Source organism: Stenotrophomonas sp. ZAC14D2_NAIMI4_7 (assembly GCF_003086675.1).
Classification (GTDB): domain Bacteria; phylum Pseudomonadota; class Gammaproteobacteria; order Xanthomonadales; family Xanthomonadaceae; genus Stenotrophomonas.
In genome coordinates, this window is the sequence record NZ_CP025995.1 from 1,268,605 (window position 1) to 1,324,837 (window position 56,233).

Consider the following 56,233-nt stretch of genomic DNA (forward strand, 5'->3'; position numbering starts at 1 on the left):
ATCAGATAGCCCAGGGCGATCACCCCGATCCACGGCAGCAGCGGGTAGGAGGTACGCAGGCGCATCACTCCGGCATCGATCCAGTCACGCTGGTGCAGCACCTTCCACAGCACCGCCAGCACGCTGTTGCCTTCCACCCGCACGCCATCGAACAGGTTGTGGCCGGCCACCAGCAGCACGCCCAGCACCAGCAGGGCAGGGCGCGGCAGCCACAGCAGGCCGGCCAGCGCGATCATGCTCAGGCCGATGGCCCAGATCACCTGCAGGTACAGCGTGTCCGGCGGGAACTGGAAGGTCCAGGCGAAGTTGACCAGGGTCAGCTCCAGCACCACCAGGAACAGGCCGCGCTTGAGCAGGAAGGCGGCGATGGCACGGCGCGGATCGGCCTGGCGCTGGCCGTACAGCCACGCCGACAGGCCGGTGAGCAGCACGAATACCGGGGCGCACAGATGGGCCAGCAGGCGGCAGGCGAACAGGGCCGGCGAGACCGTGGAGGCATCCATCGGATCGCTCACCTGGTACTGCAGGAAAAAGGTCTCGCGCACGTGGTCCAGCAGCATCAGCAGCATCACGGTGCCGCGCAGCTGGTCGATGGAGGCCAGGCGGGGAGAGGGGGAAGAGGCCATGCGGGGAAGGGGGGCAAACGAATTGGATAGGATATAACATATCGTTTGCGCCAGTCCCAGCGCGGTTTTGCCGGTTCGGCCCGTTGGCGGTGCCTGCGGCGGTGGAGGACGCTGCAGCAGGCGCCCCCATCCTTTGGCACGCTGGACTTGCTGCCCCCTGAACGCTAGCGTGCAAGGGATTTTTTGCCAGCAGGGGCTTCCATGAACCACGACGCTGCGCCCAAGCAGCTCACCTTCCGCGCAGTGGCCCTGGCCATCGTGCTGGCGGTGGTGCTGTCAGCGGCCAACGCCTACCTCGGTCTGTTCGCAGGCCTGACCATCGCCACCGCCATTCCCGCCGCGGTCATTTCCATGGGCGTGCTGCGCCTGCTGGGCGGTGGTTCCATCCTCGAAAACAACATCGTGCAGACCGGCGCCTCGGCCGGTTCGTCCATCGCCGCTGGTGTCATCTTCACCATCCCGGCGCTGGTCATCATGGGCTACTGGCCCGACTTCAAGTACTGGTGGGTGCTGGGCATCGCCGGTCTGGGTGGCCTGCTGGGCGTGCTGTTCTCTGTGCCGCTGCGGCGTTCGATGATCGTCGAAGACCCGCTGCCCTTCCCGGAAGGAAAAGCCGCGGCCGAAGTGCTCAAGGCCGGTGAGAACCCCGGCCCGGGCCTGAAGATCCTCGGTCTGTCGGCCGTCATCGGCGCCTTCGTCAAGCTAGCCGCCGAAAGTGGCCTGCGCCTGATCCCCGATGCCTGGTCGACCTCGGCCTACGTCGGCAGCTCCAAGATCACCGCCTTCATCGGCACCAACCTGTCGCCGGCCCTGCTGGGCGTGGGCTACATCGTCGGCCTGAATGTCGGCATCGTGGTGGTGTCCGGCTCGATCCTGACCTGGCACATCGCCATTCCGATCTACCAGGCGTTCTTCATGAACACCGACCTGGCCCTGGCCGCGTCGGTTGCCACCGCCTCGTCCACCGAGGCCGCGTTCGCCATCTGGGGCGCGAAGATGCGTTACCTGGGCGTCGGCGCGATGCTGATCGGCGGCATCTGGACCCTGATCTCGCTGCGCAAGTCGCTGCTGAACGGCGTCAAGAGCGGCTTCGCCGCCGCGCGCAAGAGTGGCGGCCCGGTGCTGGCCCATACCGAACGCGACCTGCCGATGAAGTGGATGCTGGTCGCCCTGGTGGCCTTCGTGTTGCCGCTGCTGGCCTTGTACCAGGCCATCGTCGGCCAGTGGCACGTGTCCATTCCGATGACCATCATCATGATCGTCGCCGGCTTCCTGTTCGTGTCGGTGTCGGCATATCTGGCTGGCCTGATCGGTTCGTCCAACAACCCGGTCTCGGGCATCACCATCTCCACCATCCTGTTCGCCTCGGCCGTGCTGGTCGTGCTGCTGGGCGCCGATGGCCTGAAGCCGGTCGGCGCCGGTGGTGCGCCGCTGGGTGCGGTGGCCGCCATCATGATCGGTGCGGTGGTGTGCTGCGCTGCCGCGGTGGGCGGTGACAACCTGCAGGATCTGAAGGCCGGCTACATCGTCGGTGCCACCCCGTGGAAGCAGCAGCTGATGCTGGGCATCGGTGCGTTCTCGTGCGCGCTGATCATGGCCCCGGTGCTGAACCTGCTGGCCACGGCCTACGGCATCGGCGTGAAGTCCGAGCTGCACCCGAACGCGCTGGCCGCCCCGCAGGCGAACCTGATGGCGTCGGTGGCCAAGGGCCTGTTCGGTGGCGAACTGCCGTGGACCTTCATCGGCATCGGTTCCGTGGTCGGTGCGGTCATCATCGCCTTCGACAGCTGGCTGAAGTCGCGCAACTCGCGCTTCCGCGTGCCGGTGCTGGCGGCCGCCATCGGTATCTACCTGCCGCTGGAACTGATGGTGCCGATCTTCCTGGGCGGCCTGATCGCCTATCTGGTCGAGCGCTTCCACAAGGTGCGTGGCGACGATGAAGAGGGCCGCGACCGCGTGCACAAGCCGGGCGTGCTGTTCGCCGCCGGCCTGATCACCGGTGAGGCGCTGATGGGCATCGCCATCGCCGTGCCGATCGTGGTCAGCAGCCGCGCCGACGTGCTGGCGCTGCCGTTCCACCTGCCGGCCGCGCAATGGTTCGGCCTGGCCGTGCTGTTCCTGGTGGGTCTGCTGATCTACCGCACCGGCAAGCGCGCACAGGTGTAATGGCAAGGGGCCGGATCCCTTCCCGCAGGGAAGGGCTCTGACCCCGGCTGGCAGCGTCTGGGGTCAGAGCCGATTCCGCTGGAATCGGATCCGACCCCGGCGCCCCCCGCAGACCGCGCTTCGGCGCGGTTTGCTGTATCTGGCGGCGGGATCGGCGCTGGCCGGCAGGCATGACCGATGGCCTTGGCAGCCCCGCCCGCGCGGGCCTACCATCGGATTTTTGCCGTCCTGCGGAGACCCCGATGAAACTGCGTCATGCCCTGCTGCCACTGAGCCTGCTGGCCGCCCTGCCCAGCGTTGCCGCTGCCCGTGGCCTGGAAGTCCGCGACATGGTGGCCATGGATCGCGTCTCCGCCCCGGTCCTGACCGCTGATGGCGGCACCGTGGTGTTCGCCAAGCGCAGCACCGATGCCAATCTCAAGTCCAGCACCGCGCTGTTCGCGCGCAACCTGCGCACCCGCGATGCGGCACCGCCGAAGCAGATCACCCCGGCCGGCTGGAACGTCAATTCGGCCTCGCTGTCGGCCGACGGCCAGACCGTGTATTTCCTCAGCGCCAGGAACGGCAGCCAGCAGCTGTACGCGCAGGCCCTCAGCGGCGGCACCCCGCGCCAGCTGACCGATTTCCCGGTGGACGTGGACAGCTACCATGTCTCGCCGCAGGACGACCGCGTGCTGTTCAGCGCCGGCGTCTTCCAGGCCTGTGCCTCGGACCTTGCCTGCACCGAGAAGAAGCTCAAGGACGTGGCCGACGCCAAGGCCAGCGGCAAGGTCTTCGATTCGCTGTTCGTGCGCCATTGGGACACCTGGAACGACGGCCGCCGCAACACCCTGTTCGTGGCCCCGCTGCCCGCTGCCAAAGCCGGCCCGGTGAAGGGCGCCTCGGCGCTGAGCGCGACCATTGATGGCGACGCACCGTCCAAGCCGTTCGGCGGCAATGACGATTTCACCTGGTCGCCGGACGGCGCCAGCGTGGTCGCCAGCATCCGCGTGGCTGGCAAGCAGGAGCCGTGGTCGACCAACTTCGACCTGTACCGCTTCGATGCGGCCGGCAAGCAGGCGCCGGTCAACCTGACCGCGTCGAACCCGGCCTGGGATGCCGGCCCGGTGTTCAGCGCCGACGGCAAGACCCTGTTCTACCGCGCCATGAAGCGCCCGGGCTTCGAAGCCGACCGCTTCGGCCTGATGGCCATGGACCTGGCCAGCGGCAAGACCCGCGAGATCGCCCCGCAGTGGGATCGTTCGGCCGGTGAGATCAACCTGTCCGCCGATGGCGCCAGCATCTACACCACCACCGACGACCTGGGCGAACATCCGCTGTTCCAGATCGACGTGGCCAGCGGCAAGGCCACCAAGGTCATCGGCGATGGCACCGTGTCTTCGGTCAGCGTGGCCGGCAACAGCGTGGCCATCACCCGCAACAGCCTGAAGAGCAACGACCAGGTGCTGGTTGGCCTGCTGCCGGCGGCCGGCGAAACCATGGGCCCGCTGCGTGCGCTGACCCCGGCGGCCGGTGACGTGTTGAAGGACGTCAGCTTCGGCGATTACGAACAGTTCGAGTTCAAGGGCTGGAACAACGACACCGTGCACGGCTACGTGGTCAAGCCGCACAACTACCAGGAAGGCAAATCCTACCCGGTTGCCTTCCTGATCCACGGCGGCCCGCAGGGCAGCTTCGGCAATGGCTGGAGCTACCGCTGGAACCCGCAGACCTACACCGGCCAGGGCTACGCGGTGGTCATGATCGACTTCCACGGTTCCACCGGTTACGGCCAGGCCTTCACCGATGCGATCAGCCAGCACTGGGGCGACCGCCCGCTGGAAGATCTGCAGAAGGGCTGGGACGCAGCGCTGAAGAAGTATTCCTTCCTCAACGGTGACAAGGCCTGTGCGCTGGGCGCCAGCTACGGCGGCTTCATGGTGAACTGGATCGCCGGCAACTGGAACGGCCCGTTCAAGTGCCTGGTGAACCACGATGGTGTGTTCGACCAGCGCATGATGGGCTATGCCACCGAAGAACTGTGGTTCACCGAATGGGAGCAGGGCGGCACCCCATACCAGAAGGCGGCCAACTACGAGAAGTTCAACCCGGTCAACCACGTGGCTGACTGGAAGAAGCCGATCCTGGTCATCCACGGCCAGCAGGACTTCCGCATTCCGGTTGAACAGGGCCTGGCCGCGTTCACTGCCGCCCAGCGCCAGGGCATCGAATCGAAGTTCCTGTACTTCCCGGACGAAAACCACTGGGTGCTGAAGCCGGCCAACAGCATCCTGTGGCACGACACCGTCAACGCCTGGCTGAAGCAGCACATCGGCGAATAAGCCGCTGCAGCGCCAAGGGGTCGGGTCCCATCCGCATCGCGGATGGGCTCCGACCCCATCCATCGACTGTTCCTGGGGTCAGAGCCCTTTCGCATCGCGAAAGGGATCCGACCCCGCACCCAGAGCACCTGCATGATCCAGAACGACATCGTCGTCTTCGGTTTGATCGCCGCCACCCTCGGCGCCGTGTTCTGGACCGCATCGCGCGAGCAGGGCCTGTGGAAGCGCTTCTACACCTTCGTGCCGGCGCTGCTGCTGTGCTACCTGCTGCCGGGCATCTATAACACCGTCGGCCTGATCGACGGGCAGAACACCAAGCTGTACAACCCGGTGGCGCGCGACATCCTGCTGCCGGCCGCGCTGATCCTGCTCACCCTGGCGGTGGACATCAAGGGTATCCTGCGGCTGGGCCCGAAGCTGGTGCTGATGTACCTGGGCGCCTCGGCCAGCATCATGCTGGGCGCGGTGGTGGCCTTCCTGGTGATGCGCGCCATCCACCCCGATACGGTGGCCGGCGATACCTGGGCCGGCATGGCCGCATTGGCGGGCAGCTGGATTGGCGGCGGCGCCAACATGCTGGCGATGCGCGAAGTCTTCGACGTCAACGCCACCACCTTCGGCCAGTTCGCGGTGGTCGATGTGGGCGTGGGCTATGTGTGGATGGCCGCGCTGATCTTCCTGGCCGGGCGCGCGGCGAAGATCGATGCGCGCAGTGGCGCCGATACGTCGGCCATCGATGAACTGAAGGAGCGCATCGCACGCTTCCAGGCCGAGCACGAGCGCATTCCCAGCCTGACCGACCTGATGCTGATCGTGGCGGTGGCTTTCGGCGGCGTGGGCCTGGCCCATGCCATCGGCGCGCCGTTGGCAGCGTGGTTCAAGGCCAACGTCAGCTGGGCCGCGCAGTTCAGCCTGGACGCGCCGTTCGTGTGGGTGGTGGTGCTGTCCACCACCCTGGGCCTGGGGCTCAGCTTCACCCGCGCGCGCACCCTGGAAGGCGCGGGCGCCTCGCGGCTAGGCTCGCTGCTGCTGTACTTCCTGATCGCCTGTATCGGCATGCAGATGGACCTTCTGGCGCTGCTGGACCGCCCGTGGCTGTTCCTGCTCGGCATCATCTGGATTGCCGTGCACATCGCCCTGCTGTGGTGCCTGGGCAAGCTGCTGAAGGTGCCGTTCTTCTACTTCGCCATCGGTTCGCAGTCGAACATCGGCGGCCCGGCCTCGGCACCGGTGGTGGCGGCCGCGTTCCATCCGGCGCTGGCGCCGGTGGGCGTGCTGCTGGGCACGATGGGTTATGCCACCGGCACCTATCTGGCCTATGTGGTCGGCATCACCCTGCGCGCACTGGCCACATAGTAGATCCAGGCCATGCGTCGATGGTGCGGACCAAGGTCCGCACCTACCAACGGCGGGCACCATGCGTGGATGGTGCGGACCAAGGTCCGCACCTACCAGCGGCGGGCATCATGCGTGGATGGTGCAGACCAAGGTCCGCACCCACCGGTGACTTACGCCACCGGCAACCCGCGCTCGATCAACCACGCTTTCGCGTCTTCGGCGTCCTGTTCGAACCATGCCTGGGTAGACCCCAACCGGTACGTATACCCCCACGCATCCATGTCGGCCATCAGCCGCGCGCTGCCCACGCCGGGCAGCTGCCCGGCCAGCACGATCTGCAGGTAGCAGGTGGCGTCTTCCTCGGGCACCGAATCGGTGGCGTCGGTGTGCACCTCCGCACGCCGCTCCGGCGGCAGCACGATCAGGTGGCAGGCCTCGTGCAGCATGGAGTGCACCGGCGTGTCGTCGCGCACGTAGACGTTGCTGGCGATGATGCCGGCCTCGGGTTCACCCCAGTAGCTGCCAGGAATGGCTTCGCCGGCGGGCACGTGGTGCAGCCGCAGGCCATGCGCGGACAGCAGCTGCTGCGCATCGGCGAAGGCGATGTCGCCAACGCGGGTCACGTTCGGTTCGGGTGGGGTGTCGGTCATGCAGGGTCACACGGCCCCGCCCATGCAGGCACGGGCGGGGCAGGGGGTCAGGGCTTGTCCGGGCCTTCGGGCAGCGCCACGGAAATATCCAGCACGTCGTGCTGGCCATCCTTCACCAGGTCGACCTTCACCGCATCGACGTCGATGTTCACGTACTTCTTGATCACTTCCAGCAGCTCGCGCTGCAGCAGCGGCAGGTAGTCCGGGCCACCGCGGTGGCTGCGTTCCTGCGCGATGATGATCTGCAGGCGGTTCTTGGCGGTTTCGGCGGTGGTCTTCTTCGCTTTGAGGAAATCAAACAGGCCCATGCTTACCCTCCGAACAGCTTGCTGAAGAAGCCCTTCTTCTCGACGCTGGTGAAGCGCATCGGGCGTTCTTCGCCCAGGATGCGCGCGACGGCATCGTCGTAGGCCTGGCCGGCAGCGGATTCGACATCCAGGATCACCGGTTCACCCTTGTTGGATGCGTTGAGCACGTCGCCCGATTCGGGGATCACGCCAATGGCCTTCAGGCCCAGCACTTCTTCCACGTCGGCAATGCTGAGCATTTCGCCGCTTTCCACGCGTACCGGGGTGTAGCGGGTCAGCAGCAGGAAGGCCGGCACGTTCTGGCCCGATTCGGCCTTGTGGGTCTTCGAATCCAGCAGGCCGATGATGCGGTCGGAGTCGCGCACCGAGGACACTTCCGGGTTCACCACCACCACGGCGCGGTCGGCGAAGTACATCGCCAGGAAGGCGCCCTTCTCGATGCCCGCCGGCGAATCGCAGATGATGTAGTCGAAGCCGTCGGCGGCCAGGTCCTTCAGCACCTTGCCCACGCCTTCCTGGGTCAGCGCATCCTTGTCGCGGGTCTGCGAGGCAGCCAGCACGTACAGGTTGTCGAAGCGCTTGTCCTTGATGAGGGCCTGCTTGAGGGTCGCTTCGCCGTGCACGACGTTGACGAAGTCGTACACCACGCGGCGCTCGCAACCCATGATCAGGTCGAGGTTGCGCAGGCCGACGTCGAAGTCGATCACGGCCACCTTCTTGCCGCGCCGTGCGAGGCCGCAGGCCAGGCTCGCGCTGGAAGTGGTCTTGCCGACGCCGCCCTTGCCGGAGGTGACTACGATGATTTCAGCCAAAGGACTTCTCCTGATGATTCTGTTTTGGGGCTGCGTCAGTCCAGCGCAGCGATCTTGATCTGGTCCTGTTCCAGCCACACCTGCACGGCCTTGCCGCGCAGGTTGTCCGGCACATCGTCCAGTACCTTGTAATGGCCCGCAATGGCGACCAGTTCTGCATGGAAATCGCGGCAGAAGATGCGCGCCGCGGTGTTGCCCTGGGCCCCTGCCAGCGCGCGGCCGCGCAGGGTGCCGTAGATATGGATGCTGCCGTCGGCGATCACCTCGGCGCCTGCGCCAACGGTGGCCATCACGGTCAGGTCGCAGTTTTCCGCGTACAGCTGCTGGCCCGAACGCACGTTGCCCAGCTGCATGCGGCCCGGCTGCGGCGCGGCGGCGTCGGCGGCCTTGCCCACCGGCGTGGCCGGGGCGGGCTTGGCTTCGGCCTTGGCGGCGCGGCGCGGTTCGGCCGGCGGTGGCGGCGGGGCCGGCTCGGCTTCGGCGCGTTCGTACTGGGCGCGGAACTTGGCCAGCAGCGGCAGGCCCAGCTGCTGCGACAGCAGATCGATGGCCGTGGTGCCGTAGGCCAACGCCACCGGCAGCACGCCGGCGCTGCGCAGGCCATCCACCAGCGCCTGCGCGGTGGCCACGTCCGGCACCTGGCTCAGGCCGCCGAAATCGAGGATGACCGCGGCGCGGCCGAACAGCTTCGGCGCACGGGTCACCCGCTCCTGCATTTCCTGCACGAGGCGTTCGACATCAAGGGTACGGATGCGCAGGTTGGCAATGCCCACCTGGCCGATCTTCAGTTCACCGGCCTGTTCGTAATCAAAATTCACCGCCACGCTCAGGTCCCCGTCGGCCGCTGTGCCTGCGCCGGCAGCTGCCGGTCGCGCGCCCACGCTACATCGGGCAGCTTGCCACCGTAGGTGTCCTGCACCCAGGGGTAGCTGCACAGTTCCTTGGCCAGCATGCTGGCGCGTACATCCACGTGAGGCATGGTGTTCTGGCCCAGCTCGCGGAAGCCGAAGCTGCCGTGGAAGAGCAGGGCGGCGTCGGCGCCGTGGTCCAGGAACACCTCGCAGGTCATCTGCGGGTAGCGCAGTTCGGCAAAGCTCTGCGCATCGGCGTAGAACGCACGGCCGACGCCACCGCCGCGGCGGCGGCTGGCGACCACGATGCGGTCGATATAGAAGAAAGGGGTATCCAGCTGCTGCTTGAACCAGGCGAAATTGCTGCTGTCGTGCTGGCTGTCGCTGCCGAAGCCGATCAGGAAGCCGGCCAGGTTGCCGTCGCGCTCGGCGACGCGGAAATATTCAGCGGTTTCGTAGAACAGGTGCAGCCGGGCCGCATCCAGCGGAAGGATGGCCAGGCCAGCATTGTTGTTCAACGCCAGGACGGAATCGAGCTCGTGCTCGCGCACGTCGCGGATGACAATCGACATTGTGACTCCGTGGGGTAACGCGGTTGGTCCTGCGAACGGACCCTGCGCACGATTATTGCATGCCCGGGGTGGGCTGCGGCATGAACAGGGGGCAGGGGCAAGCATGACTTTATGCCCTTGGGGCAGACCGCGCACAGGCTACGATGGGCCATGCTGGCCCGACTGAACCACAATGCGATGCTGCGCTACTCCGGGTTGTTCACCTGGGGCACCGTTGGCCTATGGCTGGCGATCTACCTGATCGATCCGGTCTCGCTCACCCTGGAAAGCCTGGATGGCGAAGCCGGCTACCGGGTCATTCCATGGGCCTCGGCCTACCTGGCCTTCGGCGTGGTGTACTGGGGCCTGACCCGTGATCTTGGCGAAAGTGGCCCCGGCTTCTTCGACCATGCCGCGCTGATCCTGCTCACCGCCTGCGCCATCGGCGTCAGCTATTTCTCCGGCACCGCGCTGGGCAGCATCCTGCTGATGGTGGTGGCCGGGCTGCTGCCCTGGCTGCTGGGCCCGCGCATCGGCGTGGTCTGGCTGGTGGCCAGCAACCTGGCCGTGCTGCCGGTCTACATCAAGCCGCTGGGCTTCCCGCCGGTCATCGCCGTGCTGCAGGCGATGGGCTACATGGGCTTTTCCAGCTTCGTGTTCGTCATTGCCTTGGTTGCACGGCGCCAGGCCGAAGCGCGCGACGAGCAGCGCCGTCTGAATGCCGAACTGCGCGCCACCCGCGCCCTGCTGGCCGAAAGTGCGCGGGTGAACGAGCGCACGCGCATTTCCCGTGAACTGCACGACGTGCTGGGCCACCAGCTGACCGCGCTCACCCTGAACCTGGAAGTGGCCGGGCATCTGGCCGACGGCAAGGCGCTGGAACATGTGAAGCGCTCGCATACCCTGGCCAAGCTGCTGCTGGGCAACGTGCGCGAAGTGGTCAGCCAGCTGCGCGAGACCGGGGCCATCGACCTGGCCGCGGCGCTGCGCCCGCTGACCGAGAACGTGCCCTCGCTGGATATCCAGCTGGAGGTGGAGGAGCCGCTGAACGTGGAGGACCCGCAGCGGGCCCACGTGCTGCTGCGCTGCACCCAGGAAATCATCACCAACACGGTGCGCCACGCCCACGCCCGCCACCTGTGGATCCGGGTCTACCGCGAAGTGCCGGGGCAGGTGGTGGTGGAAGCCCGCGACGACGGCGTCGGGGCGGAAATGGTCAATGCAGGCAATGGCTTGCGCGGCATGCGCGAGCGCCTGCAACAATGTGGCGGCCAGCTGCAGGTGGAGACCCGCCCTGGCGACGGCTTCCGCCTGCGCGCCACGGTACCGGCCACGGTGCTGGCCGCACTTACCCAGGTTCCTGAAGGAGTACGGTGATGATTCGCGTCTGCCTGGTCGATGACCAAACCCTGGTGCGGCAGGGAATCCGCTCCCTGCTGGCGCTCGACGATGGCATTGAAGTGGTGGCCGAGGCGGCCGACGGCCGGCAGGCGGTCGAGCTGGTGCCGCAGGTGCGCCCGGACGTGGTGCTGATGGACATGCGCATGCCGGTGATGTCCGGCCTGGAAGCCCTGCAGGTGCTGTCGCGGCAGGAACAGCTGCCGCCGACCATCATCCTGACCACCTTCGACGATGACCAGCTGGTGCTGGCCGGGCTGAAGGCCGGCGCCAAGGGCTATCTGCTGAAGGACGTGACCCTGGAACAGCTGGTGGGGGCCATCCGTACCGTGGCCGACGGTGGTTCGCTGGTGCAGCCGGCGGTGACCCAGCGCCTGCTGTCCGGGCTGGAGCACATGCGCAACGATTTCGTCAGCCTGGACCGGCCGGACCCGCTCACCGACCGCGAGACGGAGATCCTGCGGCTGATGGCCAGCGGTTTCTCCAACAAGGAAATCGCCAATTCGCTGGGCGTGGCCGAGGGCACGATCAAGAATCACGTCTCGAACATTCTGTCCAAGCTGGGCGTGCGCGACCGCACGCGCGCGGTGCTGAAGGCGTTCGAACTCCAGCTGGTTTGATTAAAATCCTTTCAGGACAAGGGCTTGGGGCGTATTTCCAGGCCCAGGGCAGGGTGCCCCCCTACTTGCCGGGGCCCCAGATGCGTTACCCTTCAAAATCTTTGTCCATACAAATACGCAGCCGGCACGGAAACCGGTGCGCCAATCCGATAAACAATGCCTGCGAAGCCTGCTAGGATTGGCGCTTCGCTTCAATCAACCCGGCCGTGGGATCGGCCCCGGAGACTCTCTGAATGACCCGTATTATCGAGTTCCTGATCGCCTTGGGGATCGTGGCTGGCCTGTTCGTCATCATTGGCGTATGTCTGCCGGGCGAGCGTCACATCACCGAAAGCATCGAGACCAACCGCAAGATGACGATCGTGTACGACACGGTCAACAGCCTGCGCCGCTTCAAGGACTGGAACCCGCTGGTACTGCGCGATCCCGCCGTTGACCTGAAGCTGTCCGGCCCGGCCTCGGGCGTGGGTGCCACCCTCGATTTCGCCTCCAAGGAGCTGGGTAACGGTTCCTGGAAGATCACCGAATCGGAAGAAAACAAGCGCGTTGTGATCGCCGTCGAAGACCCGACCAAGGGCCACGACAAGGTCACCACCTTCACCCTGGAGCCGACCGGCAAGGGCGGTCGTAACGTCAAGATCACCCAGGACTACTCGGTGAAGTACGGCTTCGACCTGTTCGGCCGTTACGCCGGCCTGTATGTCAGCCGCCAGATCGGCGACGACATCAAGATGGGTCTGTCGCGCATGGCCAATATGCTGGCCACCGTGCCGAACGTTGACTACCGCACCGCCGAAGCCCCGCTGACCGATCTGGCCATCGTGGACGTGCCGGCCGAAGACCTGCTGGTCGTCAATGCCGGTAACGTCGATCGCGGCCAGGACACCATCACCAAGTCCATCAAGGACAACCAGGAATGGATCAAGCGCGTGATGGAGGCCAATGGCCTGGAAGCCGCCGGCCCGTTCCGCATCATCACCACCGATTTCGGTGCTGAGAAGTACGCCTTCGACATCGCCCAGCCGGTGAAGAAGAAGGGCGCTGAAGGCGCGGCTGCCGAAGAACTGTCCGTCAAGATCGACGGCGGCGCTCCGGTGAAGTACGTCCGCGTTGCCCCGCACCGTTCGGCCCACGCGGCCTACACCGGCCACATGGCTGGCCTGGACATCGCCCGCAACGCACTGCGTGCCTGGGCTGTGACCAACGGTTCGGAAGTGATCGATCGTCCGTACGAGTCCTGGAAGGATGGTGTGGACAAGTCGTTCACCCCGGAAGGTACCTACGACATCTACTGGGCCGTCAAGTAAGCCTCGGCTGACCCATGTAGTGTTGGACACGAAAACGCGCCGCTTCCTGCGGCGCGTTTTTTTTCATCTGTGCCCCGAGGTCGGGGCCCTGCGCAAGGAAAGACCATGTTCACTGCCGAACGTCGTGCGCGTAAACCTTCACTGCTGGCCTGCTTGGGCGCGCTGCTGGCGGCAGCGTCGATCGGCCTGTCGGCCTATGCCGCCCACGGCGTGGCCGACCCGCTGGCGCAGCAGCACCTGAACATGGCGGCGCTGTATGCCTTCGCCCATGGCGCGGTGCTGCTGGCGCTGGGCCCGCGCGCGCAGGGCGCGATCGCGCACCTGGGCCTGTACCTGCTGCTGCTGGGTGTGCTGCTGTTCTCCGGCAGCCTGGTGGGCGGCGCGCTGTGGCAGTGGCCAACCCGGCTGGCGCCGGTGGGCGGCACCACCTTGATGGCCGCGTGGGTGCTGCTGGCGATCAACGCGCTGCGCCGCTGAGGTAGCCCCGGCCGCGCGCATTTGTAGAGTCGAGCCATGCTCGACTGGGAGAGCGCATTTGTAGAGTCGAGCCATGCTCGACTGGGAGAGCGCATTTGTAGAGTCGAGCCATGCTCGACTTCGGCAAAACCAGCCGAGCATGGCTCGGCTCTACAGAAAACCAGCCGAGCATGGCTCGGCTCTACAGAAAACCAGCCGAGCATGGCTCGGCTCTACAGAAAACCAGCCGAGCATGGCTCGGCTCTACAGAAAACCAGCCGAGCATGGCTCGGCTCTACCTCAGTCGTTGGCCGGTGCCCAGCACCAGTGCCACGGCTCGTAGACGATGCCGTGCGGGTTGTCGCGCGGGTAGCTCAACCGGAACCCGTGGCCGCCGGCGTGCGCCTGCAGCCAGGCAAACGCCTCGGTGGCTTCAAACGTTTCTTCCGCCGGCGCATCGCCCGGCGTGCCGATGTCCAGCGCATCACCCCGGTGGTGTTCGCTGAAGCCCGGCGCGGCGTTGACCTTCAGGATCTCGTCCACGCTCAGCCCGCGCGCGCGCTTGCGTTCGAAAATACCCAGCTGGTACGCGTGGCTGCGGAAACCAGAAATCGCATCCAGCGCCACGCCGTCGCGTGCGGCGTGCAGGCGCATGCGGCGCCAGCCCTGCGCGGCGGCGCGGCGCAGCCACAGCGGGCGGCCGAAACGGTCGCGTCCGGCGAAGTGCAGCAGGCAGGGCTCGGCTTCCAGCGGCAATCCGCTGTCCTGTGCATAGGCATCCGCATCCAGGCCCAGCTGCTGCAGGCGCTGCTGCAGGCCCGCCAGCGGCAGCCAGTGGTCTTCCAGCGTTGTGGCGAAGGGGCGGGCGCGGGCCTGTTCCAGCAGCGCCAGGGCCGCTTCCACGCCGGGCTCGCGCGGCAGCCGCGCTACCAGTGAGTGCACACCGTGGTCCAGCACCACGGCCAGGTAGCGGCCATCCTGTTTGCGCCGCAGCACCCACTGCGCGCGGGCCAGCAGGCGTGCATCCAGGTTGCTGCGCGCGCGCAGCAGGGCGGCCGGCCACAGTTCCACGGCCTCGGTGTTGATCAGCAGGGGGGCGCGACGGTGCATGCCCGCAGCTTACTGCCGTGGCGCGGTGGCGGCCACCTTCTGCAGCGCGTCCAGCAGCGCCTGCGGACGCTCCAGGCTGAGCAGCAGGGTGCTGCCGCCGCGCACCGGAATCACCAGCGTGCGCTGGCGGTCGGTCACCAGGGCAAACCCCTTGTTGCCGCCCTGCAGGCGGAAGTGGCCCGAATAGAAGCCCGGCATCGAATAGCCATTGGTCTTGTAGCGCAGGCCGTAGCGACGGTCGCGGCCCAGGTCCACCACCTCGGCCTGCTCCAGCTGCAGCTGCGCCACCGGGGTGCGGCGCCGGTACAGCGTGGAGCGCACGTCCAGAACATTGCCATCGATCACCACCCGGCGGCGGAAGAACGCCGTGCCCAGGCCCGCGCCGATCAGCACCAGCACGACCAGGCTCCACGCCGCGCTGCCCCACAGGCGGAAGAACGGCGGCGCCAGGGTGATCTCCATCCACGGCGCAGCGGCCGGCGCGTGCCTCAGTTCGGCCCACACGCACAGGGCGAATACGATCAGCAGCGGCAGCAGGATCCACAGCACGCGCAGTGGCGAACTCTCGGCAATATCGAACGAACGCGGGTCGCTGCCATTCATTGCGGTGCTCCCTTGCGCGGCGCGCATGGTCAGATTTCCTTCTTGAAGACCAGCATGGCCGGGCGCATCGGCGCGGGAATGATCACGTTCACCAGTTCCCAGCCCAGCAGCCCCTGCCGGGTCAGTTCGTTCTGGATGTCCTCGGCCTTCAGCACGCCCATCAGCGATGTCTTCACTTCAATGGTCTGGTAGCTCCAGCGCTTGCTCATTCCTTGTCCTCGGGTGATGGCGTGGGTTTTGGCAGGCGCCCTGCCTTGCGCAGGGCGTCGCGCAGCACGTACTCGATCTGGGCGTTCAAACTGCGCAGCTCGTCGTCAGCCCAGCGTTGCGCCGCAGCCAGCACGTCGGCGTTGATGCGCAGCGGATAGGCTTTCTTCTCACTCATGCGAACTCCTGGCGGGGCGCGGTGGCGCCCCGTTGCGAGGGTGGCTCAGTACAGCGAACCGGCGTTGACGATCGGCTGGGTGCCGCGGTCCGAGCACAGCACGGTCAGCAGGTTGCTGACCATGTGCGCCTTGCGTTCCTCATCCAGCTGCACCACGCCATTCTTCTGCAGTTCGGCCAGGGCCATTTCCACCATGCCCACCGCACCGGCCACGATGCGCGTGCGCGCGGCGATCACCGCATTGGCCTGCTGGCGCTGCAGCATGGCCTGGGCGATTTCGGCGGCGTAGGCCAGGTGGCTGATGCGTGCATCCAGCACCTGCACGCCGGCGTCGGCCAGGCGTTCGGCCAGTTCGTTCTTCAGGTGCTGGGAAATCTCGCTGGCGTGGCTGCGCAGGGCCAGCTGGCCGTCCTCGTGCTGGTCGTAGGGATAGCTGGTGGCCATCGCGCGCAGCGCCGATTCGGACTGGATGTGCACGAAGCTTTCGTAGTCGTCCACGTTGTAGACCGCTTCGGAGGCATCGACCACCTGCCAGACGATCACCGCGGCAATCTCGATCGGGCTGCCATCAAGCTCGTTCACCTTCAGCTTGCCGCTTTCGAAGTTGCGCACGCGCTGGCTGACCCGGCGCTTGGAATAGAAGGGGTTGTTCCAGCGCAGGCCGTTGTCCTTCACCGTGCCTACGTACTTGCCGAACAGGCTCAGCACCGCCGCCTGGTTGGGCTGCACCGTGTACAGGCCAGCCAGCACCAGCACCGCGGCGACGACCAGCAGCAGGCCGCCCAGCATCATCAGCAGGTTCGGTGCGCCGGTGCTGGCTTTGGCTGCCACCCCCAGCACGAACAGCGCGCCACCGGCCAGCGCGGCCAGCAGCGAGACGGCCAGCGTACCCAGACCGTTGAGGGAGGAAAGCGACTTCTCTTTCATGGCAGTACGTCCTTGAGGGTTCGATTGAACGATATCAAATTGATATCACATCGCAAGTGCCGTTCGTCGGCCGACCCGGCTGGACCGGCTAGAATGCCCACCCGCCTTCACATCGCTGCTGGAACCCCCATGGCCAAGCTTGGAACCCCGCTGTCCCCCTCCGCCACCCGTGTGCTGCTGTTGGGCTCGGGCGAACTTGGCAAGGAAGTGGCCATTGAACTGCAGCGCCTGGGCGTGGAAGTGATTGCCGCCGACCGCTATGCCGATGCGCCGGCGATGCAGGTGGCGCACCGCGCGCACGTGATCGACATGCTCGACGCCATGGCTCTGCGCGCGTTGATCGCACAGGAGCAGCCGCACCTGGTGGTGCCGGAAATCGAGGCCATCCACACCGAAACCCTGGTGCAGCTGGAACAGGAGCAGGGCCTGCGGGTGGTTCCGACCGCGCGTGCCGCGCGCCTGACCATGGACCGCGAAGGCATCCGCCGCCTGGCCGCCGAAACCCTGGGCCTGCCGACCTCGCCGTACCGCTTCGTGGACACCGAAGCCGAATACCGCGCCGCGGTGGCCGCCATCGGGCTGCCGTGCGTGGTCAAGCCGGTCATGTCCTCCTCGGGCAAGGGCCAGAGCACCCTGCGCAGCGAAGCGGACATCGCCCCGGCGTGGGACTACGCGCAGACCGGCGGCCGTGCCGGTGCCGGCCGCTGCATCGTCGAAGGCTTCATCGACTTCGATTACGAGATCACCCTGCTGACCGTGCGCCACGCCGGCGGCACCTCGTTCTGCGCGCCGATCGGCCACCTGCAGAAGGACGGTGACTACCGCGAAAGCTGGCAGCCGCAGCCGATGTCCAGCGCCGCGCTGGCGCGTGCCGAAGAGATCTCGCGCGCGATCACCGACGACCTCGGTGGCTGGGGCCTGTTCGGCGTCGAGCTGTTCGTGAAGGGCGACGAGGTGTGGTTCAGCGAAGTCTCGCCGCGTCCGCACGACACCGGCCTGGTGACCCTGGTCTCGCAGGAACAGAGCGAATTCGCCCTGCACGCGCGCGCGATCCTGGGCCTGCCGATTCCGGTCATCCGCCAGAGCGGCCCGTCGGCCTCGTGCGCGCTTCTGGCCCATGGCGAAGGCGTGCCGTACTTCAACAACGTGGCCGCCGCGCTGCAGGTGCCCGATACCGCGGTGCGCCTGTTCGGCAAGCCGAGCGTGCATGGCCACCGCCGCGTGGGCGTGACCCTGGCGCGCGCCGAGACCATCGACGAAGCCCGCGCCATCGCGCGTGATGCCGCCGAAGCCATCGGCGTCGAACTGCGCCCGTAAAACGGTAGCGCCGGGCCATGCCCGGCGCCCGCGTCCCGGCAGGTACCGACCGATGGTCGGTACGTTTTCCGTTATCGCACGTCCACCCACACCAGGTGGTGGTCGCTGCCGTCGGCAATCTTCGCTTCGGCGCTTTCATTGGCTGGCCAGAACACGCCGCTGCCCACGTACTCGAAACCGGTGGAAGGCAGCACGTAGTCCAGGCGCATGGTGCCCGACTTCGGGCCGAAATCGCCGGTGGCGTGGAACGGTGCGCCCTTGCGCACGATGCCCTTGGCCGCATAGGCCAGGCTGGTCTGTTCGGCACCCACGCTGCGCGGGGTGGGGTAGCGCAGCACGCGCGGGTTCTCGATCAGATTGACGATGGCATCGTGGCGGCCATCGCCATCGACCGGGTCGTTGTTCAGATCGCCGAAGATCACAAAGCGCGCGTCCTGGGCCAGGCCGCCGCACTTGCCCTGGTCATCGCACAGCCAGGGCGTGTCGCCAGCCGACAGGTACTCCTGCCACAGCCGCAGTTCGTCGTGGTTGCGCGCGGCATTGCGCTTTTCCGGGCCGTCGAACACCGGCGGGGTCGGGTGCGAAACCAGCGCATGCACCACGCCGGCCGGGGTCTGCACCGGCACATCCCAATGCGACTTCGAGGACAGGCGCAGCTGCGACCACACCGCATCGCTGTAGAAGCTCTTGCCGGTGCGCGGGTCGACCGGGCGGATCGCGCCGGGCATCGTGCTCCACTTCAGCAGCTGGAAGCTGCGGACCTTGGCCTCGTCGATCGGGTAGCGCGACAGCACCAGCATGCCGTACTGGCCGGGGTGCAGGCCGTAGCCCCAGGCATCGTTGCCGCGGCTGCGGCCTTCGCCGCCCACCGTGCCATTGCCGTCCAGGTCCAGGCCGCTGGGCACGCCGGTGTTGACCGGTGCCAGGTAGCGGTAGGCGAAGTGCAGCGGCTTGCCGCCGCCGGGCTGGGCCACTTCCAGGTAGCGCTGCTGGAACAGATCGGCGGCGCGGTGGGCATCGTCGAAGTCGAATTCGTTCAGCAGCACCAGGTCCGGCCGCACCTGCTGCAGCACGGCGGCGATCTTGCGGGCGTGTTCGCTGTCGCCTTCCAGTTCCTTGATCAGGCCGCCGGCATCGTCCGAATACAGCGAGGTGTTGTAGGTGGCCAGGCGCAGCGTTGCAGACGGCGTTTCGGTCATCGCGGGGGGCTTGGCGAAGGCGGGGGCGCTGGCGCCGCAGAGCAGGGCCAGGGCGAGGATCAGGGGATGGCGGCGGGTCATGTTCATGGGCCGTATTGTGCACCCGGCCTGGTGTCAGCGGTTTGTCAGCGGCCGTCCAGTTCCTTGTCGAAATCATGCCAGCGGCGGCCGTCGTAGGCCTCCAGCGGGTGGAACCGGCGCTTGTAGTCCATCTTCTGGTGCTCGCGTATCCAGTAGCCCAGATACACATGCGGCAGGCCTTCGCGGCGGGCCCATTCGATCTGCTGCAGGATGGCGAAGGTGCCCAGCCCGCGCGCGGCATGGGCCGGGTCGAAGAAGGTGTAGACCGCCGACAGCCCGTGCTCGGTCACATCGGTCACTGCCACGCCCAGCAACTGGCTGGGCTGGCCGTCGTGGCCGGGCAGGCGCATTTCCATGAAGCGGGTATGTGACCAGGTACCGATCAGGAACTGCTCGAACTCGCGCGGGCCATGGTCGTCCATGCCGCCATTGGCATGCCGGTGCGTCAGGTAGCGGTGGTACAGATCGAACAGATCCTGGCGCGGCATGGCGGCGGCGATGCGCACTTCCAGATCGGCATTGCGCGCCGCGCAGCGGCGTTGGCTGCGGTCGGCAGCGAAGCGGGCCACCGGAATGCGCACAGCCACGCAGGCATGGCACTGGGCGCAATGGGGGCGGTAGACCAGATCGCCGCTGCGGCGGAAGCCCCAGCTCAGCGCCAGCGGGTACAGCCCGCCCAGGCGGCGGTCCTGCGGATCGAGCACCAGATCGCGCGCCACCCGGTCCGGCCAGTACCCACACGGGTGCTCGCCGGTCTGGAACAGCCGCAGTTCGTCGTCTCTGTCGCCGTGTATCGCCATGGGCACAGCATAGCCCCAGTGTGTCGCATCGGCCGCGACTGTCCGCCGGATGAACGGAACCGGCTGGCGCGTCAACCGATGTCGCGCACAGGCGTTGTTGTCCCCCGAGGGTGAACTGATCACCCCGACGCAACCCCTACCAGGAGTGACCCGATGATCCGTACCCCCCTGTTGCTGGCCCTGCTGCTGGGCACCTCCGCCACCGGTATCGCGCTGGCCGCCGACACCCCGGCCCCGCCGGCGCCGCGCCCGGTGAAGCTGGACACCAACGGCGACGGCGTGATCGACCGCAGCGAAGCGGCGGCCAACCCGCGCCTGGCGGCGAAGTTCGACGAACTGGACAAGAACAAGGACGGCAAGCTGTCGCGCGATGAGCTGCCGCGCTGGAAGCATGGCCGTCGCGGTGGCCATGGCGGTCCCGATGCCTGGATGGCCAAGCTGGACGTGAACAAGGATGGCCGCATCAGCCGCGAGGAAGCCAAGGCCGATCCGCGCCTGGCCGCGCGCTTCGACCAGATGGACGTCAACAAGGATGGCTACCTGGACAAGGCCGACCGTGAGCTGCGCATGAAGCAGCATCGTGACGCGTGGTTCGCCGCGGCCGATACCAACAAGGATGGCCAGCTGAGCAAGGCCGAATTCGATGCGGCCAAGGGCCCGATGCACGGCGGCCCGCGCCCGGGGAGCCCGCGTGACGGCATGCCGCCGAAGCCGCAGCGCTGAATCACCGCGTTCTGATCGACCACGACGCCGGCGCACCGCCGGCGTCGTGCGTTGCGGGCCTAGCGTCCGCCAGTATGTGCTACGGCATACAGCACCACGCCCAGCACCATGATGTTCATGGCGATGACGCCGGTGCGCCCGTACATCGATTCATACACCCAGTTGGTGCCGGTGCGCCCACGCCGCGCCGAATCGCGGGCGATCAGCGGCGCCATGATCCGCTGCAGCGGCCCCAGGCACTGGTAGTTCACCAGGCCCAGGCCGAGCACCAGCACCAGCAGATGCACCCAGGTCGGCGCCTGCAGCAGCACCACCGCCAGCACCGACAGGCAGCAGGCCATGGCGGTCCAGGTGTTCATGCGCACGAAGCGCCAGACCTGCGCGCGCTCGGCATCGGTCTTGGCGTAGGACAGCAGGAAACGACCGCCCAGGTAGCTGCCGATCACGCCGCCGGCCACGCCACCGGCGAAGGCGCCCCAGGTGCTGGCCGGAATCATGTGCAGGTAGCCCAGCGCGGCGGTGACCGAGCCCATGGCGGTGCCGCCGGCCACGCTGGCCCCGCCCAGGCCCAGCTTGCCGCCGCCCATGCCGACGCCGGCGCTCAGCAGGATTGCCGCGCTGGCGGTACCGGGGGCCGCCACCAGCACCATCGACACCACGGCCGTGGCGAACGCTGCGCTGGGTGCGCTGCTGCGGGCGAATTCGCCGAAACGCTGCAGCAGGCCGTCGCGTACCTGGCCGCGCGCGCGCGACAGGCGCTTGCGCACGGCGGCATCGCTCAGCCCCAGCAGGTCGGCCACCTGCTGCGAGCGTTGCCCTTCGCGGTAGTACAGCAGCAGCACTTCGCGGCTGTCGCTGGGCAGGGCGGAAATGATGTCTTCGGCGGCGATCTCTTCTTCCAGCCGCTGCAGCCGGTCGGGCGCGCCCGGGGTCGGGTCAGCGGCCATGCCCAGCGCCACTTCGGCGGCGTCGCCGGTGAGCGGCCGACCGCGCTGCGAGCGCAGCCAGTCGCGGGCCAGGTTGCGGGTGATCTGCCGCAGCCAGGGCAGGAAACTGGTGCTGCTGCGCAGCTGGTGCAGCTGCTGCCAGCCCTTCACGAACGCTTCCTGGGCGATGTCCTCGCTGGCCTGGCGGTCGCCGGTGATGGCCAGGGCGATGGCGGTAATGGTGTTCTGGCAGGCCAGCACGATGCGGCCATAGGCGTGCTGGCAGCCGCCGGCAGCGGCGGGCAGCTCGCGTTCCAGGGTCTGGTCGATCGATGCGGCGAACGTCGTCATGGCGGCGGCTCCTGCAGGGATTGTGTCCCAAGACGCCGCCGCGCGCGAAGTGTGACCGGACGGGGCCCGATCACGCCGGGCACGGCCCGGCGCTACCGAACCTAGCTGGAGGGCTGGATGCGGACCCGCACTTCTTCCTCTTCCGGCGCGGCCTGCGGTGCCGGCTGCGGCTGGGCCTGCGGTGCCGGTGCCGGGGTGGCCGGGGCGGGCGCGCCACGGTGGCGCAGGCCGATCACCAGCGCCACGGCGGCAATCACCACCAGCAGGCCGATGCGGATGCGCCAGGCCCAGCCACGGCCGCTGCCGCCTTCCTGCGGTGCGTCGCGGAAGGCGAATTCGGCGGTGGGGTGGTCGCGGCGGGTGGTGTCGAGCAGGCGTGCGTCGCGCAGGATGTCGCGCGCACGCGGCTGGTCGTCGGCGCGCACGATCCACACGGCGGGGTAGGCCTGGGCATTGCCCAGGTCGGTATAGCTGAACTGGCCACGGCGGCGGGTCTTGTACGACCGGCCGTTGGTCACCTTCACTTCAATGCCGTGGCTGCGCAGCAGCTCGGCCACGCCTTCCACGGTTTCCACGCGCTGGCTGCTGAAAATCTGACGCATCGTCTTACTCCTTGGCCGGCACGGCAGCAACGGCGGCCTGGTCGGGCACCACGCGGATCAGGCCTTCCTGTGCGGTGCTGGCCACCAGCACGCCATCGCGGGTGAAGAACTGGCCGCGCGCCAGCCCGCGCGAATCCTGCGCGCTGGGGCTGTCCAGCGAATACAGCAGCCAGTCGTCTGCGCGGAACGGGCGGTGGAACCAGATGGCATGGTCCAGCGAAGCCATCTGCACATGCGGGTGGTAGTAGCTGATGCCGTGCGGGAAGGTGGCCGTGCCCAGCAGGTGGAAATCGGAGGCATAGGCCAGCAGGGCCTGGTGCAGCTCCGGCGCATCGCCCACCGGTTCGCTCAGGCGCAGCCACACCTGGTGGTAGGGTGGGCGCTTGGGCGGGTTCAGTTCATCGCGCGGGTACACATGGCGGAACTCGAACGGGCCGCCGCGCGAGAGCCAGCGCTGCACCTTGATCGGCAGCCGTGCCAGCACTTCCGGCGGCAGCGGGCGGTTCGGTTCGATGTCTTCCGGCTGCGGCACTTCGGGCATCTTGTGCTGGTGCTCGGCGCCCTGTTCGGCCTGCTGGAACGAGGCCGCGCAGAAGAAGATCACCTTGCCATGCTGGATCGCAGTGACCCGGCGCACCGAGAAGCTGCCGCCGTCGCGGGTGCGGTCCACGTCGTAGACGATGGGGTGGTCGATGTTGCCGGCGCGCAGGAAGTAGGCGTGCAGCGAATGCACGTGGCGGCCGTTGTCCACCGTGGCCTGGGCCGCAGCCAGCGCCTGGCCCAGCACCTGCCCACCGAACACGTACTTGGTGCCGATGTCGCGGCTCTGGCCGCGGAACAGGTTGTCCTCCAGCCGCTCCAGGGTGAGCAGGTCGATCAGCTCGGAGACGACGGGTTCGGGCGTGTCGTTCAAGGGGGCGGCCACAGCAGTGAAGAAGGGACCGATTATACCGGTCAGGGGTCAGATCCCTTTCGCCTTGCGAAAGGGCGCTGACCCCGGGGGCACGCCACAGGCAACCAGGCAATCGTCGAAGGCGGGGTGGGGCCGGTTGCGGGGGCGTGAGCGCCATGGGCCCGAGGCATGCCTCGGGCGGGTTGGGCAGGACGCCCAACCCCGGTCTTGCCGTGTGCGCGGGACAGCGCACACGAGCAAGCGCGACCGAGGCTACAGGGACGTACTTGCGCCGTCCCCCGCAACCGGCCCCACCTCGCCTCCCTGCGCAGAGTGGCTTTTGACGTTGACGTTGACGTTGACGTTGACGTTGACGTTGCGTCTGCGGGTGCCGGGCGGCAGCCCGGCGCTTTACTTGCCCAGCCGGGCCACCAGCGCCTGCAGGGCATTCTGCGCATCCGCCGCGAACCAGGCCTCGACGAAGCGGTCCAGCTGGATCAGGTCCGGGTGCAGGGCCTCGTGCAGCTCGGCGCGGGCAATGGCGCGGGTCAGCAGCATCGGCTGGCGCGGCTGCTTCAGCAGGTGCTGCAGCCAGGCGATGGCGCGGGCCACCACCAGATCGCCGTCGGCCAGCTCATCCACCAGGCCGATCTGCAGCGCCTGTTCGGCCGGCACCAGCGCGCCGGTGCTCAACAGCATGGCCGAACGGTGCAGGCCCACGGCGCGGCGCAGCAGGCGCTGGATGCCTTCCGGCGCCACCAGGCCCACCTGCACCTCGTTCAGGCCAATGGCGTAGGGGCGTGCCGGATCGGTACTGCGCGCCATCACCCGGTAATCGCAGCACAGGGCCAGCACGCAGCCACCGGCCGGGGCATGCCCGGTGATGGCGGCCACTACCGGAATGCGGCTTTCGGCCAGCGTGCGCACCGCACCGAAGAACGCATTCCAGCTGTCCAGCAGCTTGTGCTTGTCATCGCCATGGGACAGCAGATGCGGCACGTCCATGCCGCCGGTGAAGATGCGCTCGCTGCCCGACAGCACGATGCCGTGCGCGTCTTCGGCCATGGCCTGTTCGATGGCGTGGATCAACTGCCGGCACAGGTCGGTGTCCAGTGCATTGACCGGCGGCCGCGCCAAGCGCAGTTCGCGGATGGGGCCATGGTTGATCACCTCGATGAGCGTCGTCATGCTGCGGTCTCGTTGCGGACAGGAATCTGAGGCGATGATAACCAAACCATTCGTTGGCGTATTGTTGTGGCTGTGTGCGGGCGCAGCATCGGCGGCCGACTGCGTGACGCTCGAACACGGCTGGGCGCGGCTACCGCCTACGCCGGCCATGACCATGACCGCCGGTTATGGGGTGATCCACAACGGCTGTGCGACGCAGGTGGTGATCACCGGTGCTGGCAGCGCGATGTTTGCCGATGTGTCGCTGCACGAAACCACCCTGGTCGATGGCGTCAGCCGCATGCGCGCGATCGAGCGCCTGCCGTTGGCCCCCGGTGCGCGCGCCGAACTCAAGCCCGGTGGCCTGCACCTGATGTTGATGCAGGGCAAGGGCGCGCTGAAGGAAGGGCAGGCCGTGCCGCTGCAGCTGCAGCTGGAAGACGGGCGCGAAGCCAGCGCCACGCTGACCGTGCGCAAGACCGGCGGGTAAGCGCGCAGCAGGCGGTATCCCGTGGCATGCGACACGATCGAGGCAGGTGGTAGCGCCGGGCCATGCCCGGCGAACGACCGGCCTACGACCAATCAAAGGTGAACAACACCGTGCGGCTTTCCGGCTCGTAGAACATCACGATCGCATCGGCGCCGGCGGCGCACCAGTGGCTCGCCGGCACGCTGGCCACGTGGAAGAACGCATGGCCGTCGCGGCTCAGGCGCAGGCCATCGTCGGCCAGGTGGCTGCTGTCATTGCGGAAACGCAGACTGCCGCGTTGCCGGTAGCCTGCCAGATCCTGCAGCTGGAACGCCGCCGGCAGCGGCGCGTAGTCAGACCAGTTGCCGAACCAGATCGGGCCACCCAGCTGCTGCAGCCAGGCCTGTTCGTCCAACTCGCCGTTGCCGTAGCGCGAGCAGCTGGCCAGGCGCCCATGCTGCAGGAAATACGCATGCGCCTTGGCATGGCTCTCACGCATTTCAACGCCATGCGCGCGGGCTTCTTCCGTCTCTACCGCCTCGCCCAGAAAATAGCCCGGCGCGCCGAGGAAGCGCATGCGGTTGTCCGCGGTCAGTTCGAAGGCGATCCAGTTGATGCCAGTGAACGGGTTGTGGTGCGCGACGGTGTCGTCGCCGATGCAGCCCTCATACGGCTCGATCGGGCACAGCAGGGTGGCGGCCTGGCCGGCCAGCTCCGGGCGCAGCACGCCCAGGTCGATCTGCAGCAGCGGCAGCAGGTGTTCGGCCAGCCAAGGTTGCTCGCTGGCAAAGACGTCGGTGGGGAACGGCACCATGCCGGGCAGCAGGTCGCGCAGGTCGGTGTGGTGGATCATGTCAGGCCTCGGAACAGCGGGTAGAGTCGAGCAAGCTCGACGCTACGAAAGGCGGCGCCGGGTCATGCCTGACGCGCGCTGCGCGGTCGGCTTACGACCAGTCGTACGAGAACAACACGGTGCGGCTCACCGGCTCGTACATCATTACGATGGCATCGGCGCCGGTGGCACACCAGTTGTAGCCGGCCACCTCGGCCACGGCGAAGAATTTGTGGCCATCGCGGGTGATGATCACCGTTTCGGCATCTTCCGGCGCATCCGGGTCATCAGCCGCGTCGGTGAACTCCAGCGCGAAGCCGGCCGGGATTTCCGCCGTCTCGGTCCAGTTACCGAAACCGATCGGACCACCCAGCGAATCGAGGTAATCGCGCTCGCTGGCTTCGCCCTTGCCAAAGCGCGAATAGCAGGCGAGGCGGCCGTTGGCGGCATGGTAGTCGCGGGCCTTGGCGTAGCTCTCGCGCATCTGCGCGATGTGTTGCTGCGCGTGCGTATCCTGCACCTGGTCACCGATGAAATAGCCTTCGTTGCCGAGGAAACGCATCTGGTTGTCGGCGGTCAGTTCGAAGGCGATCCAGTTGGTGCCGGTGAACGCGTTGTGGTGTTCTTCGGTGCTCTCGCCGATACAGCCGTCATACGGCTCGATCGGGCACAGCATCGTGGCCACCTGGCCGGCCAGTTCCGGGCGCAGCACGCCCATGTCGATCTGCAGCAACGGCAGCAGGTGCTGGCCGAGCCAGGCCTGGTCGGCGGGGAATACGTCGGCGGGGAAGGGGACCATGCCGGGCAGCAGGTCGCGCAGTTCGGTGTGGTGGATCATGTCAGTCCCTTGAGTGTGAAAAAACGGGTGCGGCGGGGCGCATGGCGTCGAGCAAGCTTGACTCTACGAAGCGCGGCTTCCGGGCGTGCCGGACAATGTGCAGCACCCGGTAGCGCCGGGCCATGCCCGGCGGACGGAATGCCGACCAAGGTCGGCATCTACCGGAAGCGGATCAGCTCGATGCGCTGCGGATCGCGTCTGGCAGCGGGGCGCTCTTGCCGGTCTGGGTGTCCATCCACACCACCACCACGTTGCCGTCCGAATACAGCTTCGATTCGTCCTGCTGGTCCACGATGCGGTGGCCGATGGTCACGCTGCTGTTGCCCAGGCGCTCCACGAACAGTTCCACCAGAATGTCGTTGGGCCACACGATCGGCAGGCGGTAGTTCACGTTGGTGGCAGCCACCACCGGTGCGATGCGGTCGGTCATCGACACGCCGTCCACGCCCAGCATCCAGCGCACGCGCGCTTCTTCCAGGTAGGAAATGTACTTGGCGTTGTTCACATGGCCCATGCTGTCCATGTCACGCCAGCGCACGCTGATCGGAATACGGGCCAGGATCTTGTGTTCGCTGCTCATCAGGCGTCCTTCTTCTTCTTGCTGGCAGTGGCGGTCTTGCTGGCCTTGCCGCTGCTCTTGGCGGCGGCGGCCTTCTTCGCCGGCGGTTCGGGCTTCACCTTGCGCGGCGGGCGCGCGTCGGGCTTGTTGGCCACGGCGGCCGGTTGCTGCGGCCGTGCGCGGGTGGACGGCAGCATGCGTTCCAGGAAGTGGCCGGTGTAGGACTGCGGGCAGGCCGCCACGTCTTCGGGCGTGCCGGTCACCAGGATGGTGCCGCCACGGTGGCCGCCTTCCGGACCCAGATCGACGATCCAGTCGGCGGTCTTGATCACGTCCAGGTTGTGTTCGATCACCACCACCGTGTTGCCCTCGTCGCGCAGCTTGTGCAGCACGCCCAGCAGCGCTTCGATATCGTGGAAGTGCAGGCCGGTGGTCGGCTCGTCCAGGATGTACAGGGTGCGCCCGGTATCGCGGCGCGACAGTTCCTTGGACAGCTTCACGCGCTGCGCTTCACCGCCGGACAGCGTGGTCGCGCTCTGGCCCAGCTTGATGTAGCTCAGGCCCACGTCCACCAGCGTTTCCAGCTTGCGCGCGATCGACGGCACCGGCTCGAACAGCTTCAAGGCATCCTCGACGGTCATTTCCAGCACGTCGTTGATGTTGTAGCCCTTGTAGACGATCTCCAGCGTTTCGCGGTTGTAGCGCTTGCCATGGCAGACATCGCAGGGCACGTACACGTCCGGCAGGAAGTGCATTTCCACCTTGATCAGGCCATCGCCCTGGCAGGCCTCGCAGCGGCCGCCGCGCACGTTGAAGCTGAAACGGCCCGGCGAATAGCCACGCGCACGTGCTTCGGGCACCTGGGCGAACAGTTCGCGCAGGGGGGTGAACAGGCCGGTGTAGGTGGCCGGGTTCGAACGCGGCGTGCGGCCGATCGGCGACTGGTCGATGTCCACCACCTTGTCGAACAGGTCCAGGCCTTCGATTTCCTTGTACGGCGCCACGGCATGCGAGGCGCCGTTGATCTCGTTGGCGGCCAGCGAGAACAGGGTGTCGTTGATCAGGGTCGACTTGCCCGAGCCGGACACGCCGGTCACGCAGGTCAGCAGGCCGGCCGGAATGGACAGGTCCACGCCCTTCAGATTGTTTCCGCTGGCGCCGCGCAGGTGCAGGGTGGTCTTCGGGTTGGGCGCGTGGCGGCGTGTCGGAATCTCGATCGCGCGCTTGCCCGACAGGTATTGGCCGGTCAACGAACGCGGTGCGTCCAGGATGTCCTGCAGGGTGCCCTGGCCGACGATCTCGCCACCATGCACGCCCGCGCCCGGGCCGATATCCAGCACGTAGTCCGCCAGGCGGATGGCATCTTCATCGTGCTCGACCACGATCACCGTGTTGCCCAGGTCGCGCAGGCGGGTGAGGGTGCCCAGCAGGCGCTCGTTGTCGCGCTGGTGCAGGCCGATGGACGGTTCATCCAGCACGTACATCACGCCCACCAGCCCGGCGCCGATCTGGCTGGCCAGGCGGATGCGCTGTGCTTCGCCGCCGGACAGGGTGTCGGCCTTGCGTTCCAGGGTCAGGTAATCCAGGCCCACGTCGACCAGGAAGCCCAGGCGCTCGCCGATCTCCTTGACGATCTTTGCCGCGATCTCGCCGCGCCAGCCCGGCAGGCTCAGTTCGCTGAAGAACTTCAGCGCCTCGTCGATCGGCAGCACCACCAGTTCCGGCAGCGGACGGTCGGCCACGAACACGTTGCGCGCAGCCTTGTTCAGGCGCGCACCGTTGCATTCGGGGCAGGCGTGTTCGCTGATGTACTTGCCCAGCTCTTCCTGCACCGCCGCCGATTCGGTTTCCTTGTAGCGGCGTTCCAGGTTGGGAATGATGCCCTCGAAGCGGTGCTTGCGCTGGGTGCGGCCACCGGCTTCGGTGAAGTAGGTGAAGGTGATGGCCTCATCGCCGCTGCCGAACAGCACGGCCTGCTGCACCTTGGCCGGCAGTGAGTTCCAGGCCGCATCCACGTCGAACTTGTAGTGCTTGGCCAGTGAGGCGATCAGCTGGAAGTAGTATGCATTGCGGCGGTCCCAGCCGCGCACAGCGCCCGCGGCCAGCGACAGTTCCGGATGCACCACCACGCGCGCCGGGTCGAAGAATTCGGCCATGCCCAGGCCGTCGCAGCCGGGGCAGGCGCCCATCGGTGCGTTGAACGAGAACAGGCGCGGTTCCAGCTCGGGCAGCGAGTAGTCGCAGACCGGGCAGGAATACTTGGACGAGAACAGGGTCGGGGTGGCGTCGGCGGCGTCCAGCGACTGCACCGAGGCCATGCCGTCGCCCAGCTTCAGCGCGGTTTCGAAGCTTTCGGCCAGGCGCTGCTTGATGTCCTCGCGCGGGCGGAAACGGTCGATCACTGCTTCGATGGTGTGCTTCTGGCGCAGCGCCAATGGCGGCACCGCGTCGATTTCATACAGCTCGCCGTCCACCCGCACGCGCACGAAGCCCTGCGCGCGCAGCTGGTCGAACACCTGCGCATGCTCGCCCTTGCGGTCGCGGATGACCGGGGCCAGCAGCATGTAGCGCTGTTCCGGGTCCAGGGTCAGCACCTGGTCCACCATCTGGCTGACGGTCTGCGCTTCCAGCGGATAGCCGTGGTCGGGGCAGCGCGGGGTGCCCACCCGCGCGTACAGCAGGCGCAGGTAGTCGTAGATTTCGGTGATCGTGCCGACCGTCGAACGCGGGTTGTGCGAGGTCGACTTCTGTTCGATGGAAATGGCCGGGGACAGACCTTCGATGTGGTCCAGGTCCGGCTTTTCCATCACGCTCAGGAACTGTCGGGCATAGGCCGACAGCGATTCCACGTAGCGGCGCTGGCCTTCGGCATAGATCGTATCGAACGCCAGCGAGGACTTGCCCGAACCGGACAGGCCGGTGATCACGATCAGCTTGTCGCGGGGCAGGTCGAGGTCGAGGTTCTTCAGGTTGTGCGTCCGCGCACCGCGGATGCGGATGAAATCCATCGCCATGGGGGATCCGGTTGTGGGGGCAGGTCGAATGCGGCGGCAATCAATCAGCCTACCGAGGTGACCAGATGGGGGCAATGGCCGACAATGCCAGCCCGGTGTCTCACCATGTGAGACAAGGCTTTATGAAGGGGTCAGATCCCTTTTCACGGCGTGAAAAGGGATCTGACCCCGTTCCGACCCGGCCCCGCAGGCCCCGGCAGGGGTTGACTTGACCGGCGCCCATTGATCTGCGTACAATCCCGCTCCTGTCCGCCCTCGATGGCGGCAGTCCATAGACCACAATAACTACAGAGGAAGTCTGGTCATGTACGCAGTACTGGTCACCGGCGGTAAGCAATACCGCGTGGCGCAGGGCGAAAAGCTCCGCGTCGAAAAGCTCGAAGTCGAAGTCGGCAGCGAGATCAAGTTTGACAACATCCTGCTGCTGGGCGACAGCGACGGTATCAAGATCGGCGACGCCCTGAGCGGCGCTTCGGTCACCGCCAAGGTCGTGTCCCAGGGTCGTGCTGACAAGGTCCGGATCATCAAGTTCCGTCGCCGCAAGCACCACATGAAGCGCCAGGGTCACCGTCAGTACTACACCGAAATCGAGATCACCGGCATCGCCGGCTAAGCATCAGGAGAAGCAGTCATGGCACATAAAAAGGGCGTAGGCTCCTCGCGCAACGGTCGCGACTCCAACCCGAAGTACCTCGGCGTCAAGATCTTTGGCGGCCAGGCCATCGAAGCCGGCAACATCATCGTGCGTCAGCGCGGCACCCAGTTCCACCCGGGTACCGGTGTTGGCCTGGGCCGTGACCACACCCTGTTCGCCCTGACGGACGGCAAGGTGGAGTTCTCGGTGAAGGGCCCGAAGAAGCGCCGCACCGTCAGCGTCGTCTCGGTCGAAGCCTGATCAGGCTGTATCCGCCGGCCGTGCCCTGGCACTGCCGCGCCGGATGAAGAGCACGCTGCATGAAGAGCCCCGCTTCGGCGGGGCTTTTCGTTGGAATCAGTGGTAAAACGGGCACGGCCCGATTGCCGGGTGGCACCTGGCACGACATTCAAGGCGGCGGCACGCAGGCCGCGCCCATCGCAGGCATCGAAACAATGAAACTGGTAGACGAAGCAGAAATCGAAGTGTTCGCCGGCAACGGCGGCAACGGCTGCATTGGCTTCCGTCGCGAGAAGTTCATTCCGCTCGGCGGCCCGGACGGCGGCGACGGCGGTGCCGGCGGCAGCGTGTACATCCGCGCCGACGAAAACCTGAACACCCTGGTCGACTTCCGCCATGACCGCATCTTCAAGGCGCAGCGCGGCGAGAACGGCATGGGCCGCCAGGCCTACGGCAAGGGCGGCGAAGACCTGACCATCACCGTGCCGGTCGGCACCGTGATCATCAACGTGGCCACCGATGAAATCATCGGCGACCTGACCCAGCACGGCGACCGCCTGCTGGTGGCCAAGGGTGGCCGCGGCGGCCTGGGCAACATGCACTTCAAGAGCTCGACCAACCGCTCGCCGCGCCAGGCGCTGCCGGGCGAGCCGGGCGAAGAGCGCACCCTGAAGCTGGAGCTGAAGCTGCTGGCTGACGTTGGCCTGCTGGGCTTCCCCAACGCCGGCAAGAGCACCCTGATCCGCGCCGTTTCGGCGGCGACGCCGAAGGTGGCCGATTACCCGTTCACCACGCTGTACCCGAACCTGGGTGTGGTGAAGGTGGAAAACTACCGCAGCTTCGTGATCGCCGACATTCCCGGCCTGATCGAAGGCGCGGCCGACGGTGCCGGCCTGGGCGCGCAGTTCCTGCGCCACCTGCAGCGCACCCGCCTGCTGCTGCACCTGGTGGATATTTCCCCGATGGAAGGCGGCGTGGAAGGCATTTCCCCGGTCGAGCAGGTGCGTGCCATCGAGCGCGAACTGGAAAAGCACGACCCGGAACTGCTGCAGAAGCCGCGCTGGCTGGTGCTGAACAAGGCCGACCTGATGTTCGAAGACGAGGCGAAGGCCGCGGCCGAGCAGATCGTGGCCGAGCTGGGCTGGAAGGAGCCGTGGTTCCTGGTGTCTGCGCTGGGCCGCGAAGGCACCTTCCCGATCATGAGCCGCATCATGGCGTTCTTCGATCGGCAGAAGGAAGACGAGCTGGAAGCCGCCCGCAACGCGTAACAGCGCTGTGGTGGTTCCGCGCGAAAAACCCGGCTACGGCCGGGTTTTTTGTTGGCTGCTGGACCCCGGGGTGTCATCCCGGAATGACGGGCAACAAAAAACCCGGCCGGGGCCGGGCTTTTGTCTGCTGCCCCACCCCGAAGGGCAGGGCGGCAACGCCGGATCAGGCGGCCTTGAGGGCCTTGATGCGGTCGTTCAGGCGGCTCTTATGACGAGCAGCCTTGTTCTTGTGGATCAGGCCACGCGCGCTGAAGCGATCCAGGATCGGCTGGGCAACGGCGAAGGCGGCTTCGGCGCCGGCGGCATCGTTGGCGTCCAGCGCCTTGATCACTTTCTTGACAGCGGTGCGCAGCATCGAGCGCTGAGCCACGTTGCGCGCGTTGCGCACGACGGTCTGCTTGGCGCGCTTCTTGGCGGACTTGATATTGGCCACGGTGGTGGTTTCCTGAAAAAATCGGTGTTATGGGAACAGCAAGCTAGCTAGTATGATGGCGTAAGAAATGCACGTCAAGTCGATTGTCAAGAGGGACGCTGAGTGAGTTCACCCAAGTTGTTGCGGGGCCTGCTGTCGTTCAGCAGCATGACCATGGTCTCGCGCGTTCTCGGACTTGTCCGGGACTTCGTGGTGACCACCACGTTCGGCACCAACGCCATCACTGATGCTTTCTGGGTCGCCTTCAGGATACCCAATTTCCTGCGCCGGCTGTTCGCCGAGGGTTCCTTCGCCACCGCTTTCGTGCCGGTGTTCACGGAAGTGAAGGAAACCCGCAGCCACGCCGAGCTGCGCGAATTGATGGCGCGCACCGCCGGCACCCTGGGTGGGGTGCTGATGCTGGTCACCGCGCTGGCGCTGATCTTCGCGCCGCAGCTGGCCTCGGTCTTCTCCAGTGGCGTGGATACCGACCCGGTCAAGCAGGGCCTGCTGGTCGACCTGTTCCGCCTGACCTTCCCCTTCCTGCTGTTCGTCTCGCTCACCGCCCTGGCCGGTGGCGCGCTGAACAGCTTCCAGCGCTTCGCCATGCCGGCGCTGACCCCGGTCATCCTCAACCTGTGCATGATCGCCGGCGCGCTGTGGCTGGCGCCGCGGCTGGGCGGCACCCCGGAAAAGCAGATCCTGGCGCTGGGCTGGGCGGTGCTGGCCGCCGGCATCCTGCAGCTGCTGTTCCAGCTGCCGTCGCTGAAGGGCATCAACCTGCTGACCCTGCCGCGCTGGGGCTGGAATCACCCGGGCGTGCGCAAGGTGATGACACTGATGGTGCCGACCCTGTTCGGTTCGTCGGTGGCGCAGATCAACCTGCTGCTGGACACGGTCATCGCGGCCAAGCTGACCGATGGCTCGCAGTCTTGGCTGTCGCTGGCCGACCGCTTCCTGGAACTGCCGCTGGGCGTGTTCGGCGTGGCGCTGGGCACGGTCATCCTGCCGGCGCTGGCCCGCCACCACGTCAGCACCGACCGCGAAGGCTTCTCGCGCTCGCTGGACTGGGGCCTGCGCATGACCCTGCTGATCTCGGTGCCGGCCATGCTGGGCCTGCTGTTCCTGGCCGAGCCGCTGATCGCCACCATCTTCCAGCATGGCCAGTTCAGCGCCTTCGACACCCGCATGACCGCGCTGTCGGTGTACGGCCTGAGCTTCGGCCTGCCGGCGTTCGCCCTGCTGAAGGTGGTGCTGCCGGCGTTCTACGCCCGCCAGGACACCCGGACCCCGGTGCGCGCCGGCGTGGCCGCGCTGGTGGCCAACATGGTGTTCAACTTCGCCCTGCTGGCCGTGCTGTACCAGCTGATGGTGCCCGACGAGCTGAAGGCGCAGGGCGTGATGACCGCCATTGGCAAGCAGCCGGGCCTGCACCTGGCGCTGGGCATTGCCAGCGCGCTGTCCAGCTACCTGAACCTGGGCCTGCTCTGGTACTGGCTGGGCAAGACCGATGTCTACCAGCGCCGGCCGGGTTGGGGCGGCTACCTGACTCGCCTGCTGCTGGCCTGCGTGGCGATGGTGGCCGTGCTGCTGGCCCTGCTGCACTGGCTGCCGGCCTTCGGCAACATGGGCGTGTGGCAGCGGATCGGCGCGCTGGGCCTGCTGGTCGGCGGCGGTGGCGCTACCTACGCGGTGGCCATGGTGGCCATGGGCTTCCGCCCGCGCGACCTGCGCGGCCATTGATCGCCGCCCATGGCGGCTATACTTCAGGGTTACACCATTGAAGCGACGGCCCCGGGTGGGCCGGAACGAGAGTTGATGAGCAGGCTGTTCAGAAGCGTCGAGGGCGGGGAGCTGTTCCCCAACGGAAGCGTGGTCTGTATCGGCGCATTCGACGGCCTCCATCTGGGCCATCGTGCGCTGGTCCGCCACGCGGTCGCCCGCGCGCGCGCCGTGGGCGTACCCGCTGTGGCCGTGGCCTTCGAGCCGCTGCCGCGTGAATTCTTCGCACAGGGCACGCCGCCGCCGCGGCTGACCCTGGCCCGCAGCAAGGTCGAGATGCTGCAGGACCTGGGCGTGGATGCCGTGGGCCTGCTGCGCTTCGACGCGGCCATGGCCGCCATGCCGGCCGAAACCTTCGTGCGCCAGCTGCTGGCCCATCGGCTGGGCGCGCGCGAAGTGTGGATCGGCCCGGAGTTCTGTTTCGGCAACCGCCGTCGCGGCGATCTGGCCCTGCTGCAGACCATGGGCCGCGAGCTGGGCTTCAGCGCTGGCGAGATCGAAGCGGTGGACCTGCACGGCGAACGCATTTCCAGCACGCGCATCCGCCAGTTGCTGCAGGCCGGCGATTTCACCCGTGCCGGTGATCTGCTGGGCCGCCCGTATTCGATCAGCGGGCGGGTGGTGCGTGGGCGCCAGCTCGGCCGCACCTTGGGCTTCCCCACCGCCAACCTGCGCTTCCCCAAGACCCCGGCGCTGTCGGGCATCTATGCCACCTGGGTGCACGGGGTGTTCGACCAGCCGTGGCCGTCGGTGTCCAGCTTCGGCACCCGGCCCACCGTGGAAGGCGTGGAGCCGCTGCTGGAAGCCCACCTGTTCGATTTCCAGGGCGACCTGTACGGTCGTCACATCGACGTGGAATTCGTCGCCAAGCTGCGCGACGAAGAGAAATTCAATGATCTGGCGGCGCTGACCGACCAGATGCACCGCGACGCCGAACAGGCGCGCGCCCTTCTTTCCGAACATAGATTGCGAGCCACTGCGTGAGCCAGGACTACAAGACCACCCTGAACCTGCCAGCCACCGATTTCCCGATGCGCGGCGACCTGCCCAAGCGCGAGCCGGGCATTCTGGCGCGGTGGGAAGAGCAGGGGCTCTACCAGCAGCTGCGCGACAATGCCGCCGGCCGCCCGCTGTTCGTGCTGCACGACGGCCCGCCGTACGCCAACGGCCGCATCCACCTGGGCCACGCGGTCAACAAGATCCTGAAGGACATCATCGTCAAGTCGCGCTACCTGGCCGGCTTCGATGCGCCCTACGTGCCGGGCTGGGATTGCCACGGCCTGCCGATCGAAATCGCGGTGGAAAAGAAGTGGGGCAAGGTCGGGGTGAAGCTCGACGCGGTCGAGTTCCGGCAGAAGTGCCGTGAATTCGCTGAAGAGCAGATCAACATCCAGCGCGCCGATTTCAAGCGCCTGGGCGTGACCGGCGACTGGGACAACCCGTACAAGACCCTCAGCTTCGATTTCGAAGCCAACGAGATCCGTGCGCTGGCCAAGGTCGTGGCCAATGGCCATCTGGTGCGTGGTGCCAAGCCGGTCTACTGGTGCTTCGACTGCGGCTCGGCGCTGGCCGAGGCGGAAATCGAATACCAGGAAAAGGAATCGCCGGCGATCGACGTGGCCTACGCCGCGCGCGATGCGCAGGCCGTGGCCCAGGCCTTCGGCGTGAGCCTGCCGGCCGACGTGGAAGTGGCGGTGCCGATCTGGACCACCACGCCGTGGACGCTGCCGGCGTCGCTGGCGGTGTCGCTGGGCGCGGAGATCCGCTACGTGCTGGCCGAAGGCCCTGCGCACAACGGCAAGCGCCGTTGGCTGGTGCTGGCCGCCGCGCTGGCCGAGCGCGCACTGCAGCGCTACGGCGTGGAAAACGTGGTGCTGCACGGTGAAACCACCGGTGCCGCGCTGGAAAACCAGCTGCTGGTGCACCCGTTCTACCCGCAGCGCGAAATCCTGGTGCTGAACGGCGAACACGTGTCCGACGAAGACGGTACCGGTGCGGTGCACACCGCCCCCGGCCACGGCCAGGAAGACTACGTGGTCAGCCAGAAGTACGGCCTGCTGGACAAGTACAACGCCGGCCAGATCACCCCGGTCGATGGCCGTGGCGTGTACCTGGAATCGACCCCGCCGGCCGGTGACGTGGTGCTGGCCGGCCAGCATCTGTGGAAGGCGCAGGACGCCATCGTCGGCGTGCTGCGCGACAACGGCGCGCTGCTGGCCTTCCACCCGATCCGCCACAGCTACCCGCACTGCTGGCGCCACAAGACGCCGGTGGTGTTCCGCGCCACCCCGCAGTGGTTCATTTCGATGGAAAAGGCCAACCTGCGCAACGATGCGCTGGCTGCCATCGATACCGTGGGCTGGTTCCCGAGCTGGGGCAAGGCGCGCATCCAGAGCATGGTCGACGGTCGCCCCGACTGGACCATCTCGCGCCAGCGCACCTGGGGCGTGCCCATCGCGCTGTTCACCCACCGCCAGACCGGCGAGATCCACCCGCGCACGGTGGAACTGATGCAGCAGGTGGCCGACCGCGTGGAAGCCGAAGGCATCGACGTGTGGTATTCGCTGGATGCCAGCGAACTGCTGGGCGCCGAAGCGGCCGACTACGAAAAGGTCACCGACATCCTCGATGTCTGGTTCGATTCGGGCGTGACCCATGAAGGCGTGCTGGCCGCGCGTGGCTTCGGCAAGCCGGCCGACCTGTACCTGGAAGGTTCCGACCAGCACCGCGGCTGGTTCCAGTCCTCGCTGCTGACCGGCGTGGCCATCGACCAGCGCGCCCCGTACAAGCAGTGCCTCACCCACGGTTTCACCGTGGACGAGCACGGCCGCAAGATGTCCAAGTCGCTGGGCAACGGCATCGAGCCGCAGGACATCATGAACAAGCTGGGCGCGGACATCCTGCGCCTGTGGATCGCCTCGGCCGACTACAGCAATGAAATGTCGCTGTCGCAGGAAATCCTCAAGCGCAACGCCGATGCCTACCGTCGCCTGCGCAACACCGCGCGCTTCCTGCTGGGCAACCTGGACGGCTTCGATCCGGCCCAGCACCTGCGCCCGCTGAACGAGATGGTGGCGCTGGACCGCTGGATCGTGCACCGCGCCTGGGAACTGCAGGAAAAGATCAAGGCCGCGTTCGACAACTACAACATGGCCGAGATCGTGCAGCTGCTGCTGAACTTCTGCAGCGTGGACCTGGGTTCGCTGTACCTGGACGTGACCAAGGACCGCCTGTACACCATGCCGGCCGATTCGCACGGTCGTCGTTCGGCGCAGAGCGCCATGTACCACATCGCCGAAGCGTTCACCCGCTGGATCGCGCCGATCCTGACCTTCACCGCCGACGAGCTGTGGGGCTACCTGCCCGGCGAGCGTGCCGGCCACGTGCTGTTCACCACCTGGTACGACGGCCTGGCGCCGCTGCCGGCCGATGCGCAGCTCAACGCCGCCGATTTCGACCAGCTGCTGGCCGTGCGCGAGCAGGTCGCCAAGGTGCTCGAGCCGATGCGCGCCAACGGTGCGATCGGTGCCGCGCTGGAAGCGGAAATCACCATCGCCGCCAGCGAAGAGCAGGCCGCGAAATGGCAGCCGCTGGCCGATGAGCTGCGTTTCCTGTTCATCAGTGGCGACGTGCAGGTGCGCCCGGCGACCACCGACGAAGTGTTCGTCAGCGCCCAGCCCACCGAAAAGGCCAAGTGCGTGCGCTGCTGGCACCACCGCGCCGACGTGGGCAGCAACGCCGACCACCCGGAACTGTGCGGCCGCTGCGTGAGCAACGTCACCGGTGCCGGTGAAGTGCGGAGCTGGTTCTGATGGCCGCCGCGCGCCCGCATCCCAATGCCCTGGTCTGGCTGCTGCTGTCGGCAGCCATCATTGGCCTGGACCAGTGGTCCAAGGCCTGGGTGCTGTCCAGCCTGCCGGAGTTCCAGCCGGTGGTGGTGATCGACGGCTTCTGGAACTGGTACCGCACCTACAACACCGGTGCGGCCTTCAGCTTCCTGAGTGATGCCGGCGGTTGGCAGAAGCACTTCTTCACCGTGCTGGCCATTGCCATCAGCGCGCTGATGGCCTGGTGGCTGCGCGGCACTGCCCGCGGCAACTGGAAGGCCGCCGTGCCGTACGCCCTGATCATCGGCGGCGCCATTGGCAACGTGATCGACCGCCAGGTGCACGGCCACGTGGTCGATTTCATCCAGTGGTACTTGGGCAGCTACACCTGGCCGGCCTTCAACATCGCCGATTCGGCCATCGTGGTCGGTGCCATCGGTATTGCCCTGTTTGGCCTGTTCGACGGCAAGTCCGCCAAAAAGGCGGATAATGCCACCCCGAAACCGTAAGCCGGCCGCTGCCGGGAGACTGAACTGATGGATGTGCTGCTCGCCAACCCGCGTGGTTTCTGTGCCGGTGTCGATCGTGCGATCGAGATCGTCAAGCGCGCGATCGAAACGCTGGGCGCGCCCATCTACGTCCGCCATGAAGTGGTGCACAACCGCTTCGTGGTCGATGACCTGAAGCAGCGCGGCGCGATCTTCGTCGAGGAACTGGACGAAGTGCCGGACAACAACACGGTCATCTTCAGCGCGCACGGTGTCTCCCAGGCCGTGCGCCAGGAAGCCGAGCGCCGTGGCCTGAAGGTGTTCGATGCCACCTGCCCGCTGGTGACCAAGGTGCATTTCGAAGTGGCCCGCCACTGCCGCGCCGGCCGTGACGTGGTGCTGATCGGCCATGCCGGCCACCCGGAAGTGGAAGGCACGATGGGCCAGTGGAACCGCGAAGCGGGCACCGGCCAGATCTATCTGGTGGAAGACGTGGAGCAGGTGGCGACGCTGGAGATCAACCAGCCGCAGAACTTCGCCTACACCACCCAGACCACGCTGTCGGTGGACGACACGCGCGGCATCATCGAGGCGCTGCGCGAGCGGTTCCCGGAGATGCAGGGCCCGAAGAACGACGACATCTGCTACGCCACGCAGAACCGCCAGGACGCCGTGCGCGACCTGGCCAAGCGCTGCGACCTGGTGCTGGTGGTCGGTTCGCCGAACAGCTCCAATTCCAACCGCCTGAGTGAACTGGCGCGCCGTGAAGGCGTGGAGTCGTACCTGATCGATGGTGCGCACGAGATCGACCCGCGCTGGGTGGAAGGCAAGCAGCACATCGGCGTGACCGCCGGTGCATCGGCACCGCAGGTGCTGGTGGATGGCGTGCTGGCGCGCCTGGCCGAGCTGGGCGCCACCGGCGTGGGCGAACTGGATGGCGAACCGGAATCGATGGTGTTCGCACTGCCGAAGGAACTGCGGCTGCGGTTGGTTGACTGACCGGCAATCCCCTTGGTGGGTGCGAACCGACACTGACCTGGTGGGTGCGAACCTTGGTTCGCACTCTCTTGCCATGAATTCCATCCACGCATGGCGTGGATCTACTGCCGGCCGCGACTCACTCGTAGATCCACGCGACGCGTGGACAGGCGCCCCGGGACCGGGGCATCACCAGTAGATCCACGCCATGCGTGGATACCGCCACCCACCCATGACCTTCGGCCATGGGGCCGAACGCGCGACAGGCCTGTAACGGGTACTTCCTGCGTAGAGGTTGGTGGACTGATCGGCCATTGCCTGGGTCGGATTGGTCCTGCCTCAATGACGTGTGGCCCCTGTAACTCGGGTTTGCGATGAGGTGTCGTGCCTTGCTCGTTGCCTGAGCCTTTTCGCTGCCACTACCTCAAGGTCGACGACGAAAGTCGCTCGCTGAGTTCACAATCTCGGTCCAATCAGCGCAAGAGTTGGCGCGGTCTGCATGACATTGCGTCAGATTATTCCTTGTTTGATGCGCTTCCCATTCTTGGTTTCTGGTCGCTGAGTAGCCTCGCACACGGTCCTTTCGTTCGAGGTTTGTATGGTTGGAAATACCTCCCAGGTCAGCGGTCGATTCATCGCGTCTTGCTGTACGCAGTTCTTCTGTCCACCGCCCGCTTCCATGGAGTGCGCGAGTGATTCAACGTGGGGCGCCCATCGACTTCGCGTCGAGATTCCCGGCTCTCTTGCCGAGTGCTCACCTCGAAATCTGGGGCATTCAGCCTGCCGCCTGTCGACTCCTATTCGACTGCCCTGGGTAGAACTTCTCTGTCACAGGCTCAACACACAGGGGGACAGACCAGGAGTGTTCGGGCGCATGCATAACAGCGGATTGCAGCGTTTGGCAGCAATCGTCGCGCCAACGGCAATGGCGGGTATTGCAAGCGGCTACTTCAACATTGCGCGTGCGCTTGGCTGCGATGCAAAGCAACGCTCCAGTTTCTGCTGGCTGGGGAGTGAGGGGCCTGTCGCATCGGCTGGGGTATTTGGCCCCGCCGACCGGATTTTCGAACAACTGGCAGATTTGCAGGAATTCATTGACCAGACCGCGGATTGTAATCCGGCCTGGCGGGCAGAAGCCATTGCCTATCAATTGTTCATGATACATCCGTTGGCCGACGGCAACGGCAGGGCGGTGAGGGCGCTGACAATTGGATTCCATCGACGGTACCAGTGTGTGGAGGCGCTTTATCTTTTCTGGTGTCTGAAGTACTTCAGAAGAACCTTGTTTGATCAATGGAAGATGTCGCGATGCATCGGGAAATTCATCTGTGCAGAAGGATCATTCTTTCGATGGCAGGACAGCGCGACTGCGTTGAATGACGCATTCGAATCCCTCCTGCGCCAAGGCCTTCCCAGGCAGGTCGTCGCCGCGCTGTGCCTTCACGGCGAGGTGACCGTCGGGTCTGTGAGGGCATGCGACGGCGGTATTGGCGACAAGGCAGCCCTCCGGATGGTGGTGCGCTGGCAGGAATGGTGCCAGCGGGAAGGTGGAAAACAATTGGCGCTCTTGGATGCGGCGATCCGTTCCATGACCGTTTCTTCTCGCTCATCGGAGGCCAAGGACGATGTCCGTGTTGCTGCGTAGGTCCATTGCGAGGGTGTTGGCTGTAGCGTCTCTGCTTGCAGGTGGGACAGCGCAGGGGCATTGGATACAGGAACAGCAGCGCTGGGCTGTGTCGCCGTTTGACACCACAGGAACCAGCAACCTGCCGCCAATCGATGCGCTTCCGCCAGATCCGGAACCCCAGCCAGAACCCGAGCCAGAACCGCAGCCAGATCCCGGTCCTGACGTTCCTCCAGACCCGCCAGACAACGAAGGTGGCGTTGGCGGAGATGGGGAGACCCAGCCGAGTGCCCGCTGCGTAGAGCTTCTCGCAAGCCGGCCGAGCGCCTGTCCAAATCCAATTCCACTTCCTCAAGGACCATACTATGGCGAGGAATCGATTCCTGGCTCAACCGTTTTCCATTCGTCTTCAATTCGCATGGCCATTGGGTTTGCCAGGAAGAATGCCCCTTGGAACGGGGTAACCATTGAACCCCATGAAAGTGCCAGGTCATTCCTCGAGGCGGCCCTGCAGGAGCAGACCGACAACTTCTCATCAGGGATGAGCCTGGCCGAGGCCAATTCCAAGTTCCGGACCCACCTCGCGTTGGCCTGCGATCTTCAGGTTGGCGCTGCCAATGCCAACAGGAACAGCATTACACCAACGAAGCCCGAGGAGTTCTGCTTTGAAATGCTGAAGGCGTTCGACTCAGAGGCAAACGATGAAAAGAACTTCATCATGTGGTTTGCAGAGTACTCGAGGTTGACGGGCATTCCGCTGGATGCATACGTTCCCTACGGAATTGTCGGTATGGAAGATGCCAAGAACTCGATTGGAGAGAAATGGAGACGGGTATCCGAGGATTCGACCTGCTCGCACTGGTGGCGTGAATTCAGTGACAACGTCTGCGAGGTGCCACGATGATGGCAAGGCCGCTTGTTCTGTTGGGCTTACTCTCGCTTTGTTCGTGCGGCGGCTCCGGCGGAGAGCATCAGGGTGTTGCACGAAGTACTGATGACAAGCAGGAGGAAGCACACCAGTCCGCGCGTTCCAGCGTGCGAGCGCCGCCAGCCAAAGCAAGGATTGCAGCGGTGACGCCTCGCATCGAGTCGTACTTATGCGGGCTGGATTGCGCGGGGGCTGGACCGCTCGATGCACGCACTGCGGCGGAGGCCATGTGGTTGATCAAGCACGGATATCCCAGTGCGTTCGACCGGGATCGTCTCCAGTCACTCTCGCGGGCAGAGCTGCTGCAGCTGGTCGGTTCGGGTAGTTTGCCGGGTGCCGTTGAGCTTGGTAAGAGAGTCGCGCTTGAAGATAATGTTCTGGATGGGAAGATAATCCTTCGTCAGCAGGCTAATGCAGGGAACATGTACGCGTATTATGGATTGGCTGATGTAAGCGCGAACTCGCAGCCACGAAGTCTGGTGGACGCTGCTGCCTACCTGCGAATGGCTTACATGCTCGGTGACGACAAGGCCGCGTCGGAGATTGCCAAGCTGCGGCTGACGTCCGCTGAACTGGTGGCGGCCGATAAGCGTGCTTCCCATCTCTTCGGGGGTTACGCCGGCGAGCAGGCAAGGGATCCGAGGCCGCAGAAATAGGCCTGTTTGTGTCCCGGCTGCAAGTGTTGGGCCGGTGTCAGGAACGTGCACCCGTCAAGAATGACGGGGGCCATTGAGACGACAATCAGAGACCACGCGTCCAAACAGGGTCTCACCCAAGTGGCCTGCCAGGTCGATGATCGGCCTGGCAGGCAGCTTTCCTGATGGACCTGCCTCAACCGTTCCCGCACCCATGACCTTCGGCCATGGGGCCGCACGCCCTACAGGCCTAGCATCGGTACCTCTACCGTTGCTGGAACCTGCCTGATGAAGACCCGTGCCCTGGTGATGTCCGTGCTGTTCGCGCTGGGCGCCACGCCTGCGCTGGCGCAGACCTCGCCGCCGGGCGATGCCGCCGCGCCCGGCCTGCTGCGCATCGATGTGGACGCGCGCGACCTGGCCCGCCGCATCTTCAAGGTGACCGCCACCGTGCCGGCCAAGCCCGGCCCGATGACCCTGCTGTACCCGCAGTGGATTCCCGGCAACCATTCGCCCACCGGTCCCATCGACAAGCTGGCCGGCCTGCGGGTGACCGCCAACGGCAAGCCGCTGGCGTGGCAGCGCGACCAGTACAACGTCTACGCGTTCAAGGTGGACGTGCCCGAAGGCGTGAGCGAGATCGTGGCCCACTTCGATTTCCTGTCCTCGCAGGGCGGCAGCCAGGGCAGGGTGGTGATGACCCCGGAAATGCTGAACCTGCAATGGAATGCCAATTCGCTGTACCCGGCCGGCGTGGACGCGCGCAACCTGCAGGCGCAGGCCAGCGTCACCCTGCCCAAGGGCTGGGGCTACGCCACCGCACTGGAAACCGCGCGCCGCGACGGCGACACCGTGGTGTTCAAGCCGATTGCCTACGACCACCTGGTCGATTCACCGCTGTTCGCCGGCGAGCACCACCAGCGCATCGACCTGGACCCCGGCGCCAAGGTGCCGGTGCACCTGAATGTCTTTGCCGACGATGCCAAATCGCTCAAGCCCACCGATGCGCAGATCAAGCTGCATCGCGCGCTGGTGCAGCAGGCCGACAAGCTCTACGGTGCGCGCCATTACGATCACTACGAATTCCTGCTGGCGCTGACCGACCGCCTGGGCGGCATCGGCCTGGAGCACCACCGTTCCAGCGAAAACAGCGCGGCCCCCGGCTACTTCACCGAATGGGACAGCAACGCGTGGATGCGCGATCTGCTGCCGCACGAGTACACCCATTCCTGGAACGGCAAGTACCGCCGCGGCGCAGACCTGGCTACCGCCAACTTCAATACGCCCATGGGTGACAGCCTGTTGTGGGTGTACGAAGGCCAGACCCAGTTCTGGGGCCAGGTGCTGGCCGCGCGCTCGGGCCTGTGGTCGGTCGAGCAGGCCCGCGACATGCTGGCCAACGTGGCCGCCACCTATGATCGCGGCCGTCCCGGCCTGGCCTGGCGCCCGCTGCAGGACACCACCAACGATCCCACCATCGCCCAGCGCCGCACGTTGCCGTACCGCAACTACCAGATGAGCGAGGACTACTACTCCGGCGGGCAGATGCTGTGGCTGGAAGTGGACGGCAAGCTGCGCACGCTCAGCGGCAACCGCCGCAGCCTGGACGATTTCGCGCGCGCCTTCTTCGGCGTCGGCAACGGCGACTGGAACGTCAACCCGTACACCTTCGATGACGTGGTAGCGACCTTGAACGGTATTGCGCCTTACGACTGGTCCAGCTTCCTGCGCCAGCGCCTGGATGGCCAGGGCTCGCTCACCGGTGGCCTGGCACTGGCCGGTTGGAAGCTGGTCTACCGCGATACCCCCAACGAGGCCTACAAGGCGCAGGAGAAGCGCGCCAAGGCCGCGCTGCTGGCGTATTCGCTGGGCGCCACCGTGATGGATACCGGCGTGGTGGGCGATGTGATCTGGGACAGCCCGGCGTTCAATGCAGGGCTGGCACCGGGCATGCGGGTGATGGCCGTGGGCGGGCGCGAATACAGCAGCGAACGCCTGAAGGACGCGGTGGCCGCCGCGGCCAAGGACAAGGCGCCGATCGTGCTGCTGGTGAAGCAGTTCGACCGCATCGACAGCATGACCATCGATTACCACGGTGGCCTGCAGTACCCGGTGCTGGAACGCGTTGCCGGTACGCCTGATCGCCTTGCGGATCTGTGGAAGGCGCGATGAGCTTCGGCCGCCGCGATGGATTGATCCTGGTGGTGGCCGTGCTGGCCATCATCGGCGCGTTCCTGCAGGGCGAGGGGCGGTGGCTGCATTGGTTTGCCAAGCCGGCTACCACGCTGCTGATCGCCGGCATTGCCTGGCAGGCGCGGCCGGCGGCATCACCGTTCTACCGGCGTGCGGTGCTGGCCGGCATGGCGCTGTCGTGCCTGGGTGATATCGCGCTGATGCTGCCGGTGGATGCCTTCGTGCCGGGCCTGGTCGCGTTCCTGCTGGCGCACCTGTGCTACATCGCCGCGTTCCGCGACGGCCTGCACGCAGGGCGCGGCTTGCTGGCCGCCGCACTGCTGCTGGGTGCGTTCGCCATCGGCAATGTGCTGGCGCTATGGCCGCACCTGCCGGTACCGCTGCGCGTTCCGGTGTTGGCCTACGTGGCGGTGCTGGCCTCGATGGCGGTGTTGGCGCTGGCGCGGCATTGGCAGCGCCCGCGGCTGCCGCTGGTGCAGGCTGGTAGCGCGCGCTGGGCGGCGGTCGGTGGTCTGCTGTTCGTGGCCAGCGATTCGCTGCTGGCGTGGGATCGCTTTGGCGACGGCCTGCCGTTGGCGGGTTTGCTGGTGCTGGGCACGTATTACGGCGCGCAGTACGCCATCGCCCGATCGGTAGCCCGCGCGTAGCGTCGAGCCACGCTCGACTTCGCGCTATGTAGAGTCGAGCCATGCTCGACTTCGCGCTATGTAGAGTCGAGCCATGCTCGACGCTACAAAAGGCGTGTCAGCGGAACTGCAGGGTGAACAGGAAATACCGGCCCAGCGGATCATCCAGCCCGGCCACCTGGCCACCGCTGCCCGGCAGGTAGTTCACCGGCTCGGTATCCAGCACGTTGTGCACGTCCAATGCGGCCACCACGCGCGGGCTCAACCGGCGCGCCACGTGCAGGTTCCAGCGCAGCTGCGCCGGGTTCATGCAATGCCCTTCGCCACGCTGGTCGTCCGGGCAGGTTTCGCCGGCCAGCCAGGCGCGCATGCGGCCCACGCGGTTGCCGCGCAGGGCGATGTCCCAGTTCGGGTTCTGCCATTGCACGGTCAGTATCGCGGTGCGTTCCGGCGTGGCATGGCCGCGCAGATCCACTGCGTCTTCGTGGCTGCGCTCGCGCTTCAGTTCCTGTTGCTTCAGCGCATCCAGCGCGAACTGCCATTGCCCGTTGGCGCCGCTGTCGATGCGGTACTCGCCGCGCAGCACCCAGTTGCGCGAGGTGGTGCGTCCAATGTTGTCGAAGGACAGGCGCAGATCGCGCAGCCGGCCCTGGTCGTCCAGTACCCAGGTATCGCGGTTCCACAGCGCATCACCCGGCTGCAGCGCCAGGATCTCGTTATGCAGCTCCACGATGTTGTGGGTCAGCGTAAGCGCGAACGCGTCGCTGGGCGTCCAGCTGGCCGCCAGCGAATGGCTGCGCGAGGTCTCGGCCTTCAGTCCATCGTTTTCCACCACGTCCACCTGCACCGCGCAGCCGCCACCGCGCAGCGGCCGCGCGCAGGGTGGCAGCGTGTCCGAAGCGGGCAGGGCGACCAGGCCGAAATAGCCCGGTGGCCGGCGCCGCTCGAACAGGCTGGGCGCTCGGAAGCCGCGGCCGCTGGCCAGCAGGAACGACCAGTGCTCGCTGGCGCTCCAGCGCAGGCCGGCGCGCGGTGAAAACGCGGTCTGCCCGGCATCGCGGTCCACGCGCGCGGCCAGGTCGACGCGCAGGCTGTGCGCCAGCGGCAGCCCCAGTTCGGCATAGGCGGCACTGCTGTTGCGCGACAGCCGGCGTTGTTCCATCGGCAAGCCCAGCGCCAGCTCGCCCTTGCCCAGCAGCGGGTCCGGCTGCGAGGTCCAGCGCTCCTGGCGCAGATCGATGCCGGTGGCCAGCTGCGCCGCACCGCCGGGCAGGGCCATCAGGTTGCGCTGTATGCCCCACCAGCCCTGCCATTGTTCGGTACGGCCACGGCTGTGGATGGTTGGGAACAGGTCGTCGGCCAGGCCTGGTGGCAACGTGGAAAAGCCCGGCAGGAAATCGAAGTCGCGCGCCGCTTCCAGCAGCTTCTCGCTGCGCACCACGCCATCGGTGGTCAGGCTCACCTCGCTGCGCTGCGCGCTCACGCCGGCTTCCCAGCTGCGGCCCGCCTGCTGGCGGCCAACGCCCACGGTCAGATCGCCTTCGCTGGCGCGCACGCGCGGGCGCACGCTGCCGCCTTCCTGCAGCACCACGTTGAGAATGGCCGTGCGGTTGAAGTTCAACGCCACTGCCGTTGGGCCCAGTTCAAAGCGCTGGCGGTTGTAGCTGCCACGCGCTTCCACATACGCGTAGCGCCCTTCGCCGCGTTCGTGGCGGTAGCGCAGGTAGCCGGCCACGGTGTCCGACGCCGGCTGCAGCGAGCGCGGGCGCACGTTGTCGAACCAGCAGCCCTGGTCGTCTTCCTGTAGTGGCAGGTGACATTCGGTGGCTGGGTAGTAATCGCCATTGGCCATCAACAGCCCGATCGGATACAGCGAGGTATCGGCATGCCAGTCGCGGCGATCGCCGGCCACGTGCTGCATGCGGTGCAGATCGAGACCGGCGAACCAACGGTCACCATTGCTGCGCACACCGCCGGTGGCGCCCTGCACGCGGTACTGCTGGCCATCGCCGTGGCCACTGGCGCCGGTCTGCAGCATGGCCTCGCTGCCCTCGGCTTGGTCGCGCAGGATGATGTTGACCACGCCGGACATGGCATCGGCGCCGTAGATGGCCGACGCACCACCGCGCACCAGTTCGATGCGTTCGATGAAGCTGAGCGGCAGGCCGCCCAGATCGGTCAGCGCGCCGTCGGCCAGCGACACCATCGGGTAGCGCGGCAGGCGCCGGCCGTTGACCAGAAACAGGGTGGCGCGCGGGCCCATGCCGTCCAGGCTGGTGGTGGCCGCCGCGCCCACCGGCAGGTACAGCGAATCACCGCCGCGGGCGGTACTCAGCGGGGTGTGGCCGTTCATGCCAGGCAGGTGGCGCAGCAGGTCGAACAGCGTGCCGTAGCCGCTGCGCAGGATGTCGTCGCGGTCGACAACGGTCACCGGCAGCGTGGTCTGCACGGAGGTGCGCGGCAGGCGGCTGCCGGTCACCTGCACCGGCGCCAGTTCCACCTGCGGTGCTACCGGTGGCGGTGGGGGCGGCGCAGGCGTGGGTGCTTTCCCCGGGCGCGGTGGTGGCGCTGCCGCATGCCGGCGCAGCACGTAGCCACCGGCCGGGGTCTGCAGGATGTTCACCGGCATGCCGGCCACCAGTTGCTTCAGCGCCGCGGCGGGGCTCTGCCGGCCCTGCACGCCGGTGGTGCGCAGGTCGGCCAGTTCACGTGCATCGAAGATCAGCGATACGCCGCTGTGCCGCGCCCAGGCCTGCAGCGCCGGTACCAGCGGGCCGGCGCCAATGTGGTAATCACTGCTGGCGGCCGGTTCGCCGGCGTGCGCCATGCCCGCCTGGCCCGGCACCACGGCCAGGCACAGCAGGGCCAGCAGCAGCCCCGCGCGCAGCGCCTGCGCGGCCGGCATGCGCCGCGGCCTCAGTACACGCGGCGCAGTTCCAGCGCGCCATCCTTGCGCGGCTGGCCAGCGATGGACCACCCCAGCTGCAGGGCGGACAGCAGTTCATGCGCATCCCCTGCGCGGAAGCTGCCGCTGACGGCCAGATCGGCAATGTCCGGGTCGGCAATCACCAGCGGCGTGCTGCCGTAGCGGTTCATGCGTTCCACCACCACCGACAGCGGCGTCGCGTCGAACACCAGGTCGCCCTGCGGCCAGCCTTCGGCGGCGGCGGTGGTGGACAACTGCGGGCCCGGCTGGATGCGGCCAGAGGCCAGCACCTGCAACTGCTGGCCCGGTGCCAGCGTGTGCTGGGCACTGCCGCTGGTCACTTCCACTGCGCCTTCCAGCAAGGCCACTTCCACGCGGCCATCGTTCAGGCGTTCCACCTGGAAGGTGGTGCCGATATCGCGGATGCTGCTGTTGCCGGCCTGCAGGCGCAGGGCCCGCGACGACGCTGCCACTTCCAGCTGCACGCGGCCCTGGTCCAACTGCAGTTCACGCGTGCGCCAGCCGAAGCGGGCGCTGAGCGCGCTGCCGGCATCGAGCGTGGCCACGCTGCCATCGGCCAGGATCTGCCGCTGCACGGCATGGGTGGTATTGGCGTATACGCGGGTGGACGGATTGCCGTCCATGTACAGCAACCAGCCGGCCGTTGCGGCCAGGCCGATGCCGGCGGCCACCACCATCGGCAGCCAGCGGCGGCGCGCGGGGTGGACCCCGGCCGGAGCGTTGTCGCGCGGTACGCCGCGTGGCGGCTGTTGCAGTACCACGGTCCCTTCCTTGTTCTCGTTGCGAATCATTCGCAGTCTCCATGGTGGTGGAGAGGATTGCGGCCCAGCTCCTTGCGTAGCCCGCGCAACGCACGGGCACAGTGCGGATTCTGCCTGAGCGCGCGTGGCGGTTGAAGTGCCGGCGGTCATGCCGCCGCGCCGGGTGCTGCGGCAGGAGCGCCGGCGCGCTATGGTCGGGGCAGGATTCCCACGCAGGCCCGCCCATGCAGATCGCCGTATTCAGCGCCCGCCCGTACGATCGCCGCTTCCTGGACGAGGCCAGCGCGCAGCAGGGCGCGGGGCAGGGCCATGAACTGGTCTACTTCGATGCCGCGCTGGACCTTCACACCGCGCCGCTGGCGCAGGGCTGCACCGCGGTCTGCGTGTTCGTGAACGACCAGTTGGATGCGCCGGTGCTGCAGGCCCTGCACGCCGGCGGCGTGCGCGCGGTACTGCTGCGCTGCGCCGGCTTCAACAACGTGGACGTGGCCGAAGCGCAGCGGCTGGGCCTGTTCGTGGCGCGGGTGCCGGCCTATTCGCCCGAAGCGGTGGCCGAGCACGCGCTGGCGCTGGTCATGACCCTGAACCGCCACACCCACCGCGCCTACAACCGCGTGCGCGAAGGCAACTTCATGCTGGACGGCCTGCTGGGCCGCACCCTGCATGGCCGCACCGTGGGCATCGTCGGCACCGGCAAGATCGGCCTGGCCACCGCCCGTATTTTCCGCGGCATGGGCTGCACCGTGCTGGGGCACGATCCGTACCCGTCGGCAGCGTTCGCCAGCGTGGGCGACAGCGTGGCGCTGGATGAGTTGCTGGCGCGCGCCGATATCGTGTCGCTGCATTGCCCGCTGACGCCGGACACCCACCACCTGATCAACGATGCCTCGCTGGCGCGCATGAAGCCCGGCGCGATGCTGGTGAACACCTCGCGCGGCGCCCTGGTGGACACCCACGCGGTGATCCGCGCGCTGAAGTCGCGGCGGCTGGGCCAGTTGGCCATTGATGTCTACGAGCAGGAAAGCGCGCTGTTCTTCCAGGACCTGTCCGGCGAGATCATCGACGACGAAGCCTTCCAGCGCCTGATGACCTTCCCCAACGTGCTGGTGACCGGCCACCAGGGCTTCTTCACCGTAGAGGCGCTGCAGGAGATCTCGGCGATCACCCTGGGCAACCTGGCCGATTTCACCGCCGGCCGGGACTGCGCCAACCAGGTGCGGGCGGATTGACCGCAGGGCTGGGCTGCCCGTAAAATTGCGTGCTCAGCCGGAATAGCTCAGTTGGTAGAGCGGCGCATTCGTAATGCGTAGGTCGCAGGTTCGACTCCTGTTTCCGGCACCAGGTGTATGAAAAGCCCCGGCCTTGGTCGGGGCTTTTTGTTTGGGCCGGCACCGCCGGGCCACGCCCGGCGGAATGCAGGTTCACCAGTAGTGCCAGCCCATGGCTGGCAGCCCCGGATTCCCACCACCGGCCCGCGGCCGGTGTGACGCACAATCAGGTCGTCGTTACCGCCGTTGGATATGTGCAGCCTAGGAGAGGCTATTCCATCTCGACGGGAGAGTCGCGCCAACGCAAACTGCGGTTCTGGTGCTTGAGCCAGAACCCGTCAAACGTTCATTTTCCCACGCGGCAAGATGGCGGCTGGCAAGTTGATCTGAACCGGCGATTTTTCAATGCGAACGCAGCGGGACAAAAGCTGCACATGCCAGCATCGACCGAAAAATGACTAAAGCGAGACTGCGGGGACTGGACACTGCTGATTGGGATTCTGCGCTCAAGACCCATCAAGAGTCCGGCCTGTTTGGTTGTTACTTTCAAGCTTCCATTGGGCCAGATGATAGCCATGGGGCGGACCTTTTTGGCTTCACCGCATGCAACGGGAGTGGCTCGAACGCATGGAGGATGAGGGTAAGTCCATTCCAAAGCTTGTCATCGTAGATGACGTCAGCTTTGAAGCAGTTGAGCGCGCGGTCCTGCGCGTGTGTGCGACTGTGCCTGATGGGACGTGGGCAGAAATGGCCAGCAAGCTGGCTGAAATGATGGATTGGGAGTTTGAAGGCTATGTGCCCTTGATCGGCGAGGAGTAGGTGTGGCGAGCGACAGTGGACCGAAATGACGCAGTGAAAGGTGGATGAACCAGCGGTTCCTGCACGCCCCGCATCATGGATTCAGGACGATGAAGAACATTCTTAATGTCACGGTGTTGTGCCTGACAATCACGGCATGTGCTGGTTCGTTTCGGCGTGCGGAGCCTCTGGACTTCAGTCTCTCGTTGACTGACAGTCTCGCAGAGAGACAATACGACGTTGTCCTGACGTCTGCAGCGGCCGTGCCGTTGTGCCTTTCCAAGGAGGGCTGGCCTGGCCCGGATGGGACCTTCCTGACGGGGTATAAGGGGGCCATCCTGACCACGACCGCAGGCCCGATCCATCCAAAAACTGTCCTGACAGCATTCTGTCCGGACGGATGCGGTGAAGTCCGTCTGGAGCCAGGCCAGACACTGCGCGGCAACATTACTTACGCGGCGTTTGGCAGTGCCGACGACATAGCAGAAGATTCAGCGCGCTCCCTATCATTCACCGTGTATCCGTACTACTGCTGGCGGTCCGCGAGGTTACACATTGGCGACAGACCCTAACTCCCCGTTACAGGCCCAAGTGCGGTAGGTTTCAGCGAAAGAGGGGGGGCTTACGCCACAGATGCTTCAACCGCCGAAGGCGTTGGTGTCGTGGCTTCCAGAGAGGGGGCGACGCTGGGTGGCGAGGAATCTGTTGGCGTGGGCGAGTGGCGGCGTTGGCAGCTGCCGTCATTGGGAGCTCGCAGGGACTATTGGATGTCCGAGACCAGAATATTTGTCGACTTCAACAACAAGAATCCTGATGGGTTCCTGAGGCTCAATCCTGCTGGGATGACGGAGGGTCTGAGCAGCATTGACGATGTAGCCAGGCAGAATGCTTATCCCGTTGAACGAAATGGACATGCTGTTCGCGGTGTCTGGCGCTGAATCAAGCTGATTCCGTACATCGAGTTCTTTCTTGGGCTGGGGAGGCGATTGCACGGAAGCGCGCCGATGTCGGTTCTTGCCACCAGTGGTGGATGCCACGATGTGACAGGCTCTTTCCGCTGAGTCCGCGCCCGTCAGCTCCAAAGCGCGTTGATGCCGAGCTTTCACCACATCACCAATGCGGTATTGATGCGTTCTGCGACGAACGTCTCGCGATGCCGCTTGCAATCGGCTTGCGAAGTGAAGAGTCTGCGCAAGCAGCGCTCGTGTTGGACACTGCGCCGCTCGGGGCAACGTTTTGTATGGAAGCTATTAAGAGGGGATGGAGTGTGCGCAAAGCTTTACTTTTTATATTTGCCTTGATTGGGATGTCGGCCGCTTTCAGTTCCAATGCCGAGGAGGTTGCGACTCGATGCACCGGGGAGTACCCCTACCAGAACAGACCTTGTGACCAAGGACAGGCCTATTTGGAGGTCCGCCGCACCCACTTAGCGTGGTTGAAGGTAAGGTCTGACTTCTATCCTATGCATGTTCGTTTGACTGACGGCATTACGGGCCTGTACGAGTGGATGTGCGGGACCAACATTCCTTGGGTGCCCGTAACCGGATGTGGAGAGGCGTACTTTCGACCTCAGGACTTATGCGCGAACCGACCTTCGTTGAGCCTCCCCGGTGCACCAGCTGGGCAAAAAAACTGCGATCAGGGCTGTGAGTACACCGCTGCTGGCAATGGGCAGTCAACGCCAACGGGCGCAGTGTGTCTGCCGCCGGATTGTCCGAGCAGCGACGGCTCGGGATGCGGAAAAGCGGTTGCAGAGCTGCAAGGCGCCGCAATGCCTTCGACCGACCCGCGTCACCTGTTCCATCTGCAGCAGACCTGCATTGCCAAGGGCTCGTGTGAGATCCGGTGCCAGATGGACAACTGTCAGTGGATGGATCACGTGATCCCGGCGTTCGTAGATCCCTATCTTGAGAAGAGGGGCCTTTGGCCGTTCGTGGAGGCATCGTGCAGTGCGGTCAACACCCTTCTGGATGGATTCAACGGCGGAAAGTGGGTGGCCAACCAGGAGTGTTTCGCTAGCATGGGGTGGTATCACGTGCAGGTCGATCTCCGAGGTGCTCTGGAGGCGTTAGGCTGCGGGTCTCAGCGCGACTGGAACATGGTTGGCCAGCGTATCGTTCCCTGCTTGATGGAAACGCAGCCAGGTAATCCCCGTGCCTATCATCAGGTAGGCGGCATTTTTGTCCATCTTGCACGTGAGCGGGTCCGGCAGAAATGCATCAGTTCCCGCCAAAACGATGGGCTTCCGGTAGATATCAATCAAGAGATGGGTGGCAAAGTATGCATGGCCGAATGATCATCTTCACGCTTCTCGCGCTGCTGTCATTTGATGCCGGCGCGCAGACCGCAGATCGCCCCGAGTGGAGCATTCGTGCTTCGATCGGAAGTGTCGATCTGATCGGTGAGTGGGAATTGTCGACCTTGCTGGAGAATAGTACTTCCGAGGAAGTGCTCGACGGCGCAGCGGTGTCTCAAGTAGGCGTCGAGATGGGGTCGTCATTCCAGCTGAGCGTAAAGCTTGTGAGTCCCAGTGGGCAGGTAAGCGACATAACCGGATCATCGAAGTTGATGTATCGCCCCAAGGCATGCATGACGGTGGCAGCCAATGGCGTTGCCACGGTTGTGCCTGACGCGAATGCTCTTTGGGCGTGCGAGAAGGGGGACCCAATTCCATTGACGATCATCTATGCGGATCCTTCTTCAAAGATTGCCACGATGAACGTCTATCTCTTGCGGGCAGATTGACCACTGGCTCTGCCAAGAAGTGTGGTGGCGCCCGTCCAGAGGGCAGTGAGTTGATGGCGCGTCCCGCACAGGCGGGCGCGCCAGCTTGTTCGGGACCCACGGCACAAGCGCCGGTCACAATGTGGAGCGATGGGAACACCGTCGTTATCGTCGATAAAGGGGCGGGTTCATCTGGCGGCTCATACTCAAGGTCGGGCATGGGCGGTTTGGACTCCATTGTGGAGTTGAGAGGCTTACGAGGTGATATGAATTTCTCAAGTTCCAAGCTCGCCCTGGTGATCTCATTTGTCGCAATGTCCGGCGTAACCGCTTGCGGCGATGGAAAGATTCACGCCCCCACGGACAGCGGGCCGCTGGATGCCTGCTTCCATCGGGTGAGCAATTCTTCGCGATGCGGAACAAGCTTTGCGAGATTGAACGCAAACCCTCGCTCGGCAGTCGGCAAGGATGTGGTGTTGGTTGGGTATCTGGCCGTCAGGAATGGGTTGCCAGTCCTGTTTCCTAGCGAAGACGACTATTCGAACGATGTTGTATTCAACGCCGTCGAGCTCAGAGGGGCGGGCTCGGAAATGCTCGATGGCAAGTGGTACCGGATGGTCATCGTGCAATCGCGCTTCTCGCTGTCTGAAGGTCCGCAAGAGCCGTGGCTCGGTGTAATGAGTGGCGTGAGCAAGGTCGACGCGATGTTGCCAGTCGAGAGAGAAGATCCGACGGCGCTACGGGTCCACATTGATTCCATCAGAGACCGGTCAGGCAGATAGTCTGAGAGGTGTGCATCCTGGGCCGAGGGGCGCATGCAGTCGCCCAAGGGAGTATCTGGCGCTGCCATGGTTTTCTGGTCGCGACCGCCCACGCCGCCTGCTACGCTTCACCCTGAAACCGCGCCGGGCGGTTACAGGGACCGTAAACCATGGCATCAGTAAGCACACTGCGCCGTTTCACTGCCTTTTCCATCATCGGCATCGCTACGGCGCTTTCCGTCCCCGCATTGGCCGCACAACCCGATGCGCCCGCGCCGCAGGCCACCGCCGCACAACCGATCAACGCCACCAATTTCGTGCGCTTCACCCAGTCGCTGGAAGCATCGCCCCAGCAGCCGGGCGCGCAGGAACTTCGGGTGTCGATGCTGCGTTGGCTGGCGGAGACGCCCGATTACATGGTGACCCTCTGCCAGGTCATGAACCTGCCTGACCAGGATGAGGCAGCCAAGAAGATCGGCCTGGATCTGCTGATGCAGCAGAGCTTCGGGAACCTCGCCTTCCAGATAGACCAGCGCGAAAGCAGCGATCAGCTCAGCCGACAGGTGGCCGGTGTGGAGAGCGCGCTGCGCGCCTACGCGGCCTTCATTGCAGCCGATCCTGCGCTGCGCATTGCGGCCATGGATACGTTGGCCGCGCAGCAGAAGGCCGGCACGCTGCGCGCGCATCTGGCGCCTGTGGTGAAGGCGGAATGCGGTGCCAGCGACAACACGGTCATGCTCAACCCGGAAACGGCAGGTCAGGGCGCGTCTGCGCCGTCGCCGTTCCTGGGCGGTTTCCTGCGCGCGACCAACGTGGTTTACCCCCTGCAGGTGGGGCAGTGGAAGGCGTTGGGCGAGCGCCGCTACGACGATGTCGCGGGTGGTGCGTCGGTGCGCTTTCAGCAGGCCGGCAACGAGGACGGCTGGATCGATGTGTACTTCTACCCGGTGGGTGTGCTGGACCAGGAACAGCGGGCCGGTCTGCTTGAAGGAGAGCGCAAGGGTTTGCTGGAGGCGCGCAGCGCAGCGCTGGCGGGGCGCGATGATATGTCGCGTGTGCAGACGGTGACCTTGAAGGTCGCACCGGCGCAACCGGACGCGGCGGCCAGTATCGAGGCCAGCGTGCTGGATTTCGGTTTCG

General features: G+C 66.0%; 53 protein-coding genes and 1 tRNA gene (2 of these 54 running past the window's edge). 30 read left to right on the forward strand and 24 right to left on the reverse strand.

Annotated elements, in window-relative coordinates; genetic code table 11:
* On the reverse strand, window positions 1–626 hold the 5' portion of the coding sequence (locus C1922_RS05900) for a heparan-alpha-glucosaminide N-acetyltransferase domain-containing protein (protein ID WP_108748916.1). 523 nt of this gene lie to the left of the window's left edge; 626 of the gene's 1,149 nt are visible here — the first part of the coding sequence; its start codon is at window positions 624–626; its stop codon lies beyond the left edge, outside the window.
* Between the two features lie 201 nt (window positions 627–827).
* Here C1922_RS05900 and C1922_RS05905 point away from each other — a divergent pair, with 201 nt between their 5' ends.
* The 3 genes from C1922_RS05905 to C1922_RS05915 all read left to right on the forward strand — a co-directional run bounded on the left by C1922_RS05905 (window position 828) and on the right by C1922_RS05915 (window position 6,469).
* Window positions 828–2,792 (forward strand): oligopeptide transporter, OPT family, encoded by a 1,965-nt coding sequence (locus C1922_RS05905; protein WP_108748917.1) that lies wholly within the window; start codon window positions 828–830, stop codon window positions 2,790–2,792.
* A gap of 242 nt (window positions 2,793–3,034) precedes the next feature.
* Complete coding sequence (locus tag C1922_RS05910; protein ID WP_108748918.1) at window positions 3,035–5,113, forward strand: S9 family peptidase; 2,079 nt, start codon at window positions 3,035–3,037, stop codon at window positions 5,111–5,113.
* A gap of 132 nt (window positions 5,114–5,245) precedes the next feature.
* Window positions 5,246–6,469 (forward strand): DUF819 family protein, encoded by a 1,224-nt coding sequence (locus C1922_RS05915; RefSeq protein WP_108748919.1) that lies wholly within the window; start codon window positions 5,246–5,248, stop codon window positions 6,467–6,469.
* A gap of 152 nt (window positions 6,470–6,621) precedes the next feature.
* Here the strand turns inward: C1922_RS05915 and C1922_RS05920 are convergent, their stop codons facing one another.
* Genes C1922_RS05920 through C1922_RS05940 form a run of 5 tightly spaced genes read right to left on the reverse strand, consistent with a single transcriptional unit; the run spans window position 6,622 to window position 9,644 of the window.
* Window positions 6,622–7,101, reverse strand: coding sequence for a hypothetical protein (locus tag C1922_RS05920; protein ID WP_108748920.1), 480 nt, complete (start codon window positions 7,099–7,101; stop codon window positions 6,622–6,624).
* Window positions 7,102–7,148: 47 nt separating this feature from the next.
* Complete coding sequence (gene minE, locus C1922_RS05925) at window positions 7,149–7,409, reverse strand: cell division topological specificity factor MinE (RefSeq protein ID WP_005408532.1); 261 nt, start codon at window positions 7,407–7,409, stop codon at window positions 7,149–7,151.
* A gap of 2 nt (window positions 7,410–7,411) precedes the next feature.
* Window positions 7,412–8,221 carry a septum site-determining protein MinD gene (gene minD, locus C1922_RS05930; protein ID WP_108748921.1) on the reverse strand — a complete coding sequence of 270 codons (810 nt, stop codon included), beginning with the start codon at window positions 8,219–8,221 and terminating at the stop codon, window positions 7,412–7,414.
* Between the two features lie 35 nt (window positions 8,222–8,256).
* A complete protein-coding gene (gene minC / locus C1922_RS05935) occupies window positions 8,257–9,045 on the reverse strand; it encodes a septum site-determining protein MinC (protein WP_108748922.1) in 789 nt (262 codons plus the stop codon).
* Window positions 9,046–9,047: 2 nt separating this feature from the next.
* Complete coding sequence (locus C1922_RS05940) at window positions 9,048–9,644, reverse strand: GNAT family N-acetyltransferase (protein ID WP_108748923.1); 597 nt, start codon at window positions 9,642–9,644, stop codon at window positions 9,048–9,050.
* A 150-nt stretch (window positions 9,645–9,794) separates the two neighbouring features.
* Here C1922_RS05940 and C1922_RS05945 point away from each other — a divergent pair, with 150 nt between their 5' ends.
* The 4 genes from C1922_RS05945 (at window position 9,795) to C1922_RS05960 (ending at window position 13,425) form a co-directional block, all read left to right on the forward strand.
* Complete coding sequence (locus tag C1922_RS05945; protein ID WP_108748924.1) at window positions 9,795–11,000, forward strand: sensor histidine kinase; 1,206 nt, start codon at window positions 9,795–9,797, stop codon at window positions 10,998–11,000.
* On the forward strand, window positions 11,000–11,641 hold the full coding sequence (locus C1922_RS05950; RefSeq protein WP_108748925.1) for a response regulator transcription factor: 642 nt from the start codon (window positions 11,000–11,002) through the stop codon (window positions 11,639–11,641). The genes C1922_RS05945 and C1922_RS05950 overlap by 1 nt, the downstream gene beginning before the upstream one ends.
* Before the next feature lie 233 nt (window positions 11,642–11,874).
* A complete protein-coding gene (locus tag C1922_RS05955; protein ID WP_108748926.1) occupies window positions 11,875–12,948 on the forward strand; it encodes an SRPBCC family protein in 1,074 nt (357 codons plus the stop codon).
* Between the two features lie 105 nt (window positions 12,949–13,053).
* Window positions 13,054–13,425, forward strand: a complete 372-nt coding sequence (locus C1922_RS05960; RefSeq protein WP_108748927.1) for a DUF423 domain-containing protein — start codon at window positions 13,054–13,056, stop codon at window positions 13,423–13,425.
* Window positions 13,426–13,704: 279 nt separating this feature from the next.
* Here C1922_RS05960 and C1922_RS20495 read toward each other — a convergent pair whose 3' ends face one another.
* From C1922_RS20495 to C1922_RS05980, 5 genes are read right to left on the reverse strand one after another with little or no spacing between them, the layout of a single operon-like run.
* On the reverse strand, window positions 13,705–14,514 hold the full coding sequence (locus C1922_RS20495; RefSeq protein ID WP_199912232.1) for a M15 family metallopeptidase: 810 nt from the start codon (window positions 14,512–14,514) through the stop codon (window positions 13,705–13,707).
* A 9-nt stretch (window positions 14,515–14,523) separates the two neighbouring features.
* Entirely contained in the window at window positions 14,524–15,117 is a 594-nt protein-coding gene (locus C1922_RS20500; RefSeq protein WP_199912233.1) for a PH domain-containing protein, read from the reverse strand.
* 29 nt (window positions 15,118–15,146) lie between these two features.
* Window positions 15,147–15,326: a DUF4177 domain-containing protein gene (locus tag C1922_RS05970; RefSeq protein ID WP_108748928.1), complete on the reverse strand. Its 180-nt coding sequence runs from the start codon at window positions 15,324–15,326 to the stop codon at window positions 15,147–15,149.
* Window positions 15,323–15,502 carry an Arc family DNA binding domain-containing protein gene (locus C1922_RS05975; protein ID WP_100439285.1) on the reverse strand — a complete coding sequence of 60 codons (180 nt, stop codon included), beginning with the start codon at window positions 15,500–15,502 and terminating at the stop codon, window positions 15,323–15,325. The genes C1922_RS05970 and C1922_RS05975 overlap by 4 nt, the downstream gene beginning before the upstream one ends.
* 45 nt (window positions 15,503–15,547) lie before the next feature.
* Window positions 15,548–16,429, reverse strand: a complete 882-nt coding sequence (locus C1922_RS05980) for an SPFH domain-containing protein (RefSeq protein ID WP_108748929.1) — start codon at window positions 16,427–16,429, stop codon at window positions 15,548–15,550.
* A 129-nt stretch (window positions 16,430–16,558) separates the two neighbouring features.
* Here C1922_RS05980 and purT point away from each other — a divergent pair, with 129 nt between their 5' ends.
* Window positions 16,559–17,746 (forward strand): formate-dependent phosphoribosylglycinamide formyltransferase, encoded by a 1,188-nt coding sequence (gene purT / locus C1922_RS05985; RefSeq protein ID WP_108748930.1) that lies wholly within the window; start codon window positions 16,559–16,561, stop codon window positions 17,744–17,746.
* Window positions 17,747–17,817: 71 nt separating this feature from the next.
* On the opposite strand, the gene C1922_RS05990 is transcribed toward purT, so the two are convergent.
* Both C1922_RS05990 and C1922_RS05995 read right to left on the reverse strand, forming a co-directional pair.
* Window positions 17,818–19,032: an endonuclease/exonuclease/phosphatase family protein gene (locus tag C1922_RS05990; RefSeq protein ID WP_108748931.1), complete on the reverse strand. Its 1,215-nt coding sequence runs from the start codon at window positions 19,030–19,032 to the stop codon at window positions 17,818–17,820.
* 38 nt (window positions 19,033–19,070) lie between these two features.
* A complete protein-coding gene (locus C1922_RS05995) occupies window positions 19,071–19,826 on the reverse strand; it encodes an arginyltransferase (RefSeq protein ID WP_108748932.1) in 756 nt (251 codons plus the stop codon).
* Between the two features lie 153 nt (window positions 19,827–19,979).
* On the opposite strand from C1922_RS05995, the gene C1922_RS06000 reads away from it, so the two are divergent.
* Window positions 19,980–20,549, forward strand: coding sequence for an EF-hand domain-containing protein (locus C1922_RS06000; RefSeq protein ID WP_108748933.1), 570 nt, complete (start codon window positions 19,980–19,982; stop codon window positions 20,547–20,549).
* Window positions 20,550–20,608: 59 nt separating this feature from the next.
* Here the strand turns inward: C1922_RS06000 and C1922_RS06005 are convergent, their stop codons facing one another.
* From C1922_RS06005 to C1922_RS06020, 4 genes are all read right to left on the reverse strand, one after another.
* The gene (locus C1922_RS06005; RefSeq protein WP_108748934.1) at window positions 20,609–21,826 is read right to left on the reverse strand and encodes a sigma-70 family RNA polymerase sigma factor; all 1,218 of its coding nucleotides are present in this window, start codon (window positions 21,824–21,826) and stop codon (window positions 20,609–20,611) included.
* A gap of 101 nt (window positions 21,827–21,927) precedes the next feature.
* The gene (locus C1922_RS06010; RefSeq protein ID WP_108748935.1) at window positions 21,928–22,428 is read right to left on the reverse strand and encodes a pathogenicity-like protein; all 501 of its coding nucleotides are present in this window, start codon (window positions 22,426–22,428) and stop codon (window positions 21,928–21,930) included.
* A 4-nt stretch (window positions 22,429–22,432) separates the two neighbouring features.
* Window positions 22,433–23,341 carry an acyl-CoA thioesterase II gene (tesB, locus tag C1922_RS06015; RefSeq protein ID WP_108748936.1) on the reverse strand — a complete coding sequence of 303 codons (909 nt, stop codon included), beginning with the start codon at window positions 23,339–23,341 and terminating at the stop codon, window positions 22,433–22,435.
* A gap of 390 nt (window positions 23,342–23,731) precedes the next feature.
* Window positions 23,732–24,508: an enoyl-CoA hydratase/isomerase family protein gene (locus tag C1922_RS06020; RefSeq protein ID WP_108748937.1), complete on the reverse strand. Its 777-nt coding sequence runs from the start codon at window positions 24,506–24,508 to the stop codon at window positions 23,732–23,734.
* A 34-nt stretch (window positions 24,509–24,542) separates the two neighbouring features.
* Here C1922_RS06020 and C1922_RS06025 point away from each other — a divergent pair, with 34 nt between their 5' ends.
* Window positions 24,543–24,977 (forward strand): copper chaperone PCu(A)C, encoded by a 435-nt coding sequence (locus C1922_RS06025; protein WP_108748938.1) that lies wholly within the window; start codon window positions 24,543–24,545, stop codon window positions 24,975–24,977.
* Between the two features lie 82 nt (window positions 24,978–25,059).
* Here the strand turns inward: C1922_RS06025 and C1922_RS06030 are convergent, their stop codons facing one another.
* The 4 genes from C1922_RS06030 to uvrA form a co-directional block, all read right to left on the reverse strand.
* Window positions 25,060–25,809 (reverse strand): enolase, encoded by a 750-nt coding sequence (locus C1922_RS06030; RefSeq protein WP_108748939.1) that lies wholly within the window; start codon window positions 25,807–25,809, stop codon window positions 25,060–25,062.
* Window positions 25,810–25,900: 91 nt separating this feature from the next.
* The gene (locus C1922_RS06035; protein ID WP_108748940.1) at window positions 25,901–26,626 is read right to left on the reverse strand and encodes an enolase; all 726 of its coding nucleotides are present in this window, start codon (window positions 26,624–26,626) and stop codon (window positions 25,901–25,903) included.
* Between the two features lie 172 nt (window positions 26,627–26,798).
* Window positions 26,799–27,206, reverse strand: a complete 408-nt coding sequence (locus C1922_RS06040) for a thioesterase family protein (RefSeq protein ID WP_108748941.1) — start codon at window positions 27,204–27,206, stop codon at window positions 26,799–26,801.
* A complete protein-coding gene (gene uvrA, locus C1922_RS06045; protein WP_108748942.1) occupies window positions 27,206–30,199 on the reverse strand; it encodes an excinuclease ABC subunit UvrA in 2,994 nt (997 codons plus the stop codon). Before uvrA ends, C1922_RS06040 begins: the two co-directional genes overlap by 1 nt.
* Window positions 30,200–30,503: 304 nt before the next feature.
* Here uvrA and rplU point away from each other — a divergent pair, with 304 nt between their 5' ends.
* From rplU to cgtA, 3 genes are all read left to right on the forward strand, one after another.
* Complete coding sequence (gene rplU, locus C1922_RS06050) at window positions 30,504–30,812, forward strand: 50S ribosomal protein L21 (RefSeq protein WP_108748943.1); 309 nt, start codon at window positions 30,504–30,506, stop codon at window positions 30,810–30,812.
* Between the two features lie 18 nt (window positions 30,813–30,830).
* Complete coding sequence (gene rpmA, locus C1922_RS06055) at window positions 30,831–31,094, forward strand: 50S ribosomal protein L27 (RefSeq protein WP_049467623.1); 264 nt, start codon at window positions 30,831–30,833, stop codon at window positions 31,092–31,094.
* Window positions 31,095–31,288: 194 nt separating this feature from the next.
* Window positions 31,289–32,341 (forward strand): Obg family GTPase CgtA, encoded by a 1,053-nt coding sequence (gene cgtA, locus C1922_RS06060; RefSeq protein WP_108751495.1) that lies wholly within the window; start codon window positions 31,289–31,291, stop codon window positions 32,339–32,341.
* Between the two features lie 163 nt (window positions 32,342–32,504).
* Here the strand turns inward: cgtA and rpsT are convergent, their stop codons facing one another.
* The gene (gene rpsT / locus C1922_RS06065) at window positions 32,505–32,774 is read right to left on the reverse strand and encodes a 30S ribosomal protein S20 (protein ID WP_005408560.1); all 270 of its coding nucleotides are present in this window, start codon (window positions 32,772–32,774) and stop codon (window positions 32,505–32,507) included.
* A gap of 117 nt (window positions 32,775–32,891) precedes the next feature.
* Here rpsT and murJ point away from each other — a divergent pair, with 117 nt between their 5' ends.
* The 10 genes from murJ (at window position 32,892) to C1922_RS06120 (ending at window position 45,855) form a co-directional block, all read left to right on the forward strand.
* Window positions 32,892–34,496, forward strand: coding sequence for a murein biosynthesis integral membrane protein MurJ (gene murJ / locus C1922_RS06070; RefSeq protein WP_108751496.1), 1,605 nt, complete (start codon window positions 32,892–32,894; stop codon window positions 34,494–34,496).
* Between the two features lie 75 nt (window positions 34,497–34,571).
* A complete protein-coding gene (locus tag C1922_RS06075) occupies window positions 34,572–35,519 on the forward strand; it encodes a bifunctional riboflavin kinase/FAD synthetase (protein ID WP_108748944.1) in 948 nt (315 codons plus the stop codon).
* Entirely contained in the window at window positions 35,516–38,347 is a 2,832-nt protein-coding gene (gene ileS / locus C1922_RS06080; protein ID WP_108748945.1) for an isoleucine--tRNA ligase, read from the forward strand. Before C1922_RS06075 ends, ileS begins: the two co-directional genes overlap by 4 nt.
* A complete protein-coding gene (gene lspA, locus C1922_RS06085) occupies window positions 38,347–38,871 on the forward strand; it encodes a signal peptidase II (RefSeq protein WP_108748946.1) in 525 nt (174 codons plus the stop codon). Before ileS ends, lspA begins: the two co-directional genes overlap by 1 nt.
* Before the next feature lie 27 nt (window positions 38,872–38,898).
* Window positions 38,899–39,849 (forward strand): 4-hydroxy-3-methylbut-2-enyl diphosphate reductase, encoded by a 951-nt coding sequence (gene ispH, locus C1922_RS06090; RefSeq protein WP_108748947.1) that lies wholly within the window; start codon window positions 38,899–38,901, stop codon window positions 39,847–39,849.
* 853 nt (window positions 39,850–40,702) lie between these two features.
* Complete coding sequence (locus tag C1922_RS06095; protein ID WP_159091866.1) at window positions 40,703–41,473, forward strand: Fic family protein; 771 nt, start codon at window positions 40,703–40,705, stop codon at window positions 41,471–41,473.
* A complete protein-coding gene (locus C1922_RS20505; RefSeq protein WP_199912234.1) occupies window positions 41,454–42,356 on the forward strand; it encodes a hypothetical protein in 903 nt (300 codons plus the stop codon). Before C1922_RS06095 ends, C1922_RS20505 begins: the two co-directional genes overlap by 20 nt.
* A 251-nt stretch (window positions 42,357–42,607) precedes the next feature.
* Entirely contained in the window at window positions 42,608–43,036 is a 429-nt protein-coding gene (locus tag C1922_RS06110) for a hypothetical protein (RefSeq protein ID WP_159091868.1), read from the forward strand.
* Window positions 43,037–43,303: 267 nt separating this feature from the next.
* On the forward strand, window positions 43,304–45,187 hold the full coding sequence (locus tag C1922_RS06115) for a M61 family metallopeptidase (protein ID WP_108748951.1): 1,884 nt from the start codon (window positions 43,304–43,306) through the stop codon (window positions 45,185–45,187).
* A complete protein-coding gene (locus tag C1922_RS06120) occupies window positions 45,184–45,855 on the forward strand; it encodes a lysoplasmalogenase (RefSeq protein WP_108748952.1) in 672 nt (223 codons plus the stop codon). The genes C1922_RS06115 and C1922_RS06120 overlap by 4 nt, the downstream gene beginning before the upstream one ends.
* A gap of 97 nt (window positions 45,856–45,952) precedes the next feature.
* Here C1922_RS06120 and C1922_RS06125 read toward each other — a convergent pair whose 3' ends face one another.
* Window positions 45,953–48,739, reverse strand: a complete 2,787-nt coding sequence (locus C1922_RS06125) for a TonB-dependent receptor (protein ID WP_108748953.1) — start codon at window positions 48,737–48,739, stop codon at window positions 45,953–45,955.
* An 11-nt stretch (window positions 48,740–48,750) separates the two neighbouring features.
* Entirely contained in the window at window positions 48,751–49,572 is an 822-nt protein-coding gene (locus tag C1922_RS06130) for a FecR domain-containing protein (RefSeq protein WP_234413469.1), read from the reverse strand.
* Between the two features lie 194 nt (window positions 49,573–49,766).
* Here C1922_RS06130 and C1922_RS06135 point away from each other — a divergent pair, with 194 nt between their 5' ends.
* The 7 genes from C1922_RS06135 to C1922_RS06165 all read left to right on the forward strand — a co-directional run.
* A complete protein-coding gene (locus tag C1922_RS06135) occupies window positions 49,767–50,771 on the forward strand; it encodes a 2-hydroxyacid dehydrogenase (protein WP_108748954.1) in 1,005 nt (334 codons plus the stop codon).
* Between the two features lie 36 nt (window positions 50,772–50,807).
* Window positions 50,808–50,883 (forward strand) — tRNA-Thr (locus C1922_RS06140).
* Between the two features lie 530 nt (window positions 50,884–51,413).
* Entirely contained in the window at window positions 51,414–51,629 is a 216-nt protein-coding gene (locus C1922_RS06145) for an Imm8 family immunity protein (protein ID WP_108748955.1), read from the forward strand.
* A gap of 1,750 nt (window positions 51,630–53,379) precedes the next feature.
* Complete coding sequence (locus C1922_RS06150; RefSeq protein ID WP_108748956.1) at window positions 53,380–53,904, forward strand: hypothetical protein; 525 nt, start codon at window positions 53,380–53,382, stop codon at window positions 53,902–53,904.
* Window positions 53,901–54,353, forward strand: a complete 453-nt coding sequence (locus tag C1922_RS06155; RefSeq protein WP_108748957.1) for a hypothetical protein — start codon at window positions 53,901–53,903, stop codon at window positions 54,351–54,353. Before C1922_RS06150 ends, C1922_RS06155 begins: the two co-directional genes overlap by 4 nt.
* A 245-nt stretch (window positions 54,354–54,598) precedes the next feature.
* Window positions 54,599–55,114, forward strand: a complete 516-nt coding sequence (locus tag C1922_RS20335) for a hypothetical protein (protein ID WP_159091871.1) — start codon at window positions 54,599–54,601, stop codon at window positions 55,112–55,114.
* Between the two features lie 149 nt (window positions 55,115–55,263).
* Window positions 55,264–56,233: the 5' portion of a hypothetical protein gene (locus C1922_RS06165; RefSeq protein WP_159091873.1), read on the forward strand. 317 nt of this gene lie beyond the right edge of the window; the window shows 970 of its 1,287 coding nt (coding positions 1–970); its start codon is at window positions 55,264–55,266; its stop codon lies off the right edge, out of view.

Bases quoted from the DNA above. Each gene is read 5' to 3' on its own strand.
- C1922_RS05905 (WP_108748917.1), top strand. From the start codon at position 828: ATGAACCACGACGCTGCGCCCAAGCAGCTCACCTTCCGCGCAGTGGCC.
- C1922_RS05910 (WP_108748918.1), top strand. From the start codon at position 3,035: ATGAAACTGCGTCATGCCCTGCTGCCACTGAGCCTGCTGGCCGCCCTG.
- C1922_RS05915 (WP_108748919.1), top strand. From the start codon at position 5,246: ATGATCCAGAACGACATCGTCGTCTTCGGTTTGATCGCCGCCACCCTC.
- C1922_RS05920 (WP_108748920.1), bottom strand. From the start codon at position 7,101: ATGACCGACACCCCACCCGAACCGAACGTGACCCGCGTTGGCGACATC.
- minE (WP_005408532.1), bottom strand. From the start codon at position 7,409: ATGGGCCTGTTTGATTTCCTCAAAGCGAAGAAGACCACCGCCGAAACC.
- C1922_RS05940 (WP_108748923.1), bottom strand. From the start codon at position 9,644: ATGTCGATTGTCATCCGCGACGTGCGCGAGCACGAGCTCGATTCCGTC.
- C1922_RS05945 (WP_108748924.1), top strand. From the start codon at position 9,795: ATGCTGGCCCGACTGAACCACAATGCGATGCTGCGCTACTCCGGGTTG.
- C1922_RS05950 (WP_108748925.1), top strand. From the start codon at position 11,000: ATGATTCGCGTCTGCCTGGTCGATGACCAAACCCTGGTGCGGCAGGGA.
- C1922_RS05955 (WP_108748926.1), top strand. From the start codon at position 11,875: ATGACCCGTATTATCGAGTTCCTGATCGCCTTGGGGATCGTGGCTGGC.
- C1922_RS05960 (WP_108748927.1), top strand. From the start codon at position 13,054: ATGTTCACTGCCGAACGTCGTGCGCGTAAACCTTCACTGCTGGCCTGC.
- C1922_RS20495 (WP_199912232.1), bottom strand. From the start codon at position 14,514: ATGCACCGTCGCGCCCCCCTGCTGATCAACACCGAGGCCGTGGAACTG.
- C1922_RS20500 (WP_199912233.1), bottom strand. From the start codon at position 15,117: ATGAATGGCAGCGACCCGCGTTCGTTCGATATTGCCGAGAGTTCGCCA.
- C1922_RS05970 (WP_108748928.1), bottom strand. From the start codon at position 15,326: ATGAGCAAGCGCTGGAGCTACCAGACCATTGAAGTGAAGACATCGCTG.
- C1922_RS05975 (WP_100439285.1), bottom strand. From the start codon at position 15,502: ATGAGTGAGAAGAAAGCCTATCCGCTGCGCATCAACGCCGACGTGCTG.
- C1922_RS05980 (WP_108748929.1), bottom strand. From the start codon at position 16,429: ATGAAAGAGAAGTCGCTTTCCTCCCTCAACGGTCTGGGTACGCTGGCC.
- purT (WP_108748930.1), top strand. From the start codon at position 16,559: ATGGCCAAGCTTGGAACCCCGCTGTCCCCCTCCGCCACCCGTGTGCTG.
- C1922_RS05990 (WP_108748931.1), bottom strand. From the start codon at position 19,032: ATGAACATGACCCGCCGCCATCCCCTGATCCTCGCCCTGGCCCTGCTC.
- C1922_RS05995 (WP_108748932.1), bottom strand. From the start codon at position 19,826: ATGGCGATACACGGCGACAGAGACGACGAACTGCGGCTGTTCCAGACC.
- C1922_RS06000 (WP_108748933.1), top strand. From the start codon at position 19,980: ATGATCCGTACCCCCCTGTTGCTGGCCCTGCTGCTGGGCACCTCCGCC.
- C1922_RS06005 (WP_108748934.1), bottom strand. From the start codon at position 21,826: ATGACGACGTTCGCCGCATCGATCGACCAGACCCTGGAACGCGAGCTG.
- C1922_RS06010 (WP_108748935.1), bottom strand. From the start codon at position 22,428: ATGCGTCAGATTTTCAGCAGCCAGCGCGTGGAAACCGTGGAAGGCGTG.
- C1922_RS06020 (WP_108748937.1), bottom strand. From the start codon at position 24,508: ATGACGACGCTCATCGAGGTGATCAACCATGGCCCCATCCGCGAACTG.
- C1922_RS06025 (WP_108748938.1), top strand. From the start codon at position 24,543: ATGATAACCAAACCATTCGTTGGCGTATTGTTGTGGCTGTGTGCGGGC.
- C1922_RS06030 (WP_108748939.1), bottom strand. From the start codon at position 25,809: ATGATCCACCACACCGACCTGCGCGACCTGCTGCCCGGCATGGTGCCG.
- C1922_RS06035 (WP_108748940.1), bottom strand. From the start codon at position 26,626: ATGATCCACCACACCGAACTGCGCGACCTGCTGCCCGGCATGGTCCCC.
- C1922_RS06040 (WP_108748941.1), bottom strand. From the start codon at position 27,206: ATGAGCAGCGAACACAAGATCCTGGCCCGTATTCCGATCAGCGTGCGC.
- uvrA (WP_108748942.1), bottom strand. From the start codon at position 30,199: ATGGCGATGGATTTCATCCGCATCCGCGGTGCGCGGACGCACAACCTG.
- rplU (WP_108748943.1), top strand. From the start codon at position 30,504: ATGTACGCAGTACTGGTCACCGGCGGTAAGCAATACCGCGTGGCGCAG.
- rpmA (WP_049467623.1), top strand. From the start codon at position 30,831: ATGGCACATAAAAAGGGCGTAGGCTCCTCGCGCAACGGTCGCGACTCC.
- cgtA (WP_108751495.1), top strand. From the start codon at position 31,289: ATGAAACTGGTAGACGAAGCAGAAATCGAAGTGTTCGCCGGCAACGGC.
- C1922_RS06075 (WP_108748944.1), top strand. From the start codon at position 34,572: ATGAGCAGGCTGTTCAGAAGCGTCGAGGGCGGGGAGCTGTTCCCCAAC.
- lspA (WP_108748946.1), top strand. From the start codon at position 38,347: ATGGCCGCCGCGCGCCCGCATCCCAATGCCCTGGTCTGGCTGCTGCTG.
- ispH (WP_108748947.1), top strand. From the start codon at position 38,899: ATGGATGTGCTGCTCGCCAACCCGCGTGGTTTCTGTGCCGGTGTCGAT.
- C1922_RS06095 (WP_159091866.1), top strand. From the start codon at position 40,703: ATGCATAACAGCGGATTGCAGCGTTTGGCAGCAATCGTCGCGCCAACG.
- C1922_RS20505 (WP_199912234.1), top strand. From the start codon at position 41,454: ATGTCCGTGTTGCTGCGTAGGTCCATTGCGAGGGTGTTGGCTGTAGCG.
- C1922_RS06110 (WP_159091868.1), top strand. From the start codon at position 42,608: ATGTGGTTGATCAAGCACGGATATCCCAGTGCGTTCGACCGGGATCGT.
- C1922_RS06115 (WP_108748951.1), top strand. From the start codon at position 43,304: ATGAAGACCCGTGCCCTGGTGATGTCCGTGCTGTTCGCGCTGGGCGCC.
- C1922_RS06120 (WP_108748952.1), top strand. From the start codon at position 45,184: ATGAGCTTCGGCCGCCGCGATGGATTGATCCTGGTGGTGGCCGTGCTG.
- C1922_RS06125 (WP_108748953.1), bottom strand. From the start codon at position 48,739: ATGCCGGCCGCGCAGGCGCTGCGCGCGGGGCTGCTGCTGGCCCTGCTG.
- C1922_RS06130 (WP_234413469.1), bottom strand. From the start codon at position 49,572: ATGATTCGCAACGAGAACAAGGAAGGGACCGTGGTACTGCAACAGCCG.
- C1922_RS06135 (WP_108748954.1), top strand. From the start codon at position 49,767: ATGCAGATCGCCGTATTCAGCGCCCGCCCGTACGATCGCCGCTTCCTG.
- C1922_RS06145 (WP_108748955.1), top strand. From the start codon at position 51,414: ATGCAACGGGAGTGGCTCGAACGCATGGAGGATGAGGGTAAGTCCATT.
- C1922_RS06150 (WP_108748956.1), top strand. From the start codon at position 53,380: ATGCCTTCGACCGACCCGCGTCACCTGTTCCATCTGCAGCAGACCTGC.
- C1922_RS06155 (WP_108748957.1), top strand. From the start codon at position 53,901: ATGATCATCTTCACGCTTCTCGCGCTGCTGTCATTTGATGCCGGCGCG.
- C1922_RS20335 (WP_159091871.1), top strand. From the start codon at position 54,599: ATGAATTTCTCAAGTTCCAAGCTCGCCCTGGTGATCTCATTTGTCGCA.